Consider the following 57,671-nt stretch of genomic DNA (forward strand, 5'->3'; position numbering starts at 1 on the left):
GTAAAGCTCGTAGTATTCATGGATTTCTAAGTGGAATTTATGCTTCTTTATGTGCATACCAATTAACCCATCGAAATAAGCCAACAATTCAAATTATGAAATCATTAGCTTAAGCAGGATTCGGGTTTGAACTAAGAATTTCTTGAACCAATTCTGTTGAGTCATCTAAAAATAAATAATCAGTATCATTCAAAAGTTTTTGATGATATTTAAGAAAACCGTAAAAACCATATTTCATAAGACTATGCTTATCTAATTCTGATACACCTAGAACGATATTTATTTCCTCTTTATTTTTAGAAATTTTCCCATGTAAAAAATCAACACCTACTGTCCCATACAAATGTTCAAATGTACTCGTATAATTAAAAGAAAATACTTTATCTATTCCACTCATTTTTAATAATTTCAAATCATTTTTCATATTAGGTGTTTTTTTTTGAAAACAGACTCTCGATCAAAAGCAAATATTCATTAAATAATTGAGAAAAATTATTTAAATTACTCTGTAAATGATTTTCAACTGCTTCGAATTTAATTTTTTTATACAGTTTATTTTCTTGAATAAATTTTTCTTTTATTTTATATGTGACATCTGACCATTCATCATTAAAGTTACATTTCCCCCAATTACCGTCATCTAACCATTTATAAAAATCACAATTCAATATACCCAATAAATCCAATACTCTAGATGTATGCTTGTTAATCAATATACTATTTTTAGCCTCCTCATTATGTGTAATCACAGATGTAAATTGGCTGTTTTTTTTAGCTATATTCTCAACGGCTAAAAAAAATATTGAAATCTCATAAAGAGCATTTTTAATTTTATTTTCAAAATCAATCCAAGATTTTACCTCCCTAACATGATCTGAAAAGTATTGATACCACACATTTTCTTTTAATTGTTCCTTTAACTTTTTAATTTGATCAACTGAAATTTTTACTTCATCAGTTTTGTATAGTGCTTTTGTATGCTGAAAAAAACTGTTTTGCCATTCTGCACCAGATTCTTCATCTTTATACCAATAATCTTTTTCAAAAAGATCATCAAATCCCATATCACCCTTAGCTTCATCCCAGTTATCTATGGCATCCATTGCCACCATAAAATGATCATACTTCGTCGGCAAATAATGTGACAAATCAAAACCATTTCCGACAATTAAAATATTCATTGTTCTTATTTCCCCAAAACAAAAAAGCGCATCCACCGATACGCTTTTTATGAGGCATAGCAGCCTAACTTTCAACCATAAATCAAAGATTTATTAAGGACATTTTGCTGTCTGGAAAGACTTGGTATTTTTCCCGCGCATACACTGATATTCCTTCTGAGTGTCAATACGTTTCCATTCCTCATCAACCAGTTTAAAACTATAAATTGTACGAATTGAACGAACAGAATCGTCATTTAAACCTGTTTCAGTCACTTTTACCTGAGCGGCAGTCGGTGACTCAGTACGGTTAAAATATTGACGAACCTCAACTGTTGCCAAGTTCTTGCGTAATTCCGGACGCTCTTTTAAAACCTGCTGCATTGGCGTATCAGATGAACCAAGATTCACTTTAGACGCTAATTTTTGAGTCGTGGCACAGCCCGACATCAACCCCAAACAAATTACAGAGGTAGATATTAAACGTAACATTGGGAAATCTCCCCCATAAAAAAAAGACATCGCATCTATGATGCCATGCCTTTTTTCCATACTCGATAACAGTTATGTAGTCATCGGTAAAAAGAACTTACAGGTTGAATCTTAAAGATCAAACAATTTACCCGGGTTCATAATACCGTTTGGATCGAATACCTGTTTCAATGCTTTCATATATTCAATTTCTTCAGCAGAACGCGAGTACTCAAGATATGGCTTTTTGGTCATACCAACACCATGTTCCGCAGAAATCGAACCATCATATTTTTTCACGGTTTCGAACACGTATTTATTCACCACCTGACATTTGGCAAAGAATTCATCTTTACTTAAATCAGCAGGTTTCAAGATATTTAAGTGCAAGTTACCGTCACCAATATGACCGAACCAGCAGATTTCAAAATCAGGATAATTTTCCGCCACAATTGCATCAATTTCTTTAATAAATGCAGGAACGTGAGTAATGAGTACTGAAATGTCATTTTTGTACGGCGTGAACGGCGCGATTGATTCAGAGATATCTTCACGTAAACGCCATAAGCTGTGTACCTGTTCCAGGCTTTGGCTCATTACACCATCCAGCACCCAGCCCTGTTCCATGCAATGCTCGAAGATTTCCATCGCCGCATCCATGATCGGTTCAAATGGTGCTTCAAATTCAAGCAATACATAGAAAGGACAAGCCGTTTCAAATGGACGTTGTACGTGACCATTGTCCAGCACTTTCTGCATTGCGAGTTCACCAAAGAATTCGAATGCGGTTAAATCAATTTTCTTCTGGAATGCATGCAGTACCGGCATGATTGCATCAAAGTCTGGTACGCCTAGTACCATCACTTGCAAGTCATGCGGTTGACGCTCAAGCTTGATTTCCGCTTCAGTCACCAGACCTAAAGTGCCTTCACCACCAATGAATAAATGTTGCAGCGCATAACCGGTCGCATTCTTGATCATGCCCTTGTTCAGACGCAGGATGTCACCTTTACCTGTGACAACAGTCAGACCCAGCACCCAGTTACGGGTCATGCCGTATTTAATCACTTTAATACCGCCGGCATTGGTACCAATGTTGCCGCCAATTTGTGAGGAACCTGAAGATGCGAAATCTACCGGGTAGTACATACCCTGTTCTTCCGCGTAGTTCTGCAACTGTTCAGTCACCACACCCGCCTGTACACGGACCATACGGTCTGCCGGGAAGAATTCCAGAATCTGGTTCATCTTCTCCATGCTCACCACAATTTCACCGTTGGCTGCTACAGCACCCGCAGATAAACCGGTACGACCACCTGATGGGGTAATTGCCACACTAAACTGGTTGGCAAGTTTTACAATCTGTTGCACTTGTTCGGTGCTAGATGGAAAAACGATGACCGACGGGTTTGGATCGAAATGTTTAGTATGGTCTCGACCCCAGTTTTGCAGGCTATCCGCATCTGTCTTAATGCGGTTTTCGCCGACAATGGCTGTCAATTGGGTTAATAACTCAGGTGTTAAAGCGACTGGAGCATTCATCGTTTGCAGACCTAACAAGAAATATACAAGTGGTGGATGGTCTATAGATCATTCATTTGTAAAAGGATTTACAAGAAAATGATGGCTTGGACCGGGCGTGAAGATAAAATCAACAGCATGACTGTGACCGATTTCACTGCCCGACATTATAAGGCATTTTCTACTGAAACCCCGCAGAAATAAGCATTTTCACAATCTCGCCTTAAAAATTACAGCTTTAGTTAAACCAAAATCTGTCGTCAACGGCATATGTGTGGCAAAAATACCTATCCTCTCTGTCATAAAGGAAATGTATATAGACCCTTCTCGTATGTTATCATATCGCGACTAAATTTGGCCTTTGTAGCGGAGCCGTAATGAGCCAACATCTTTCACTGCCTAAAGATAAAATTCGTTTCTTGTTGTTAGAAGGCGTTCATCAAAACGCAATCGACACTTTAAATGCTGCTGGATACACCAACATCGACTATCGTAAAACTGCGCTTGAGGGTGAAGCGTTGAAAGAAGCGATCAAAGATGCCCACTTCATTGGTATTCGTTCACGTACTCAGTTAACTGACGACGTATTTGAAGCAGCCAACAAGCTGATCGCTGTTGGCTGTTTTTGTATCGGTACCAATCAGGTGAACCTCAATGCTGCGATGATTCGTGGTATTCCAGTATTTAACGCACCATATTCAAATACCCGTTCAGTGGCTGAACTGGTACTTGCTGAAGCAATTCTATTGCTTCGTGGCGTACCTGCTAAATCTGCTTCGACTCACCGCGGTGGCTGGAACAAATCTGCAGTAGGTTCATTTGAAACTCGTGGTAAAACTTTAGGTATCGTGGGTTACGGTTCAATCGGTTCTCAACTTTCAGTTTTGGCTGAAAGCATGGGTATGCACGTGATTTATTATGATGCAGTGACCAAACTTCCGATGGGTAATGCGCGTCAAGTCGGCACTATGGGTGAACTTCTTGCCAATGCAGACGTTGTTTCACTGCACGTTCCAGACGTACCGTCAACCCGTAACTTCTTTGGCAAAGAACAGTTTGCACAAATGAAAGAAGGTTCTATCTTCATTAATGCTGCACGTGGTACATGTGTCATCATTGAAGATTTGGCTGATGCGATCAAATCAGGTCACATTGCTGGTGCAGCGGTTGACGTATTCCCTAAAGAACCTAAAGCAAACGGTGAAGAATTCGTTTCTCCACTTCGTGGTCTGGATAACGTGATTTTGACACCTCACGTGGGTGGCTCAACCATGGAAGCGCAAGCGAACATCGGTCTTGAAGTTGCAGAGAAATTTGTAGCGTACTCTGATAAAGGTATGACGCTTTCTGCTGTGAACTTCCCGGAAATCGCATTGCCATTGACTGAAGGTAAACACCGTTTACTGCACATTCACAAAAACATTCCTGGCGTGCTTTCTAAAATCAACAACCTGTTTGCTGAACACGGCATCAACATTTCTGGTCAGTCTTTAATGACTAAAGGTGATGTGGGTTATCTGGTCATGGACGTAGATGCAACCGCATCTAAAGAAGCACTAGATACGCTTCACGAAGTTGAAGGTACGATCCGCGTTCGCGTATTGTTCTAATTTAAGATTTTGAAAAAACCACAGCATTCGTGCTGTGGTTTTTTATTTTTTAAGATTTTTAAACTCTGGCATTTTGCCCATCTCCCGCTATTCGAGCAATCGAAACAAATTTAGTTTATGCCAAATTTTAAAATCGTTCCTGCTGTACAGGCACCGCTGATCCTGCTCATTGCCATGATTAGCATGCAAAGCAGTGGTTCCTTTGCCAAATACCTGTTCGGCCAGTTTCCCATTCTGACCGTTTCAGCCATGCGCCTGCTGCTTGGCTCGCTCATTTTGGCACTGATTTTTAAAATCTGGCAGATCAATTTCCGACAGGTTAAATGGTTGTCGATTATCGGCTATGGCTTTGCTCTGGCTGGTATGAACATGCTGTTTTACCTGTCGATTGATCGTCTCCCCCTCGGCATTGCCGTATCTTTTGAATTTATTGGCCCCTTGAGTGTCGCACTTTATCATGCCCGACAAAAATTCGATTTTATTTGGGTTGGACTGGCCATACTTGGTCTGATTTTACTGTTTCCTTTTGATCAAGCCACGCAATCACTTGATCCGATCGGTATTTTACTTGCGCTTGGTGCAGGTGCCTGCTGGGCGCTGTATATCGTTGCGGGTCAAAAACCGTCTGGCGTTTCAGGTAATCACACAGTTTGCTTAGGGATGTTTGTCGGCATGCTCTGTTTAATGCCTATCGCATTGTTGACCGGCATGAGTTCCATGGTCTTTGAACCGCAAAATTTAATCATGTTTGCCACTTTAGCTGTTTTAGCCAGTGCGCTACCCTTTACTCTAGAGATGATTGCCTTACGCAATTTGAGCGCACTCAGTTTTGGCACATTAATGAGTGTTGAACCCGCAATTGCAGCGTTATCCGGCTTTATCTTTTTAGGGGAACAACTGCTGTGGACACAGTGGTTAGCACTTGCTGTCATTATCACGGCTTCGATTGGTTGTACCTATACCACTCAGCAAGCCAAAAACAAAACTGAAGATAAAACCAGGGGATAAAAAAAACCGTGCAGTTGCACGGTTTTTGAATGCTTAGATTCTTAAATGAATCGCATTAAGTTGGCACCCAGCACATTGGGATGCTGTCCTTCGGAGGATTATTCGAATCTAATTCAACATTATTCATTGTGGCATCACACCACTCAACTTGATCAAAATCAAATTGAATTTGATTATCTTCATAAATAGATTCAGAGCTCCAATAATCTAATTTTTGCAAATTACCCTTTTCAAGCACACCATCCGCACTGACCCATGCCCAATCTACTTGTGATTGTGGTGGTATTGGCAAATAAACGCTAATCCGCTGATTTAACGGCAAACGATATTGCTTATAGAAACTCGGCTGCTCTACATTGCTTCCCGCACTATAACTATAATAGTTGCCTGTTAAATTCACCGTGCAATATGACGGTACCGCTTCAGATGAATTACAGCGCAGGCTGACTTTATACTGATCAAACAGTTTTGTTGTCTCCCTCAAGGTAATGGTAACAGGACCTTTTAAAGCTGAAGTCACAGAGCCAGTTGCCTGATACACAGCCGCACCTTGTTCATAACGTGCACTTGCTGCAGTCCAGGTCAAATTGGTGGCATTCTTCAGTCCAGAAATAATTCGACCACCTTCAGCTGGGACAGTAAAGGCTATACCATTGAAATCGCCAGAGCATGCTACCGCTTTTTTCTCTGCTGTTACACATTTGACAAAGTTATCTGTAGTTGGTGTACCCAAATCAATAATGACTGTGCCCGTTGTGCCAGAAGTCTTTTCACCAATCAAGGTACCGGATTCATCTTTTGCAGTCCAAAGGATTGAACCGTCTGATGGCATATTGATGACTGTTGAACCTTCTGAAGGAATGGAATTCACTTTGGTAAATGATGAACCATCGTCCAATTTTACTTGAGCAGTGACATGACATGGAACCGTAACTGTTGCTGACTTACATTGCACAAATACTTTGCCACCATTATCAAATTTAAAGTCCCAATTCCAGGTAGAAAAATGCGAGACCGTTGCATGAACTGCCAGACCAGTACTGGAAGTCTGTGATGCAATCACTTGCCCTTCACCCTCTTCTACCCATAGGCCTTTTGCTTCATCAAAATGCCACATTGGAATTTTTGACCCAATAGCCAAAGCTTGATTATTGATACTGGTTAACGGCAAATCCATCTGAATATCAGCAGTTTGACCTTTTGCAAGTTGTAGATGATCTCCAGCTGCATTTTTAAAAGTGGCCGTAATCATCCCTGCACTAATTAAATTCGTTCTATTGCCTTGTGCATCAATCGCCTCACCATTGGCTGGCATGGCATTTAAATCGGCTGACTGAATGTCCCACGGGCTAAATTCAACTGTTACTGGCCCGGTAGCAGGTTGACCATTCGGCAGCACAAAAGCATTTGCCGGAATGGTGATTTGAGCATGGCTATAATCAGACTCAATGATTTGTGCATCTTCAATATTTGATACAGCAACACTTTGTTTAATACTCAGTAAATTCGCTGTGATATGTGCCAAATCCTTTACATTTACCAATACCGACTGATTAATAAATCCTGCACGGCTTAATCGAACAACAACTGAATTGGTCGATTGTGGAAGATTAACTTTGAATGCAGCCAAACCATTTACATCTGTTTTAAAAGTTTGCCCTGCAATCGTAATTTCGACATCACTTAAAGCAGTACCTTGTGCAGATTGAATTAAAGCAGAAACAGATTTTTCAACAGTTACTTCACCTTTTACCGGTTCAGAACTGGAATCGCTATTCGAACCACAGCCTGTTAACGCCACCCCAAGCATACAAGCAAAAGCCATATACTTTAATTTTGTTGTCAGTATCATTGTTATTTTTCCATTAATTTTCAAATAATAAAAAAGCTGTTTATTATTATCTTTTTGATTACTAAGCACAATTTATCTGTATTATTCACATGATTAATAATTTTTTAAATACTCATAACTCCTTTATCAGGCACTAGAATTGCTATAATCGGCGCACTTTAAATCTTTACACCAGATTGTGTGCTACATGCCAAATTCACAATTTCTTGCTGTAGTGTTCATGGTGTTATCCATGATCTCCTATCAAATCAGCGCCTCATTTGCCAAACAGCTGTTCGAAGTACTTGATCCACTCACTGTAACGATTTTAAGACTGTCCTTTGCTTCAATCATCATTTGCGTAATGTTCCGTTCATGGCAAATACTCAAACGTCTTTCCTTTTTAAAATGGCGAGATTTACTTTGCTATAGCGCAGCACTATGTTTAATGAATGTGCTTTTTTATATGTCTTTGGGCAAGCTTCCACAAGGCATTGCCGTTGGACTCGAATTCATTGGCCCACTTGGGTTGGCACTACTTTCGATTAAAAATCGCAGTGACTACATTTGGGTCTTCTTGGCCATTTTAGGAATTGCATTGATGGTGCCATGGGGACAAACGCAAGGCGATAACTTCTCGCTGCTTGGTGCAGCATGTGCTTTAGCGGCGGGACTGTGCTGGGCTTTTTATATTTATTTTGGACAAAAAGTGGTACATCAGCATATTGGCATGCATGCTTTAACCATTGCCATCAGTTTATCGGCATTGACACTATTACCGATCGGACTCTATCACGATGCACCGGCCTTAATGGAAACCCAGTACTGGCCCAAAGCCCTGTTAATTGCCATTCTTGCCACCGCCATTCCCTATGCACTGGATTTAAAAGCCTTAAAGATTCTAAGCAAACTCAGTTATGGCACCTTGTCTAGCTTGTCCCCTGCACTAGCCGCTATTACAGGGATGTTGTTATTGGGTGAAAGCATTGGCATGTGGCAATGGCTGGCACTGGTCTGCATTATGTCAGCTTCAGTCGGTGTCACCTTGCGTTCTTCAGCGAAAAATTGAAATCTGCAACCTGAATGATCAATAGACTGCTTTCATAAGTCATTTTTCGATTAACACAAGTGGTTTGTAAGGCCAAAATTAAAAAATAAATTCTAGGAAATATTGGATTCATGAGTGTGGCATGGATGCCACACGTTTCCCATCACGACAAGGATGTCGTGTATGGGAAACAAAAGGTTTTTGTCTACTTTTGACCTTTCAAAAGTAGAGATAATGCCTACACAAAGACATAAAAATTAAATCAATAAACCGAGGCAGTACTAATTTAAAAAAATCAAATACCAAACATGTTTTGATCTATCCAAATCATTTCATTTATCAACATCAAAAAGATGGCTTCAAACCATTTTTTTAATTACACATACTCAGGTCAAACTGTCTTTATTCGCTTTCTTGTATTTCTTATATTCCGCCAAATATTGTTTGGCTAAACTTTCCTTTTGTTTTTCATCTAAGATTTTACCCGCTTGCTGAAAAAAGCCGTGTTCTTCCTCCTGCAAATGATGATGTACCGTTTCAGATAACTTTTTCGCAATTGCCAACCAACCCGGATTACTAAATTCAGTTTCCGTCAGTTGCTCTAATAATTCATCCATTTCGTGATGTTCCGCCAACGCATGACGGGTGATGTTTAGACCGGAATCGGTCATCATCAACGGGATGTAAAAATAACGATCTTCGCCAACGGCATGGGCAAATAACTCATTTTTGAGCAGCTCAAATAAATCTCGACGTTCAGGTGTATCCCCTGAGGTTTGAATGAGTTTTTCAGCAAGTTCACGTTGCTTTTCATGACTTTGGCGTAAAGCTTCAAATATATTCATTGTAATGATGACCTCTGATGCTTAGCTAATTGTGCATTATGAAATTTAATTATTATCCACAACTCAACCGAGTCGCTTATTTTTCATACTAATCGCTTCAGCAACAGAATTCAGCTACGCTCTGTTAAGATTTGTTCAAGCCTGTCCTGTAAAGGTCTGATATCCCAAACGAACAATTAACACACTCACTAAAATTAAAAACAAAATCCGGATAAAGCCACTACCATATTTCAAAGCTGCCCGAACACCAACGACTGAACCGGCGACATTGGCGACTGCCATCATCAAGCCTAAACCAAACAGCACATGACCAGTGGGCGCAAAAAAACTCAGTGCCGCCAGATTAGTGGTTAAATTGGCAACCTTGGACAATGCAGAGGCATGCAAAAAGTCTGCTTTTAAATAGCGAATAAAAAAGAAGATAAAAAAGCTGCCGGTTCCCGGACCAAAAATCCCGTCATAAAAACCGATGGCCAAGCTACCTACAGCAGCCAGCAGCAAAATTTTTGTGGTTAATTCCTGTCGTACATGTACCTGCCCAAACTGCTTTTTCATCAAGGTATAGATGGCAATCACAATCAGCATAACCAGTACAAACGGTCGCAGGATTTCCTTCGGAATCATGGTGACACAGGCCGCTCCGGCAAAAGAACTGACAAAGGCACAACTGGCGATCACCGCCAGTAGCTTCCAGCGCAATTTGACTTCACGTACAAAGGAATAGGCAGCCGATGCCGTACCACAAATGGAAGACAGTTTGTTAGTCCCAAACACGGTTGCCGGCGACAGCTGCGGCATGGCATTCATAATGGCTGGAATTTGAATCAGCCCTCCACCTCCTACTGCTGCATCGATTGCACCGGCAAAAAATGCAAAAAACAGAAGGCTTAAGATAATTTCAATTTCCATAACTCTACTTCAACAATTACTCGAGATTTAACACACGTTTCGGCACCAGGCGCTGACGATCCGTAATTTCCGCCAGACCCAGACATCTTTCACCATCAAACACCAGTACCTGAGCTTCCGCAGCATGCTCAATATTACTTTCCATACCGCGACTAAAATATTCAGCCCGACCTTCAGGTACCTGAACTTTAGGAAAATGATCTACCGGTGCATACGCTGGCAGTAACAATGCTTCACGCTCAAGTTCGGTCAGACTTTCTAAATACTCGATAGTATATTTGGGAATCAGGTCAAAATGCCCCGTTTTAATCCGGTGCAAATAAGTCAAATGCCCAAAGGTATCTAAGGCTTTGGCAATATCCTCACCCAAAACCCGAATATATGTACCTTTAGAACAGGTTATATCTAAAGTCAGACTGTTTTCGGTAAACGACAATAACTCGATGGCGTCAATGGTGATGGGGCGTGCTTCACGTTCAATCTCAATGCCTTTACGCGCAAGCTCATAGAGAGGGCGACCTTCTTTTTTCAGCGCCGAATACATGGGTGGAACCTGCTGAATATCCCCATGGAAATTCGCCAATACCTGTTCAATCTTTGCTTGAGTCAGTTCAGGCACTGCTTGTTCTAGTAAAAGCTCACCTTCAACATCACCCGTTGTAGTGCTATGCCCTAACTGGATGGTGGTTTGGTAACGCTTGGTTGAATCCAGCAAATAATGGGAAAATTTAGTCGCCTCACCCAGACAAATTGGTAACAGCCCAGAAGCCAGAGGATCCAAAGCGCCGGTGTGCCCCGCTTTTTGTGCCCGATATAACCAGCGGACTTTCTGCAAAGCAGCATTTGAACTGATACCCAAGGGCTTATTCAGTAAAAAAACACCGCTAATATGGCGGCGTTGAATTTTAGTCGAGGTTTTTTTCATAACACTGATCAGGCAAAGATGAACGCAGGTTATGGTAACAACCGCTTGTCAGTATTTACAACTTTTCTACGCGCTATTTAGTGGTTTAATGTTTAATGTCTCATTAAGTTCTATTTTTAGACTATAAAAAAACGGTAAAAAAAGGTTGCATAGGAAATGCATAAATATAAATTATGGGTCCTTTTGGCTCTGATTATTGCTTGCTTGGGCGCACTGCTCGTCTGGTTAGCTCCATCTCAATCTAGCGCTGAAAAAACAGATTCAATGCAGGCAATAAAGCTGTCGAACAGTCCTGCCACAGAAAAAATGCCTGCCAATATAACAAATGACCGGACTTTTATTAGCCGTAGCCAACAAGACACTGAAATCAATTGCCAATTACAGTTAGACAATAGCAACCACCTTATTGTGAATGAACAGACCCGCAACTGTTTTGAATATTTTATTACCGAATATGGAGAAAAGGATATCAAGCAAATCAAACATGATTTCAAAGCTTATATCCAGCAAAATTATAAGGCTCCAGCACTCACACAAATCCTAGATTTATGGGATCGCTATATGGATTACCGGCAAAAACTGGGTAATTTACAGCCACCGAACATCGACAAAGAAGATCCCCAATATTATCAAAGCGTTTATGCAGAGATGAAAAATCTGCGCAAACAGCTTTTCTCCGACTATGAAATTGATGGCTTATTCGGTATTGAAGACACCTATCACGAATACACCTTGAAACGTATGGCCGTATTGGCAGATAACAAGCTAAACGAAGCACAAAAAGCGCAAAAATTAAAAGATCTGTTTAATCAGCTTCCTGAGGACTGGAAAGAAAATCTTGAACAACTCAATAAATTAGAAGACCTCAGAAAACTCACTGCAGACATTAAGGCACGAGGTGGTTCTGCAGAAGAAATCCACCGCATGCGTATGAATCTGGTCGGTCCTGAAGCGACACAACGTTTAGAAACATTAGATGTTCAACGCAGTGACTGGAAAAACAAGGTTAATAACTACTTGAATGAACGTGACAATATTATGAAGAGTGGCATGAGTGACAATGCCAAGCAGCAAGCGGTTCAACAATTAAGAACACAGCATTTTAGCAAACCTGAAGAACAGCTTCGGGTCGGAACTTTTGAATCAATTCATGATCAGGGAGGAAAATTACCATATAGCGAGTAATCGCAATGTAGCTCATAAGGTGATCAGACTATCACCTTATTCATATGTTGATATGAATAAAAAACAAAATCATTTAAGGAAAAGTTGATGAAAACTTTAAAAAACAAAAAAGCAATTCTGCTTGCGGCAATGACCGCACTTGGCATGGGTTTTACCGCTGAAACACAAGCAGCAAAAGGAATTTTACAAATCACTGAAACGGCAAAATCAGATTATGCAAAAACCAAATATCCAATCGTCATGACACATGGCTGGTTAGGTTGGTCACGTATTGGTAATGATAGTTTCAATATTGATTATTGGTATCAAATTTTGCCAGATATGGCACGTAATGGTTCAACTGTTTTTGCTGCACAGTTATCCCCTGCCAATACCACCCAGTTCCGCGGTGAACAACTGATTACTCAAGTCGAAGAAGTCATGGCCATTACCGGTAAAGACAAAGTGAACCTGATTGGTCACAGTCATGGCGGCCCAACTGTACAGTACGTAGCAGCCGTAAAGCCGCAATACGTAGCCTCAGTCACAGGTGTAGGGGGAACTTACCGTGGCTCTAAGGTTGCAGATGATATTCAAGGCAATAGTCTTAGCCGCACTGCCTTCAATATTTTAGGACAATATATTGTTGGACCACTGTTAACCTGGGCTCAAGCCAATCCAGACATTCCGGTAGACTTTGATGCTTCGATGAAATCTCTCACCGAAGTTGAATCGGCAAAGTTTAATCAGCGCTTCCCTACAGCAGCTTTAGCTTCTGACTGTAATAAGAGTGGAGCCAAAGTTGATAAAGGCATTTACTACTATTCTTGGGGCGGTACTGCACAAACGACGAACATTCTGGATATTGATACCATTCTGATGCAACTTGGGCCATTATCTTATGGCAACAAAGACAACGATGGTATGGTTGCACGTTGTAGTACACATATTGGACAAGTTATTCGTGATGATTACAACCTGAATCATACCGACTTGGCAAACATGATGTTTGGTCTGAAAGGACTGTTCGCTCCAGATCCAGTGGCTCTATTTAGACAACATGCAAACCGTTTAAAGTTACAAGGTTTATAAATATCACTTAACTCATAAGAGATGAATTCTCTTATGAGTTCTTTGTTCAACAACATTTGTTACATCTCTATATTTCACTGATCGATAACTTATCGTTATTTCATTCTGCCTTGCTCAATAATCAATATGACAATCAAAATTGTCTAAAATAAAAGTCGCTAGAAAATAAAAAAATGAGGATTTTTTATGAAATATGGATTATTAGTTGCTGGTTTAATCACAGCGGCAACATTCAGTCACGCTCAAGCATCCAACACTTCTCAGGTCACTGAAAAAGTGACGTCCGACTATGCCAAGACCAAATACCCGATTGTTTTTAGTCATGGTATGGCTGGCTTTATTACAGTAGGAACAGATCAGTTTGGCTTGGATTACTGGTATCAGATTTTACCTAATCTGGCACGTAATGGTGCCAATGTCTGGGCAACTCGGGTCTCACCTTTCAACTCTTCAGAAGTGCGTGGTGAGCAATTGCTACAACAGGTACAGGAAATCGTTGCTATCACGGGCAAGTCTAAGGTGAATCTCATTGGCCACTCTCATGGCGGTCCAACCATTCGCTATGTAGCCGGTGTAGCCCCCCAACTGGTGGCTTCGATGACTGGAGTAGGCTCACCCAATAAAGGCTCCCCGGTTGCCGACCTGATTCTCAAAGCTGAAGGAACACCAGTTGAAACACCTTTGGTAGGAATGGTGAACTTGGTTTCCAAGGCCATTACCTGGGCGCAAGGACTTGATCCGAACAGCTTCCCGCACGATGCGCTTGCCGGGGGTAAAAGTTTGACCCTAGCAGGATCAGCATTGTTCAACAGTAGATATCCGATTGGTATGCCAACTACAGCCTGTGGCGAAGGTAAATTTATTGATCAAGGTATTTATAACTATTCATTTACTGGCGTAGGCACGGTGACCAATTTACTTGACCCTGACAGCGCTTTAAAGGTTACAAGTCTGCTAATTGATGGCGGTAAGGAAAATGATGGTCTGGTATCCCGCTGTAGTGCGAAATTTGGTAAAACCATTCGTGACGATTACAACTGGAACCACTTAGATGAAGTCAACCAGGTCTTGGGACTAAAAAGCATCTTTGCTCCAGATCCGGTAGATGTATTCCGTCAACATGCCAACCGCTTAAAACTGCAAGGTTTATAATGCCCTTAAATTTCAGACATAAAAAATGCGCCAAAGGGCGCATTTTTTTACTCGTATAAAACTTAAAATTAAGCTTTAGTTTTACGAGCTGGTAATTTTTCACGAATACGTGCAGCTTTACCAGACAATTCGCGTAGGTAGTAAAGTTTAGCACGACGAACGTCACCACGACGTTTCACTTGGATACCAGCAACGATTGGTGAGTGAGTTTGGAATACGCGCTCAACACCAACACCGCTAGAAATTTTGCGTACTGTGAACGCAGAGTTCAAGCCACGGTTTTTCTTCGCAATTACAACACCTTCAAATGCTTGAAGACGTTCGCGGTCACCTTCTTTTACTTTTACTTGAACTACTACAGTATCACCAGGTGCAAACGCAGGGATATCTGATTTTAACTGAGCATTTTCAATAATTTGAACTAAAGGATGTTTACCACTCATTGTGGGAATCTCCAATATGTGCGGGACAGAAGAGGTCTGTGCTACCGCTGGGGATAGAGGCTAAATCGCGTATCGACCCGTTTATCTTTCCCTTTATTGCTGATGTTATTCAGATCAATAAAGAGCCTATTCATTAATACTTAAATAAAATTTAAGTAGTGACTCAAAGCACAGCTTCTCGCCTTGCGCTCGGACAAAGTATGACTTTGTTCATCCTCGCTCATCTTTTAGCCATTTCTTTTGCTGCTTGGTCAACTCTGCTTTTTCCACCAACTCAGGTCGGCGTTCAAGGGTTCGTTGATAACGCTGCAAAAACCGCCATTTTTCAATATTGGCATGATGTCCTGACTTCAACACTTCAGGAACATCCAAACCTTCAAAATGGTCTGGCTTGGTATATTGCGGGCAATCTAAAAGACCATCCACAAATGAATCTTGCACGGCGGATTGTTCATCAGACATTGCACCCGGAAGTCTCCGAATAATACTGTCCAGTAAAACCATCGCAGGCAGTTCACCACCCGACAACACGTAATCACCAATCGACCATTCCTGATCAACATAATGCTGGATCAAACGTTCATCGACCCCTTCATAACGACCACAGAGCACAATCAATCCATCGTATTCGACAAACTGCTGTACTGCAGGTTCGTTTAAGGTTTTTCCTTGCGGCGACATATACACCACAGGAACCTGAACACATCCTGCTTGCTTTGCAAGCTCTTTGGCATGGTTAATCGCTTTTGACAGAGGTTCTGCCATCATCACCATACCTGGACCACCACCAAATGGACGTTCATCCACTCTTTTGTAGTTGCCCTCAGCATAATCGCGAGGATTAATACAAGTGACTTGTACTATTTCACGTTTTGCCGCACGCCCGCTAATACCGTAGGCTGTAATCGCTTCAAACATTTCAGGAAAAAGCGTAATAACTGCAAAAAACATCGCAGATTCCTCTACTTTCCGAATGCGTTCATCCTTTAAGGATTAGTAATCTACGCCCCAATTCACGTAAATACGACCAGCTTCAAGATCAACTCGCTGTACCACATCTTTGTGCCATGGAATCATTCGCTCCTCGCTATCAACGCTGTCTGGTGTTGCGTGAACCACCATTACATCGTTAGCACCGGTCTCAAACATTTCATGGATTTTACCGAGATTTACTTCTTGTTCAGCATCATCCAAACCTAACACAGTTAAGCCTTTCAAATCTGACCAGTAAAACTCATCCACACCTGGTTGAGGAAGTTGCGATTTTGAAATCCAGACATTTGCGCCAACCAAGCCATCTGCTGCAGTGCGATCGCTCACACTTTTTAAGCTGACAACCAAGCCTTTACCATGCGGTTTCCAACGTTTTACATCTACTGTTTGCCAACCTGCTTTGGTCTCTATGTACCAAGGAAGATAGTCAAAGATGTTGCTCATAGGTTCTGTATTGGAATAGACCCAGAGCCACCCATTTAATCCATATGCTGAACGTAACTGTCCAATCTGAATACGATCTTCGGGAACATTCTGTGTTGGTGTCATGGGCTACCTACTACAATTAAGCAGCAGCTGCAGCTTTCTTAGCTTGAGCAGCTAAAGAAGCAACACGTTCAGACGGTTGAGCGCCTTGAGCAACCCAATGAGCAAAACGATCAGCATCTAAACGAAGTTTTTCTGCTTTACCTTGAGCTGTAGGGTTAAAGAAACCAATACGTTCGATGAAACGACCGTCACGCGCATTGCGGCTATCAGTTACAATAACTTGATAGAACGGACGTTTTTTAGCACCACCGCGTGCTAGACGAATTACGACCATGTTAATACTCTCACATGTTAAAAAAGCTTTTTAAGTTCGAATGAACTAAAAAGGCGAATATTTTACGATATATTCGCCTAAAGGGAAAGATCAAAAAGTGTTTATCCACAATTTTGAATTTAGATTGTATCAGTCATTCCAAGTCGAATTTGCTGAAAGTACACAAGCAGTAGCACCCTTAGCCCAGAATTTTTGACCTTGGTCGTTTAAACATATCCATCCATTACCGACTTGACCAGTTCCCGATTTGGGTTTTGCAATTAATAACCAGGTACTTACCTGAGCTGTGGCTGCAGTCAAAGCAACTCCACTTGCATCTGTTAATTCAATATCATAAAGGGCTTTTGTTTGCGGTATTGTATTAGCTCCATAAACATTTATAGCCGTTCTATCAGCATAATTATTATTTGCCATTTTATAAGTTTCCAAATTACGCGCTATTTGCATCATTTCTGATTGAGCATTCACCCGCTCTGTTCGAACTTTATAATTGGTATAAAATGGATAGGCCATAGCCGCTAAAACACCTATGATAACAATAACAATCATTATTTCTATCAGTGTAAAACCTCGTTTATACATATTATTTACCATCCCTCACTTCCAGTTGCTACAGAACCACAATTTGCTTCATCTGTAACACTATTTTTGTACTCAAGAAGTTCTTTGGCTTTATTTTTACACCGCACACCCGTGCTACTCATCAAGAAATTATAATTTTTTGTATCATTAGTTTCCGCTTTCATGACCCACTTTCTCCCCTTTACCGAAGGCCTTGGTGGAGTGCCTGAGCCCATAGCTGTCAGTAATTTAGTTGGGTCATCACCATCTTGAATCGTAATAGTATATTTTACAAGAGAACCCGTTGCTCCTCTGGGTAAAGTAACTGAAGACATCGCACTACTTTCACCATATAAAAAATTAGGATTAAAACCTCTGTAAGTAAAATTTTTCGATTTATGTCGTTCAAGTTGTTCTGCAATCTTTTGCATTTCCTGTTGTGCCATAGATGCGTCTGATCTACGGGTATACTCAAGATAGCCAGGAATAGCAATTGCAGTAAATATCCCAACAATCACCAAAACTACAATTAATTCAATTAAAGTAAAGCCCCTTGAAGAAGCCCCCAACCGACTGACAACGTCAGCCGGTCGAGGAAAAATTTGATTCTTTTTAATTATTTTTTCCATTTTTCATACCACCGGGTTGGGTTAATGGTAGGAATGCATTTCCACAATCCTGTACCTTTTTCATTACCAGCGATTGTAAAATTAGGACATGAGCCATCTGTAGTTTCCTCGATCGGTGCTGGGGTAATACCTACAATACCTGCGCCCAAAGTATTGTCATTACACTCGGTTACACCCACTGGACAATTGACCTTTTTGGTTTTAAAACCAGTATCCTGCTCCTCACTTGTATTAACTGTACCATCAGATTTCAGACAAACACCGTATGGCAAACAATAACGTTGACGGTTTGTTTCCCCCACTACACGAGGCAAGCAAGGGTTTTGTGGGGCAATACCAGTACCTTGAGGATCATAAACTGGTACCAATAAATTGCCTGTTAATGCAATCGGTTCTTCAAATGCTTTCAATCCACCCGTGATACGGAAACTATTATCAGCACGTTCTATCCCTAGACTGTTACTTGAAAGCGAACGATACCAACCATTTTTAGTTGCAGATGTCCCAATAAAGAGATTTGGAATATTCCCACTTAATAGCTGAGGATTTTTTTGCAAAGTTCTGATATCAATATTTTGAGTCGTTAAAGTGAAGGCTGTCCCATCTGAATTATTTGCTTCAGTAAATAAATTTTTCTTAATAAAATCACGATCAATCAAACCATAGACGTTATTAACCAGACGATCATTTAGTGCCGTTGTTGGTAACATACCCTCACGACCAACGATAGGATAGACATCTAATGGTGTACTACGGTTACCCGCTGCAATACCGACCACAATAAAGCTTGATGCTCCTTGATCATGAATAGTTACTGTTGGTGCTTCATAGAAACGTGGATTTTTTCCTCCTGTTAAAGCTGTGCCAGATGAATCTGTTGCTAAATTCGCTAAACGCACCACTCGCTTACCAAAATTGGCCGTTGTAGTTCCTGAGGTATTGTTTAAATCTGCACGGAAGACTTGACCACCTAAATCACCAAAATATAAATGATCAATCAAGCCATCACCATTACGGTCAATTGCACTAATACGACTCACAATACTGTGCTTTATGTCCGTATTCGCTGTACCAATACCTGTTACAGTATTACTCGTCCACCACAAACGCTCACCAGTTGTAGCATCAACAATATAAACTGCATTACCTTTAGCCATAGTTTTTGTTGTACATGATGAATTATCACCGGTAGTAACCAAGCTAAATGTAGGATCTTCATAACATGTATCATATCCACCACCAACAATCATGACGCGACGAATTGCATTGTTATAACGAATGTTCGCAAGCACTGGTTTAGACCAAGATTGTCCCATACGGCTAAAGTCAGTTTGATCGCTACCTATTCTAAACAAAAATTTAGGTGCAGTTGGATCGAGTACATTTAAAGCATAGTAACTTTCCCCACCCATACGTAAACCGCCGTATACATTCATTCGGCTTGCTTTAACTGAACTCGTGTCGGTCGAAGTCGTTGCTTTTTGGGCCACATATAATGAATCAGCAACCCATGCTCCATCCAGACCTGCGACAGGTGCATTATCGTCAGTTTGGCCCTTTACCAAAGCTTTTATGGCAATGCTATTGCGAAGAAGTTCGGCAGGTACAAATACCATTTGTTCTACACCTGTACTACTGTCGACAATATGTAAACCACCTTCCATAGTTCCGTAAAGGATAGATTGACTTCGTGTAGAAGTTAAATTACCTGAAGCATCCAATGTACCCGAATAAGTCATCTGAACCGGGAACGAATGAATACTTCCTCCCATCGCTAGATATGGAGTAGCTGAAAGTGTCAGAGCCGATGGCAATGCTGTAGCAGTCGAATCCAGAGGTACGCTATAACCCAAATAATTCAATAAAGCTTGCCTAGTTGACAAAGGCATATCTTTTAAAGTGGTTTGATTATTAAATTTATCAAGCACATATGTAGCTGTACCTGTTGTTGGCAAAGGTCCTTCAGGAATGCGTAATAAACTTGCACCATTACTGGCACCCGTTAGAGTAGTACCACCAGTTGCAGCAACATCAGTAAAGAGTTTACGAAGATTATCTGGATTTGCAGTATATGCATATTTAATCGGATTAGTCGTTAAGTCTTCCGTTTGGCCACTAATAGGCATAGGTACACGTGAATATGCTCCACCTAAACCAATAATACCGCCATCATTATAGCTTTTCGTATTGTAGACACTATTACTGTTCCACAAGTCTTTAGTTCCGCTTTTGAATGAACCATCTGTGTTATAGACAAGTGTTGTACCATTAGCTGCTGCAAAAGCACCTGCGTTAGCACCCGTCAACAAGACTTTATAACGTTTCAGATTACCCGCCCAAGACATTTTACTACCTTGCGGATCAGGCTCCAATGCACGCAAATACCCATAAGGCTGTAATCCCGATGGGCTTAAAGCATCAGCAGGTACAGATATCGCACCTGTAGTTAAAGGTGCTAAAGGCACCTTACCTATATTATTAATAAAGGCAATAACACTATCTGTCACACCTTGAGCTGTTTGAGCAGTAAAAAATCCACCATTACCATACCCTGGAGCAGCCACAGCATTTGTCGCTTGGTTAGGAGAACAAGCATCATCTCCTGTACGATCGCTTTGCGTTCTAGATGTCAATTTGCAAGCATTGACTACATCAGTTGAACCTAAGTCAGAGAAATCACTACCAAACCCAACAAAAGCTGTTTGGATAGGCACATTCACAGGATTGGTTGCATTAGCTGCAACAGTTTGAATAACTCCACCATTAAATAATTTTTTGGCGTAGTTACTCATACAATGCCAATCTCGAGTACCACTTAATGCACCTGCTGCAGAACAATCAAATGTTGTACTATTTAAACTCGCGTTCATGATAGAGTTAAGGGTAGCATCAGTTTTATCTGTGGGTTGACCATCTGAAAGGATATAAACACCTTGTCCATCACAACTCACCCGATCTTCCGCTACCGGTAATGGAGAAGCATAACTGAGTAAATCTGTTTTTTTAGAACTCGCAACTGAATTACTAAACCCACTATAAGCATTAGTACCAGTTTGCATCTCATTTTTATAATAGATAATGTCACTACCACTATCATAATTGCCTTCTTGGGCCAAATCAGCCGGAACTGTAGTTCCTAAAGAGACCCACCCTGAAGAATTACATTTTTGAACTTCAGCATTAAAATCGGTAGAACTAAGACTATTACACTTATAATAAGTCGAAGATGTAGCAGCACCATAAACTGGAGATGCATTGATATAATCCCCGCGATAAGGTGGATTTTTTTTACTATTATAGTTTTCATAACAACGTTGGGGAGTTGTATCAGTTCGCTTATAGGTATAATCAGGATTAGGGCACGAATAATCTACAATTGACCTTGTTGATACCTGTTTATAAACGTCCACAGCAATTTGTACAGATGCAACCGTTGAAGTTCCCATTAAATACGCAGCTGCTTCTGCATAAGCAGCTGCAGTAGGCGTTCCCCCACTAGCGGTTAAATCTTTAACAGCAGTTTTAATTGCATTTCGCTGAGTTGAATTAACAGTCCCTAATACACCAGCAGGAACTAAAATTTTCCCAGCGTTACCTGAACCACCAACTGAATAATGCCCCAACCCCACCCGTACACTGGTTAATGTTGGGCTAGAACTATCCAAAAAAGCAAACATGCCGTCCTTTAAACGCGAAATACGGTCATAACATTTTAATGCTCCCGTCCGTGTACTGTAACTTCCATCAGCATTTTTATTCGGATTATAACAAAGGTCTTTAAGTCTTTGATAATTTGAAGAACTTAAGGTAGAGTGGGTTACAGAACAATAAGTTCTGGTATAAGTATAAGGGCTACTTCCACCTGTTTCTGTTTGCACAGTTGAACGATCAGAACACACCTCATAATCCGCATAAATAGAGTTACTGCTACTATTTACCCCCATTGAACCCGAAGTATCCAGCATCATGACAATAGTTTTTTTTCCTGCTGTCGGCACTGCATAGATTTGCATATCACTTGCTTGCACGACAGATGATGCAATTAACATCGTTCCTGAAAATGCCCAAATAAATGAAACACCATATTTAAAATGGTGAGTATATTTTTTGAGACCTGACTGCTGTCTTTGATTTTTCATCTTAATTATCTCCCCAATTATATTGGTGCATTCACCTGAACATAACGTGTTTTCAGGTCAATTTCCTGAATTTGCGTATTCACAGGAATACCATAATCAGTCAAACATTGAGCCACTGTTCTTTTCGTCCGTAACCCTGCCTCTGTATTGTCATTGATATAACCAGCTACACTTGCATTCCCAATACAGTCTGCCTGTACAGTTGATAAATTCTCACGAGAATAATTTGGCAAGATTGCTGTCGATGTGATTCGAATGCGTCCTTCAACTTTACCTTGCTGCACGTTGGAATCTTTACTGGCATCTGTACCACGATCTAAATCTGAACCCGGTGTTGCATCTGCATTGGACTCGGCAATATATTTTACTGCTACCTGTGTCACAACGGCTTCACGGGAACTACCAAAGTCTTTTTCTAAATCGCAGAAACCACTTCTATTAGTTTCAGTTGTATCCACAGTTGCCTTTGTGTCATTTCCAGCCGTTGCCAATGGCGGAATTAAAACCGTTACATCCAAAATACTTCCTGTTTGTAATGCTGATGTAGGGCGATAGCAAAAGACATATTCCCTGCCTTGCCTTAAAGGATCCGTCTGATCATTTACTGCTTTACCCACCACTCCCATAATGGAAGTTATATTTTTATAACTGGTCTGATTCAGAAAAAAGTTGGTTGGTGCATCGCTGGTTTGTAGCAGTAATTGCCCAATTTGACTATTTGTTGCAACATTCAAGGATGTCATTGCGGTACGAATAGCAAGAACACCGACTATAGTAATCACAAGTAACATGATTAAAACAACCACTAAGGTTGCGCCGCGTTCATGGTGTTGGAGTTGGTTTTTTCTCATTATTATTCTCCTAAACCATTTCTGAACGTTACAACGGTGCTATAAACTCGACGCGCGAACTTGGTAGTTTGATCATTGACACTTACGCTGTTACTTTCACTTTGATTTAAAATATTAAATTTTTTAGTCAAGTCTATAGATTCGTTACGCGTGTTATCCATAGAACGCACTAACACTGCCAGCTTCACAGAAACAATTCGTGGTGGAACTGCTGGAGTAGCTGCGGCTCTCGCATTTTTTGCTAACACCCGATATTGATTAATCGTGTAATAGGCCATGTTTCCTGTCGCATTTCGAGTGCCTAGCTGAACGGTAAAATGATCTACACGTGGCATAATCAACTCGCCAGCTCCACCAAAACCACTGATTGATGCAGGTTGAGGATTGACACTCGCGGCAGTGCTAGCAGGTGTATTGGCATCACAAGCCAAACCATAATTTGTACCTGTTGTTGCTGTAGCAGGATCACGTCTTAGAAAATAACGCTGAATGACATAATCACCTGCAAAAACCCTGTCACCTTCACAATTAAACATTTCATTAGGCGCAACAAACTGAATGGTTAGTTGATCACTAGATTTATCCACATTGGATAAACCTTGCCATTCATTCGCAACCGAACTGATTGCATCATCAGTGCCAACACTATGACTCAGCAAACCTTTGGAAATAAAAGGTGCAGCAGCAGGTATAGGAATGTTGGCATTAGCAGTAGTGGCGTCTCTTGCAGTTAGTACCACTCCACCCCAGGGTGTCTGTTCATTTAAACTTGGGTTAGCGGTATTAATATAATTTGCCAGACGAATGTCTCGAGCCACATAGTCCAGACCAAAGACACCACTATTTTGTAATTCTGCATTTGCATCTTGCATACGTGAACCAAGCAGTCCACCTAAAAAAAGTTGAACCGCGGCTGCACTAATTAAGAGCCCCAGAATTAATGCCACCATTAATTCAACCAGCGTAAAACCTTTTTGTATTTTAATTCCTGAAGTAGATAGAGCTTTCATTAATACACCTCCATCATTAAACAGCGAGAACCATTCACATAAACGCCTGTCGTTCCCATACAGCTACTTACATTCGCTGCACTAGTCGTTGAACTTAATGAAGTATTTCCCCAGGCAATAAATAAACATTGCCGTTGTCGTGGTGCTGAACCAACTCCAGGACAATTATCCATAGTAATTGTCATTCCAATTTCAAATGCAGACCGGGCCGCCATATAAGCATCATATGTCGCCATCTGTGCAGGGGTACAAGCCGTAGTTGGATTAAAGCACACCGTAGTTGGTACAGTTGGGGTAGTAGTAATATTGGTATAACTTCTAACAGCAGCTGGATAATTATTTTGAGCTAATGGATTAGCCCGCATGTTTTCAGCCAGACCTCTCAAGATCAACATGCCCTGAGAACGATTTAAAGCTTCACCTGAAGCATCTAAAGCGCGTAGTTGTAATATGCTATATCCAAGTACACCAATTGCTAACAAGAGAAGTGCAACCAGTACTTCAATTAACCCTACACCTTTTTGAGATTTATTCATTAACACGTCCCTGAAGTCTGACTAACATTGCCCAATTTGGATACTGTGACCGTTGCCAAAAACGGAGACTTACAAATACTGAATGTTGCTGCACTTGATGCCATCCCAACCTCATTAAACAAGATTGAAGCAGCACTTGTAGATGAAACTGTTATCTGCTTATCAACAGGCACAGAAATAACACGGGTATTTCTCACCTCTTTTTTTTGATCATCTGTTAATACCGCTACTGGAGGAGTACCTGTTGTCGTCGTGTATTCAGGAATAGCTGCTGACGCACATTTATTTCTATCAAAATCAGGATCAGAATTTGTTTTATTTAAACAGACTGCCACTGACGTTTTCATTATTGCAGCCTGTGATTTTGCTTGATTAACACCCACAATCAATTCTCTGGTTGCTGAATTTATTTTTTGTTTAGCAACTAAATTACCAAAAGAGGGAATTGCCCAAGTTGCAATAATCCCCAATACTGCTATCGTGACCATCAGCTCAATTAACGTGAATCCTTGTTCTTTTCTTTGCATACTCCCCCCAAGGCAACAAAACTTTACCCTATTAAAAATAATACCTAACTCATTTACAAATTAAACACGCAAAGAGATAAAAGGCATAAAAAAACAGATAATTACCAAAACGCAATTATCTGTCAATTTTTTAAAATTTTCAGAATGTTAAATCATTCACGCTTTAGGCTTGAGTTACAGGAATACGTAACTCTTTTGGCAAGCTGAAAGTAATATTTTCTTCACGCCCCGCCAGTTCTTGGGGAACTTTTGCACCCCAGTCCTGTAAACGCTGAATCACCTGCTTAATTAAAATCTCGGGTGCAGAAGCTCCAGCCGTCACCCCTATTTTAGTATCCTCATTAAACCAGGCATGATCCAGCTGTTCGGCATTATCAACCAAATAAGCATGTTTACCCATCCGTTCTGCTAGCTCGCGCAAACGGTTTGAATTGGATGAATTTGGTGAACCAACAACTAAAACCACATCGCATTGCATGGCCAGATCGCGGACTGCATCTTGACGGTTTTGGGTGGCATAACAAATATCATCTTTACGTGGCCCTTGAATTTGTGGAAATTTTTCACGTAAAGCATCAATTACTTTTGCTGTATCATCAATAGATAAAGTCGTTTGGGTCACAAAGGCTACTTTTTCAGGATGACGAATTTTTAAAGCAGCAACATCTTCTTCATCTTCGACCAAATATATTGAGCCACCATTTTTAGAGTCATATTGCCCCATGGTTCCTTCAACTTCCGGGTGCCCTTCATGACCGATTAAAATTGCTTCTGTTCCTTCACGTGCATATTTAGTCACTTCAATATGCACCTTGGTGACCAATGGGCAAGTCGCATCAAAGACTTTCAATCCACGACGCTCTGCTTCAATTTGCACAGCCTTGGAAACACCGTGCGCACTAAAAATCACAATATTATCATCTGGCACTTCATCCAGTTCATCGACAAAAATTGCACCACGCTGACGTAAATCATCCACCACAAATTTGTTATGTACCACTTCATGGCGCACATAAATAGGTGGGTTAAAACATTCTAGTGCACGATTAACGATCGCAATTGCTCGGTCGACACCTGCACAAAAACCACGTGGATTGGCCAATACAATTTCCATAAGATCCTCAATGTTCACCCGAAGTTGAGTGGAATAATTTGAAATAAATGCAAACAAACTACGATCAGCTATTTAGTTTGACGCAGGTCTACTCTAAAATAGAGAAGATATTTTATCATATCAGGAAAAATATCATGTCGGGTCTCTTGTTTGTCGTTTCTGCTGCATCAGGAACAGGCAAAACATCCCTCGTTAAAGCCCTTCTTGACCGTGTAACCAATTTGCATGTTTCTGTCTCACACACCACGCGTGGTCAACGCCCAGGTGAACTCGATGGTGTGCATTATCACTTTTCAAAAAAAGAAGATTTTCTTGCTCTAGTTAAGCAAGATGGTTTTATTGAATATGCAGAAGTGTTTGGCAATTATTACGGGACTGCTCAAGCCACAGTAAAACAGCAGCTGGCTAAAGGTCATGATGTTTTACTTGAAATTGATTGGCAAGGTGCAGCACAGGTTCGCAAACTTTTTCCTGAATCACGTCAAATCTTTATTCTTCCTCCTAGCCAGTTTGATTTACGTCAAAGATTGTCTAATCGTGGCACCGATTCAGTCGAAGTGATTGAACGCCGCCTAAGCTGTGCAGTTGAAGACATGCAGCAATACAGCAACTTTGATTACATCATTATTAATGATGATTTCAACAAGGCGCTACATGATCTGGAATGTGTCATTATTGCCAACCGGCTGGAATTAGCACAGCAAGCTACACGCCATCAGGAACTGATTCAAAAATTAATTACTCCGATTGAACCGTGATTAAAACTTGAGTCTGCAGGCAAAGCATTTTATACTGCCCAGTCTGTTCAAATTTAATATTCAAACGAGAATTCTTATGGCACGCGTAACCGTTGAAGATTGTTTAGACCATGTAGACAACCGCTTTGAGCTTGTACTAGTGGCAAGCAAACGCGCGCGTCAATTGGCACGTCAAGGTATCGAACCAACTGTAGAGTGGGATAACGACAAACCGACTGTAGTCGCTTTACGTGAAATTGCAGTAGGTCATGTCTCTAAAGATATTTTGAAACAGCGTGATCAAGACTATCAAACGTCTAGCCTTGACCTTGCACTTTCTGCAAATAATTTGAATTTAGATGGTTTTTCTTTTCAATAAGAAAAAATCTACAAAAAAGCCTAGTTTTGACTAGGCTTTTTTTATTGCACAACTTTTATATTTGGCGAATAACCGTTATAACATAAGATTAAAGGTACGTTTTTTAAGATGTATCTTTTTTGCTTTTTTTAAATGAAAAAATTGACAAGTCATGCAATATGTTTTTCATTAAAGCTGTAGCGATTTAAATTGTAGAAACTGAAGTAGTAGGTGTTATATGCCAGGCCCACAGGTCAGCCAAGCCAAACAACAGCTCAAAATCATTATCGACGCTTACCTAAGTGAAAGCGATGTCGAGCGTGTACTTATGGCCTGTGATTATGCCGATATTGCCCATGACGGGGTAACACGCAAAAGTGGTGAACCTTATATCCTGCACCCGATTGCCGTCAGTAGTATTCTGTCTCATATGCGTCTGGATGCCGAAACCCTGATGGCCGCCCTGTTGCATGACGTGATTGAAGATACGGAATTCGACAAGGATGACATTACTGAAAAATTTGGCCGCACAGTTGCCGAACTGGTCGATGGAGTCACCAAGCTCAGCCATTCCAGTGATAAAGAATACAATAAAGCCGCCTCCTTCCGTAAAATTCTGCAAGCCACCCTACAAGACCCGCGTGTCATTATTATTAAACTGGCGGATCGCTATCACAATATGACCACACTAGGTTCATTACGCCCAGATAAACGTCAGCGTATCGCCCAGGAAACCTTTGATATTTTTGTGCCTATGGCACGTATTGTCGGTATGAATGAAATGGCCGACAACCTGGAACATCTCTGTTATCAAAATCTTGATCTGGATATGTTTAATAATGTACAAGACGCATTATTACAAACCAAACCAAAACGTTGTGAATACCAGAGCATCTGGGAAAGAAACCTAACCCAGTTGCTGCAGCAACACCAGATTAGTGGTCGAATTAAAAAGAAAAATAACAATATTGAATTACTGCGTCACTTTGTAAAAAATGACATTGATCTACAAGAACTCACTCATAGCCATGCTTTCGAAATTATCCTGCAAAGTATTGCTGACTGTGACCGTCTGGCTGAAATCCTGCGTGAAAACTTCCAGATTCTGCATTATGAAGATCATATTCGTCGTCCTTTACCGGGTGGCAACCAGTCATTAATGATGCGACTAAAAGGTGAGAAAACCACGCTATCACTAACTATTCAGACTGAGCTGATGCGTAAGGCCGCCCGCTTTGGTGTAGTTTTGGGTGAAAATGCCCCGCAAGCCTGCCGTTCAGCCATCCAAGCGTCTATGCAAAACCTGAACGTACTGATTGATGGTGCTTGCGCCAAAACCACATTTAGTGATCTGCTGGATTATTTACATCAGGAAAAAATCTGGGTGTATACCCCGCATGGTCATTTACATGAATTACCTCAAGGTGCCACTGCAGTTGATTTTGCCTATTCCGCCAGCCTGTTCTTAGGTAATCATGCTGTAGGCGCAAAAGTGAATGGTGAAACCAAACCACTTTCCACGCCTCTACTTAGTGGACAAGTGGTTGAAATTATTACCGATGTATTAGCCACCCCAAATCCTGACTGGCTTAGCTTCATTAATACCCAAAAAGCACGGCGCGCGATACAAAACATTTTGCGTGATCAAGATATTGAAGAACAGCAACTGGTCGGTCAACAGGCACTCAATCGCGCCTTGAAACTATTTAACCGCTCCATCAAAGACTTAACCGATGCAGACTGGATGGATATCCTGCAATGGCGACACATCGAATCTAAAGAACAGCTGTTTGAACAAATTGCTGTAGGTGACCTGTTGCCACAACTGGTCGCCAATCACCTGTTTGCACAAGGACAAAGCCTGGATACGCAATCCTCTACCCGTCTGATTCAAGGCACTGAAGGTGTAGATGTCAAATATGCCCATTGTTGTAATCCGGTACTTGGAGATCCAATTCAGGGGCATCTTTCGCGTCGTGGCTTAATTGTGCATCGTGCACGCTGTCACAATCTGTTGCATGAACAGCATTTACACCCAGAAAATATTATGCCGCTGCATTGGACATCTGAAGATGTCAATGACATCAGTTTTACCGCCTATTTAAGCATTGATATGGAAATGAGTGATGAACAGATTTCCGATCTGATTTATCAATGCCGTAAGGAAAAAACCGGGGTGGAAATGGTGCATAATCATGAAGGCAAAACCTACGTCAATATTGTGGTGCATAACCGCAAGCAGATTGCGCAGATTATTCGTGACTTACGCATGCACTTTGGTTTTCCACGCATTGCACGTCTAGCCCAATCTATCAATATTGCTGAAACATCAAAAGCCAGTTAGTTCAAACAAAAGTCACTTTTTTTGAATAATGTGCGCTATGATGCAAACAGATAATACAAGGAGAAATCGATGTCCCGCCAAGTCATTCATACTGAAAATGCACCTGCAGCTATTGGTACATATTCTCAAGCGATTTTAGTTGGAAACACCCTGTACCTTTCAGGTCAAATTGGCTTAGATCCTTACAGTATGGAATTGGTTGACGGTATTGAGGCACAAATTCGCCGTGTATTTGATAATTTAAAAGCCGTTTGTGAAGCAGCAGGCGGCGCATTGGCCGATATTGCCAAATTGAATATTTTCCTGACCGATCTTTCGCATTTCCAGCTGGTCAACCAGATTATGGGCGAATACTTTGCACAGCCTTATCCTGCACGTGCAGCATTGGGCGTCGCCAGCCTACCTAAAGGTGCTTTAGTGGAAATGGATGGTGTGGTAATTATTAATAAATAAATCATATAGTTGAATATTTGATTAAAATACCACCGATCAGGTGGTATTTTTTTATTCAAAAACTCAATGACAATAAATGATATTTCAAATGAATTTCATTGACAAACGATAATAATTATCAATAATATCACTTATCCCATTTCACTCTTCTAGTGGCGAGTTCAAATGTACGTTTGCTTATGTCGCGGTATTACAGATCAAGATATTAAAGATGCCGTTGCCAATGGCGCTGAAAGCTATCGTGAAATTCGAGATTTACTCGATTTAGGAACCTGCTGTGGTCGTTGTGCTCCTGAAGCGCGTGCCATCATTAGTGAAGAACTTTCTGAAATTGCAGCACGTATCTCAATTGCCGCTTAAACCCATAACCATAACGATAAAAGTTTTTAATGATCGAAAGATCATTCTCCTCCCCCGCTTATGACTCTAAGCGGGTTTTTTCTTGCTCCACCTATCGACAAGAACTGAATCCTTCTTGATTGCGATTTTCATTTGCTGTTCAATAAATTACTCGCCATTAACCAGCTTGTTGTTTAAGATAATTAAATGACTTTTTGGATTGCCTAACAACGCGTTAAGGCAGAAATTGTTTATGGAGTACTTACAATGAAAGGCAATCGTGATGTAATTAATCAGTTAAATCAGGTGCTTTATCATCATTTAACCGCCATTAATCAATATTTCCTGCATTCGCGCATGTTTAATGATTGGGGTATTGAGCAACTGGGTTCGGCAGAATACAAAGAATCCATTCGCCAAATGAAACATGCCGATAAAATCATTGAACGGATTTTATTTTTAGAAGGCTTGCCCAATCTGCAGCATTTAGGCAAGTTATATATTGGCCAACATACTGTTGAAGTATTGAATTGTGACGTTCGTAAAGTGAAAGAAAATATTGAAGTGATACAAAAAGCTGTCACTTTGGCTGAACAGGAAATGGATTATGTGACCCGTGACCTGGTTCAGGAAATTCTGGAAAAAGAAGAAGAGTATTTGGACTGGACCACAACACAGCTTGATCTGGTTGAAAAAGTTGGTATAGAAAATTACATTCAAAGCCAAATCTGATCCTAAAAAAGCCAGTCAATTGACTGGCTTTTTTATTATAGAGGCTATTTTTCAGAAGCGGGCTGTGCCAATGAAGCATATTTCACATTCATTTTACCTAATGTTTTCAGCAACCAAAGCTGATGTTTAGCTTCCTGTTCATAACCATTAAAAGCAAGAACTTTGGCATATTTCAGCAGATCATATTTTGTCGGATAGTTCAGCACCATTTCCCGAATCTCTGCGAGTTGCGCTGCATTCACCTTGGTATAAGGATCCATCCGAATCCACTCAATTCGGCGGTTAAACTCTTCCAGCAGATAAATCCGATCCTGATTGGTGATTTTTTCCGGTGTTTTTTCATAGCGCATGGTTTGATTCAATTTAGGAACCATCACCGAATAATCTCGCACAATCAACATCAGCAAAACCAAGGCGATTGCAAAGGTCACACGCATATAATTAGGTGAAAGCTCTATCGTTTTGATTTTGCTTTGTTGAGACTGCACCAGCCCTAAAATAAAGCCGACTGGTAACAGGAAATAAGCATAATATTGAGGAAATTCCAGCATGGCATGCACCAGCACGGCACCTATCATCAATATGCCAATTACAGATTCAACTGAATTGACATGCTTATTCAGCTGATATCCCCAATAGCTAAAGTAAGCCAGCAAAGGAAGACCGATAATCAAACCATTCCAAAGGATAAAATCCAGAATAAAATTATGGGCGCTACGAACCCACACTGGCCCCTGTACATGATCACTCACCAATGCATAGGCAACACTGGTTTGATTCCATCCATAGCCCAGCCATGGACGATCAATAATGCCATGCAGCATCTGATTCCAGATTGCGAGACGAGACATATCCCCTGTGGCACGTCTTGCGATATCTACAGACTTGATCTGCGTGTCCAATAATTGGGTTAAATAGCTTCCAATGATCGGTAATATGAAGACTAAGCCTATAAATACGGCCAACCATGCCGCTAGGTAATGCCATTTGATCTGGATATAGCCTTTAAATTGTTGATAGGCGAGATAAACCAGAATAAATACACATGCGACCCATGAGGTTCGAGATTGGCTTAAGGCCACACTAATCAACATCATGGATGCAGCAGCTACCAACCACTTGGTTTGAACTTTTTTGGTTTCATATAGATATAAACATGCCAACATAGACATGAGCAAAAAAGTAGCCATATTATTGGGCTGGGCAAAATTGGCATAGGGACGTACAGCGCGTTGCATATCTACCATACCTGGGATATATGCATCCAGCGTGAGCCATTGGCAAATAGCAATAACACCCGTCGCTGTTCCAGCCATGAGAAAAACATAGCTGAGCCCGGTAAAAATCTCTTCACGATCTGCTTTTTCTACAGACAAGTTATAGCCAATCACTATACTCAGCCAAAATCCGAACACAAAGAGCGTGCTGGTGAAAGCTTTATCAAAGAAAAATAGCTCGCCAGCTAAGTATTGAATCAATGGAATAATGGCCAACAGCAATAAGGGTAAACTGATGACAGGTAATTTAATTTTGTCTTTTAAATAAATGGCAGCCAAGGCAAATAATGATAAAAAGGCAAACAGTTCACCGGTGTAGGTGACCCAAGGCCTGTAATGGACAGGAAGCAGCCAGGCCAGCGAGATAAACACACAGGCTAAGAGAAGTAAAAGGAATTTCATGACAACATGCACAAAAGAGACTGCTTATATGATAAAGAAAAATAATCCTAAAAAAAAATAAGATGTAGATTATTCAAATAGAATTATTCTGTTGGATTCAATATAATTAAAAAATAATTTTATTTTTCATATCCATATGAATAAGAAAAAAATTCTGATTGTCACTCGCAACCTGCCACCACTTATTGGAGGTATGGAGCGCCTGAATTGGCATATTGCAGATGAACTCAGTCAAGATAACGATGTAATACTGCTTAGTCATACAGAAGCCAAACAATCAGCCCCTAAAGACTGTGATTTTTATGGAGTCTCACTTAATCCACTAGCATTATTTTTAATATTGGCTTTTTTCAAAACTTTTTTAATTTGTCTTAGACACAAACCTGACGTGCTATTTGCAGGTAGTGGATTAACTGCACCCATCACTGTATTTTGGGCAAAGGTTTTTAGAAAAAAAAGCATCATTTATATCCATGGACTAGATATTGCAACAAACCAGCCTGTTTATAATTTAATTTGGATTCCTTTTATTCGCCATGCAGATAACGTTGTTGCCAACAGTTCACCTACTTACAATATTTGTATTAACAAAGGCATCGAATCTTCAAAATTAAATATCATTCATCCAGGGGTAGATTATCCGCCTAAATCTAAAAAACAAGCTTCAATTTATCAAATAAAAAACCAATATCATTTATACAATCATAAAATTTTAATATCTGTTGGCCGACTCACACAACGTAAAGGTATGAATGAATTTGTGGATTTATGCTTACCACATATTGTTAAAGAAGCACCTAATACCAAATTAGTGATTATTGGTGACACCCCACAAAACTCACTAAATAAAAACCTGCAAAGTAAGGAACTTATTCTCAGCACGGCAAAAAAACATGGTATTGACGATAAAATTATTTTTGTAGGAAATATTTCTAATGATGAAGTATTGTCTTGTTGGTATTATTTAGCTGATATTCATGTATTTCCAGTCAAACATATCCCAAATGACCCAGAAGGTTTTGGTATGGTCGCGATTGAAGCCGCAGCCCACGGAACACCCACCGTTGCATTTGCCACTGGCGGTGTGATTGATGCTGTAAAAAATAATCAAAGCGGGTATTTGATTGAAGCTGAAAATTATTCAGAGTTGAGTACCACAATATCAAAAGTACTCAATCTAGATTTGACGACATCATCATCCAATTGTGAAAAGTTTGCTCAGCAATTTGGCTGGATCAATATTAAAGACAAGTTAAATCAGTTGCTTTAAATATCCATCAAAGCCCATTAATGTATCCTGCCAGTCAAGTATCGGCAGATCTTGCTGCTGAGTACTTTCTAGTTGAAAAATGATCTTATCAGCCAAATCTTGGGCATCACCCGTACAATATAATTGCTTAGGCTTTTGATCCAGAAGAAACTTCATGTCACCAATAGCAGATGAAACAATTTTTAATTTACATGCCAACATTTCATATGCTTTTTGCGGAAAACAGTATTGACCAAACTCATCATCTGGAATACATAATACCCCCACATCCAGCGCCTGAAATAACGTAACAACATCATGATGAGGCAACAACCCTAGGTAAATCACCCGATCATCATCTGGCAATTTTGTACTATCTTCAGTAGGTCCAGCTAAAATTAAACAGGCTTGATCATTTTTCTTTTTTAAAATCTCCCAAGCTCCAAACAAATCTGCTATACCTTTCATTTTTGTTAGGCCTCCTGCAGTTCCAATCAAAGGTTGATTTAGAGGTAAACTCAATTTTTTTCGAGCTAAAGTTTTATCACCACTTTTAAATATTTTTTTATCAATAACACTTGGCATTGGATAAACATTTAAAACATCCGGATATTGTTTTCTAATTTTTTCAGCCAAACTATAACTTGTTGTAGAAACCAATTTTGCAGATGATAACGCCCGATGAAATAAAAATTTCATAAAGGGTATCTTAGCTTGTCCATAAGCTTCAAAATTATCATAAAGGTCTGCAACAAAAGGTATCTCCAGTTTTTTGGCAAGCCATTCACCCATAATAATATGAGGAATATCGGATGCAGCTATAATAATGTCTGGCTTATTCTTGGATAGTAATTCTAATAAATAGAATGGGTATGAAAGTATAAATGCTTTACTTAATCCGATATAAGATTTTGAGTGCCATTTTAATTTTTTGACTTCATCACACTCACTCCAGACTCCATTTGCATGAGACTGGTAGCTTAAACAATAACAATCTACATCATGTCCAATTCTAGAAAGTTGATTGGGGATCTCATACAAACGAGCATATTTATCCAAAATCACATCTTTCGACATATATTTACGTTTGCATAAGAATGCTATTTTCAATTATTTTCTCTCTAAAATTTTATCTACAGCGTTTAAAGCAGCCCCTACAACCTGATCCATATTGTAGTAACGATATTCAGCTAGACGTCCAACAAAAGTTACATTTTCTTCAGAATCTGCTAAGGCGCGATACCTTTTAAATAGGGTTTCATTTTCATCCCGAGGAATTGGGTAGTACGGGTCTCCCTCAGAGGTAGGGTACTCCCGAACAATTGAAGTAGATGTATGCGTCTGTCCTGTTAAATGCTTAAACTCCGTAATACGGGTAAAATCATAATCATTGGGATAATTTACTGTACCAACAGATTGAAAGCTTTCTTGATTTTCTAAATGCTCATGCTCAAATCTTAAGGAGCGATATGGTAGTTGCCCAAATTTAAAATCATAAAATGCATCAATTGGGCCTGTATATACAATATGATCGAAGCTTTGATCTTCACTTAATACATCTTTAAATTCAGTAGATAATTGTATTGTGATATTTGGATGATTTAATAAGTTTTTAAACATTACAGTATAACCATGCAATGGCATAGCCTGAAATGCATCAGTAAAATATCGATCATCAGTATTGGTACGCGTAGGAATTCGTGCTGCAACTCCCGCTTTTAATTGAGATGGATCTAATCCCCATTGTTTTTTGGTGTAGTTTAAAAAGAATTTTTCGTATAAATCACGTCCAACCGAATTTAAAACCACATCCTCACTTGTTTTTACAGATTCTCTAGGCTCACGTACTTTTTCAAAATATTCAGCTGCTTGATCTTCATTTAAATCCAGATCATATAGTTGATTGAGTGTATCCCTATTAATTGGAAATGGATATTCTTTACCATCGACTATGCCACGCACTCGATGTTCATATTGATACCATTCTGTATATTTTGAAAGATAGTTAAAAATCCGTTCGCTATTTGTATGGAAAATATGCGGTCCGTACTGATGGATTAAAATGCCATGTTCATCTTCTACATCAAAGGCATTCCCAGCAATATGATCTCTACGATCTACAATAAGAATTTGATGTCCTGCTTCTGCGAGTTCACGAGCACATACTGAACCAGCAAACCCCGCTCCAACGATTAAAAAATTCATTATTTATATAAGTTCCCTTTTTTCATGGAGTTTTCCACCATTTAAAAATACACCATCATATAAACCCCAAAAATATGCTTTCATTTGTTGGCATTTATTTTTTTCATTTAGTAATGAAATGAAAAATCTGAATATTAAACTTGGTAGAGTCTGAGAATAAAGTCTAAAACCGAAATATTTCTTAGCGATAAAAATACGATTGCGTGTATCGTAATATCTTTTCCATGATGGTAAAGACACATAATTTATTTTTTTTCCTAGAAATCTATATTCTTGATATTCTGCTTTAGGATGATCAATAACGCTTTGCCCACATATAAAAATTTTATATCCTGATTTTTGAGCACGTATACAATATTCTGTATCATCTGCAGAAATAAAATATTTTGAATCTGGTAAACCAATATCTTGATAAATTTCTTTACTCGTTAAGAAGCCTAAAAAAGGTAAAGATTGAACTTCTGCTAATTTGGGAATCTCACATTTAAAATTTACTTTTTTATTTTCTTTTAATAAAGTCGTATTCCATGCCGTATATTCACCATTAACAGCAAGTGATCCATAAATATGATTTGGTGTTGCAAATTTCATTAGTTCTTCTAGTGCTGTTTGATGAGGAATCGCATCATCATCCATCATCCATACATAATCTGCACCACCATCAAAAGCATATTTCATACCAGCAGAAAAACCACCTGCACCACCTGTATTTTCTTTCAATGCAATGAGCTGAATATTTGCATTTGCTAGCCACCCCTTTTCTTGTAAGATCTCAATTGTTCCGTCAGTAGAAGCATTATCAATAATCAAGATTTTTGATGATTGTTGTGTTTGTGATAATAATGCTTGCAAGCATTGCAATAGTAATTCTTTACGATTAAAGGTTACAATAAGAGCTGTAATTTCCATTAATATTTTACTCAAAAAATTTGGTATTATCGCTATATCTAATAATAATTGGAACGTAATAGTTTTTTTAATTTATAACCAAATACGTATTTTAATGAGGGAAATTTTGCAGGATGAGAACGATGGGTAATTTTTCCATAGCGAAGTACAAAAATAAACATAGAAAAGCTGAAATAACTAGTAAACCACAGATCCCATGCTTGTTTGGCCATAATGACAAAGTCTTGATGCTTGCTTGGAATAGATGAAAAGACTTCTAGTATTTGCCTATCAGTTGCTAATATTTTTTCTTTTGCGCCTGTTATATTTCCCCTAACATGAAATGTTGTTGAATCCCTATGCTGACGCCAATCTACCAAAACCTCATCTAAATATGAAATATGGCCATATTCCGCTGCAAGATAAGCAATAATCCAATCTATATAAGGTGCTGCATCTAATTTATCTGTGAGATCAAGTAATTGTTTTCGAAATAACATAGCATGACCACATATAGATGTACAAAACACAACTTGCCTCGAATCTCTTCCAGTAATCATATGAACCGTATCAGAAAGTTTAATTCCTAATGGTTGGCTCTGTTGATCAACAAATCTACTATCACAATAAACAAGAGCAGCATCCCCCATTATATCAGCGAGACGGCGAGTTTTTTCAGGATACCAAATATCATCTTGATCACATGGTGATATTAGTTCTCCCTTACAAGCTCTAAATACACGGATAAAATTTTTTACATATCCTATATTTGTATCACGTGGTAATAATCTGATGCGACTGTCTTTTTGAGCATATTTTTGTAATATTTCCCAAGTCCCATCCTGAGAACAATCATCAGAAATAACTATCTCTAAATTGGGGTAATCTTGAAGCAATAAAGAGTCCATTTGTTGTGCAATAAACTTTTCTCCATTGTAAGTAGCCAATGCTATGGAAATGAGTGGTTCACTCATTATAATCTCCTAAATTCGTATAACTTTAATTATACGCTTTACTTAATACAATTCTGATAATTGAATTCATAGTAAGCTAATAAAATTATTTTTTAATTTCTTTCATCTTCGAATACTTATAATTATGCACTACTTGGTCTGCCCCTATTTTTTTCAATTACAACAATATTGAATGGTGAAAATAGCTCAACAGATAATATTTTTAGATTCATGTAATCCTCTAACCAGTAAATTGTGTGTCAAATACATGATAGTGTAAACCACAATTCTCTTTATTTTTCCTAGATTTTTTCAAAAGCTTCTATATCACCTGCATCAAGATCTCTTGACAAATCATGTAATTTTAAAATTTCATCCAAATGGGTTAAATCTCTCTCATCTATATCTTCATTATTAAAATCATTGATTAAATACTCCAATGTGGTTACAGAACGGAAATGATCGAAAGTGCCATCTTTATGTGGAACAACTAACACTAAAATTCCATCTTGCTTTAATACACGCCCCTACCCCAATAAGCTTTGTATAGGCTTGGCTAAATGCTCAATACAATAAGATGATAGAAGAAAATCATAAGATAAATCTTGTACAAATTCCAAATTACTTGCTTCACCAACATACTGATAACCAGATTCAACTCTACCTTTCATTTTAAATATACTAATAGGCCCTCCAATTTCCAAACCGACTCCATTCTCAAAAAAAAACCTCTATACTTTGAAAAATATCAAAGCCTACATGAAAAATAACAATGATATTATCTAAATAAAACCTATAATAACCCTTAGCAACCTTCTGCATGCAACTTTATATAATTTTTTAAAGATAAAATAAATACTCATCACCTAAAAAATTAAGTTTTTTTAAAAAGCATTCTTACCCCATCTTTCAACCCTTTCAAAGTTTGAATTAAATATTTAAATCTAAAACTCTTCATAAAAATAAACAAATAAACACTATGTACTAATTGCAAATATATTTGTTTAAATGAATACCTATATGGTATATGTCTCTCTTTTAATAAATATATACTATTTCTAACCATATAATACCTCCTTACAGAAGAATGTATTCTTTTCACTTTACCATTAATTATACATTCTTCACCTATATTATGATTTATAGATAAATTCTTATCAATATATATAGAAAAACCTTTTTCATATACCCTAAAACCCCACTCTATATCAACATAATCTATAAAATATTCATCCTTCATAAAACCAATCTCAGATAATTTTTTTAATTTTATTAATGAACCTGATGAAATAACATATTGTGCTTTTATAATTTTTTCACTTAAAATCATCGGATTTACAATAGAAAAATTAGGTAATCTTACACCATAATAACACCCTCTATTAGAATCAAAATGTAATGGACCCAGTGCAACAATGTTATTATCTAAGTTTTTATCAATACTAAGAAAGCTATCTATTATATTTTTAAAAAAATATTCACTTATATCTGAATCTTGATCTAACAAAACTGCAAAATCAAAATTCTCACTAATAGCCTGCTTTAAACCATAATTATGAGCTGTAGCAATCCCAAAGTTTTTCTCTAAAAATATTATATTTAATCCTAGATTAACAAAATCTTCTTTATTAGAAGAGTTATTATCAACATATATAGTATATACATTTTCCTTTTTTAATTTATTAGAAGTTCTTTTAAGTTCAATAATATTTGGATTAAATAATACAACTATACAGCAAACGTTATAATTATTTATCATAATAACTCAACATCCTATTAATTACTCATATCCATAATAAAATTACAATATTTAATACTTGTTTGCCTATGTGCAATAATCACCATCGTTTTTTCCCCACTCAATCCTTGGATTGCCTCATTCACCGCTTGTTCAGTTTCTACATCCAAGGCACTGGTTGCTTCATCCATAAACAACACCTGTGGATCTTTATATAAAGCTCGCGCTATACCAATACGTTGGCGCTGCCCACCGGAAAGCATCACTCCACGATCCCCAACGAAAGTATCATAACCATTTTTTAAATTATTAGTTATAAATTCATGAATTTGCGCAGCTTTTGCTGCTCTCATTACAGCATTAATATCGATATCATCTTTCGGAATACCAAATGCAATATTTTGAGCAACTGTATCATCCGCCAAATAAATAAATTGAGGAATATAGCCCACTAAATTTTGCCATAAATGCACATTAGTTTTATTAATAATAATACCATCTACCAATAATTCACCCTGCTGTGGCTCTAAAAGTCCAAGAAGTATATCCATGCATGTACTTTTACCTGAACCACTTTTCCCAATAATTCCAACACTGCTCTTAAAAGGAATGATAAGACTAAATTCATCTAAAACTTTTTTTACTGGATCTGTAGGATAGGCATAAGATATTTTTCGCAACTCAATTTGATTTTCAAAGGTAATTTTTTTATCTTTCTGCTTTTGCTGTAACTGTGTTGGCAAATATAAATCATCCAATATTTTATCTGCCGACTCTAAAGAAAAGCGCATACTGGATATTGCGCGATAAATATTTTGTGCTGCTGGCAGCATGCGGTATGCAGCAAAGCCAAATAACCCTAATGATGGTAATATTGTAGAAATATTTTGATTATTTAAAACTAATCCAATTGCCAATCCTATAATTGAACAATATCCAATGGCTTCAACTAACAATAAGGGAATATTCCCCACAGTTTGATTGGCTGCTATATGCCTTGCAAAAATTCGAGATTGTTCTTGAAAATGTTTTAAATATCCTTGATCTGCATGATTAATTTTGACATCTTTGATACCACCTAAAACCTCATTACAGGCTTTATATCGCTCACTATTCGCATAATAAAATTCCTGACCAATTTTACCTAGAAATTTCCTTACCCCAAAATAAATTAAAACATATACCATTAAAAACAAAATAAATGCAGTAATTGCCATATATGGATTATGCATAAATATCAATACAATCATAGCTAAAATAACTAATCCATACGATATTATGGTCATTATAGGCTGAATAATATTATCAACAAGCTGATCTATTTGAGAAAGAATATTTTTTGCTAATTCCGAGCTATTATTTTGAATAAAAAACTCATAATCTTGTTTTAAATAAATAGATAGTAACCGTGTAGATAAATAATGTCGCTGCAAACTAGTAAAACGACTTGTCCCATAAAAATGTATAACTTTAAAAATAGCAGATATAACAATCAAAACCATGGAACATACACCCAACTTAATTATAAAGTTAGTGTAAGAAGATGAGTTTAGAATTTGATAAAAATAATTAATTCTTGGATCATTATCTACAATACTCGGATTAGATAGAACAGCTAAAAATGGCATAATCGAAATTACACCTAATGTTTCTAAAAAAGCCATTAATATTGTTAAAACAAGAACAATAATGAATTTTCTTTGTTCTAAATGAGTTAAAGTTTTCCATAACCGAGATACAATATAGAACATATAATTCTATTCACTATCTTTATACATCAATGCTGTAATCTGCTCTGAAATCAATCCCATTAAAAAAATCATAATACTTCCCGTATACAACAATGCACTCATATTGGTAAAACGCTTATACTCATAAAGTGTGTAACCATACCAACCTGTTGCTAGAATAAACAGCACAATAGAAAATGGTAAAAACATCTTTAAAGGTGAATATAAAGTCGCAATCTTAAAAATAATTAAAAAAAATCGCACACTATCTTTAATTGGATGAATATGACTTTTGCCAATTCGTTTTGCTGCATGAATTGGCACATAGGTAACTGAATAACCTGCTCTAAAAAATGCCATCGTGCTCGTTGTTGGATAAGAAAAACCGTTAGGCAATAAGTAAATAAACTCTTTAAATTTATCAGCACGTACTGCTCTAAAACCTGATGTCAAATCCTCAACTTTATGTTCTGACATATATGAGGCTAAATTATTATAAAGTTTATTTGCTATACCACGCCCAATACTCGCTTGTGAACCTTTTTGTCTTGCACCTACAACTAAATCATAACCTTGTTCAATTTTCTCTAGCAACTTAGGGATATTATCTGGATCATGCTGACCATCTGCATCCATAAAAATAATAATCTCACCTGCAGCATTGCGTGCTCCAGTTTTAATTGCTGCACCATTACCTTTCGAATAAGGATGAGTGATGACTTTAGCTCCAGCATGTTTAGCGATTTGCGGTGTTTCATCAGTTGAGCCATCATCAACAACAAGAATCTCATCAACAAAATCTAATTGTTGAATCTTTTTGATTGTTTCCCCTATCGCACCTGCTTCATTTTTCGCAGGTAGAACAACACTATATTTCACTTTACATCTCCTTGTGCTGTTCTTTCTTTTCAATATTCATAAGTTGGCTATTAGTTAGCAAATCCTTTTTCATTTTATCTTTATTTTTATCTAAAGTAGCATCATTTTTTAATTGTTCTTTATAGACTTGCTCCATTTCAGTAAGTAACTGCAATGCCAGCTGAGAGTAGCCTTTATTCCCTAGATCAGCAACCAAAGCCAGTGCTGAACTTGCATTATGATATTCGAGCGCTGAATTTATATATGCTTGATATCCCGCATCCATATCACCAAGAGCTATTAGCAATTGCCCGCGCATAAACATAGACAATGGATAAAAGTCTGGGTAATTTCGATAACTTTGATTTTTTTCCACTAGCACTTTCAATAAGTCTGATAATTCTAATGCATACAAATCGACTATTTTTTGATTGCTTACAATCTTATTTACCAAGCTTCTTAGTGCCCAGATTGTTGTTCCATCTGCTTTTTGAATGATCAACCTTCTTTTAATATTTGCTAAATCGTTTTGAGCATTCATATCTAGATCAATTTTTTGTTCTAACAATTGAATCATTAAACTAGCATCAGGATGATCTTTAATAGCCTTCTCTAGCACTATATTTGCTTCTTCTACTCTTCCACGCGCAGCTAATATTTCAGCAAACCTACTTTGTGCTCTAATAGACTGCGGATTATTTTGTGCCCAATAGACTTGTAACTTTGTATTATCAGACCACAATATTGCACGTTGCCAAGTCATCCAGGAAAAAATCGTAATAACCAAACCGCCAATTAACAAAGCAACACGAGGTTGAGTTTTTTCCGATAATATCCATAACCCAGATGCTAATGGCAAAAATAAAAATATTGCTGCAATATAATTGCGGTGCTCAAAATATAGCTCTAAACCAATAAATGTTGATTCAATTAAATGAGCTGAAAAGAAAAATAAAATTGCCAATGCATATAATGGATATGCCTTCCTTAGTAATAAGGCTGATAAAAATAATACACCTAAAAAAATTGCAGAGGTCAGAGTTGTAATAGGTTCTTGCCAACCACTCGAAACTACATAGCCATCTTGAAATAGACCATAACCCTCTACCTGAGGAATAAATAAACGATATAAATAATCACAAATGATTCGACCTTCAGTCCATAAGCGTTCTATTTGATTAAAATTACGGTATGGCCATGGATTTTCTGAAAAATCAATATATCTAAAAAGTAATAATGCAATAGCTAATGATGGAAGCCATAAACAAATAGCACGCCAATACCATACAGGTTTATTAACGCGTGTTGGATTACAAAATTCAATCACTAAAATTAAAAGCGGTAATAATGCGCCATTTTCTTTACTATAAGTCGCTAAAATTGTTGCAAGACCTATAGAAAGCGTCATGACCACATAGGCCATTAGTGGACGAATTGAAAGATATTCTCTTGCTTTAAAATATCCTAGCATTCCCAGTAAGCTAAACAATAATGGTAACTGTGCCATACGCTGTATGACATACAAGGTTGTTGAAACAAAGAGCGGATGTAATAACCAAATACTGGTCGAGAACAATGCAATCCAAATTACTTTCTTTTCTATAAAACCATAACTACGTAGAATTAAGCAGGTCACATAAAAGAGTAACAAGCCGCAGCTTAAATGAATAACAAGATTAACCAGCTTAAAAGCAAAAGGATTGTTTAACCATGCATCTGCCTGAAATGCAAAACTCAATAAAGAGATGGGTCTTCCTGTAGGACCTGCGAAACCACTTGTGATAAATTGCCAAGCATCTTTCCAATTCCCTGTTTCTGCGTAGTACCCCAAACCACTTAAATTGGGTTGATCATCAAACAAATATCCTCCAAATAAGCCAGGAAAATAAATTAAAAATGCTACGAGCAAAATTAAGCTAAATACACCCAACGCCTTAGCATTTTCTGACATTTTTTTCATTCTTATTACCAAATACAATGTATGCTCAGATCAACTTGTACTAAACTTAAGACTTTTTAGTAACATTTAAATAAAAAAAAGGCAATAAATTGCCTTTTTTTCAAACAGACCAAATTATTGGAATGCTTTTGGTAACAAATCACGTGTTACTACACCAGTAACACTACTGAATTTTAATGATCCAGTTTTATCTACATCTAACACAACACCACCGTTTTTAAGTTTGGCAGAAATGTCGTTAGCAGCATAAGTAATAGTTACAGTACAACCAGAACCATCAGTTGCTAGAGTACCACCTAATTTAACTTTAGCTGCATATTTACCAACTAAACTAGTTGTACCACAAGAGCCTTTTTCCACATTTGTACTTAAAGCAGTTTTTAGGCCATCCGCTAATGAGAAACCTTCTGCTGCTTGACCACGAGCAACATAGTCTTGATAAGCAGGAATCGCGAAAGCGGCCAAAATACCGATAATCGCTACAACGATCATTAATTCAATAAGAGTAAAACCCTTTTGCATTTTGTTCATAACATTCTCCACAAATGTTTTTGTTTATTTATAAGCTTTGTAAGCTAATTTATATTTAGCACTAATTGTGCCAAGAATGATTATAATAAAATTGACAGAAAAAACAGCACTTTAAAAAAATAAAATTGTTACAACGTAGTTTTAATGTTTTTTTTAGTAAAAAAGTGACAATTTTTGTCACTATTCCACCTATTTACTAGCCCAAAATAATCGGATGATTGGCTAGCTCATTGCTTTTATCTTGAAGCGATTGAGCATAAAACTGATTCAGCACTTCGCCAATATCCTTAACACCAGTGATCACTGCCAACCTAAACTGTTTCTGAGCCAGTTGTACAATAATTTTTTGGCAAATTTCCTTCCAAGCCCTTTGTTCAGTGGCTTGCTCAATCCCTCTATCAATCACAATTTCAACTTTACGTTCACATAAATTGATATAGAGCAGCACCCCGCTATTAAATTCAGTATCCCATACACCCAGTTCTGCAAACAGTTGGCGAGCGCGCATGCGCGTATTTTGAAAATATGCCTGATTTACAGGTAAATATCCTTCTATCACCACCTGAATTTCGCCAATATGTCCATGTTCAGCCTCAGTCACTGCCTGTGCAATCGCAGCCTGATCCTGTTTGGAAAAATATCTTTTTGTTGCTGGCATATATAGAAAATGCTTTAACCAGCGCTTAAAACTGGGTTGATGAGTTTGTTCTGTTTTAGGCTGTGTGACAATTGCTGTCGACTCTGTTTTTGTTACCATGATCCTGATGCCCCTCCACCACCGAAACCTCCACCGCCTCCACTAAAGCCACCTCCACCGAAACCTCCACCGCCACGGCCTCCTCCACGCCCGCTTCCAGCAGAGGATAGAAAAAGCTGAAAAATGGTTTGTGCAATTGCAGTAATCAGTAAAAAGAAAATGCCTGCGCCAATAAGCAAACTGGTCAACAGTCCGGCACCATTGACCAGACCTGCCACCGTACCCGCCACTGCAGCTGTCGAAGCACTTAAACCTTTGCCCACAATAAAGGACCCAACAATGCCCGCAATTAAAATAAACAAGGCTGTACTAAAGGTTTTCTCTTTAGCCTGCTGCTCATGCAAAGCTTGTTCATGGCGTTCTTTCAATTCCTGAGCAGCTTTTTGAGCCACTTCTGGATCCGTATTTAGAATTTTTTCAATCTCCGCCAATCCCGCATCAATTCCTTGTGCATATTGAGCCTGCTTAAAATAAGGTGTGATTTGATTTCTGATAATTCGACTCACAACAACATCTGGAAGTACACCCTCCAAGCCATAACCGGTCAGAATTTGAATACGTCGCTCATTCACAGCAATTGCCATGAGCAAACCATTATCCTGCTTTGCAGATCCCAGTTGCCATTTTTCAGCCACTCGCATAGCAAAATCAAAAATATCTTCCTGACCTGTAGTCGGCACAATCACCACACCAATTTGTGCTTTGCCCTGTTCATGTAAATTCAGAATCCGCTGGCTTAGCGTCTGCTTTTCACTGGCACTTAATAGATGGGCCTGATCAACGATTGGCTCATTTAAAGTGGGTAATCCTCGGACAGACTCCCCTTCTGCCATATCATTGGCAATTTGCGGTTGCTGGACCTGAGCTGCTGACGACGAAGATGTTTGCTGCTTTTTATTGCCTGCTTGTTGTTCCTGAATGATCTTCCCTGCAATCACCGCTTCTTCATGATCCATCGCCGTAGCTACTTCACTAAAAACCCATGAACTGGACAATAGTGCACAACAGACCATCACCAGTTGCAAAAGACTTGTGAGAGAATTTTTCAGTTTTGGAGCAAACATATGCTAATCCCTCAATTCAACCACTCTTTTAGTCAAATGAAACCTTAGGTGCAGTTTGGGCACTCTGCTCAGCACTGAAGTTTGGTTTTGGATCCATGCCGATCACCTTAGCCGTCATCACCTGAGGGAACTGGCGCGAATAGGCATTAAAATCCTGAACTGACGCAATATAACGATTCCGGGCAACCGCAATCCGGTTCTCGGTACCTTCTAATTGTGCCTGTAAATCACGGAACTGTTCATTGGCTTTCAAATCAGGATAACTTTCTTGAACCATCAACAAACTTTTCAAAGCACGACTTAATTGATCTTGAGCTTCTTGATATTTCTGAAATAGCGCAGGATCTTCTAGAACTTGTTTATCAACTTTTAAACTACCAACACTTGCACGTGCCTGAGTCACTTCAGTCAAGACCTGTTCTTCATGCTTGGCATAGCCTTTTACCACATTCACCAGATTTGGCACCAGATCGGCACGACGTTGATACTGGTTCTGTACTTCAGACCAAGAAGCTGTCACCGCCTCATCTTTCACCTGTAAAGTGTTATAACCACAGCCCGTTAAAGTCAAAGTACTGGCTAGCGCCAAAGTAACAACAGTTTTCTTCATAAAATTCATTGTGCTCTTCCTCTATTCTTTATATTTGTTTAAATAATTTTATTGTAAACACATTTGCCGATGATTTTGTTTAATTTATTTATTAGCTCTTTTTCATAAATCATTTTTGAATAAATACAAAAAGTTATTAATAAAGTAAAAATAATAAATAGATCTTCGTAGGTATTGAATACATGAGTGTGGCAGAGATGCCACACATTACCCATCCCTTGCGCTGCATTTTAAAGCAGTGCTTAAAATTAGCTCAGGATGTTGTGTGTGAGTAATAAAGGATTTTCTTGCGAACGCAAAATATATTTTGATGCTTTCATTTTGGCCTCTCAAAAGTAAGATTCCGCCTACACAAATACCTTTAAATTTTATTGAAAAATTGCGGCAGTGACGCTTAAAAAAATCAATATTAAACATTTCTTGATTTATAAAAGATGTCTATTCTAGCTTCATGCCATTTTTATTCCTGAAAATAAAAAAGCCCGATCATCCATCGGGCTGAATCATCCAACTTAAATCTTAGCTATAAGCCACAGCAGATAATTCTTTTTGAAATTCTGAATGTAAATATTCCGTCGCCAAACGTTGTCTCCAACTATTAACGATCTCGCTATAGTCAATTTCCGAAGGATGGAAATCTGCCTTAAAATAAGATAAATATTCCGGCAATAACTGCACAAACATTTTGCCAATCAAATAGAAACCGAGAAGGTTTCCTCCCACCTTAGGCAAACTTTTTCTCTTATCTTGCAAAAATAATCGTGTCGCCGAATAAAAAGTTAAACTGGCAAAACCAGTCGTGACACTACGCATAATTCGACGTCGTATTTTATCATCTCCATACACCTGCTGATAAACATCAAAGGCCACAGCGCGATGTTCAATTTCCTCAATCGCATGCCAAACCCAAAGCTTGACTGTATCTTCATCCAACGTCGCTAGAATTTCTGGATGGCGCAAAATATATCCCCCAAGCAAAGCAGTAAAATGTTCAAAGGCACAAGTGATGGCGAGCTGGATTTTAGGATGTAAATTTTTTACATAATCATCTTTACGTGCCAACCATGCCTGAAAACGATCCAACTGATAATCATCTCTACGCCATGCCTGATTAAAATCAGCATGAGCTTTGGAATGCATGGCCTCTTGCCCGATAAACACCGAAATTTGCGCCTGAAGTTGTTCATCTTTCACTTTGTCACGTACATTACGCACACTATGTACAAAAAACTGCTCCCCTATGGGAAATGTGGAAGATAATGCTGTCAGCAAATGCGACATGATGGGTGAATTGGCAAAATAATGCCTGCGAATGGCTGTGGGATTGAATTGAGGTTTACGTACTGTCATCCCTATGGCTTTTGGACGATTTTGATATGATTTTTCTGCCATCACTTGAGTCATGCTGTTACCTTGTTTAAAAAATAGGCGTGTAACCAGTATGCAAATGAAAGCATGCTATCTATATGGCCAAAATGCTTATTGGATTTGCGAAAAGGCTCATTTTACAACTCACTCTCTAACTTTCTCCCAGAGGAAGAGAAAATTTTCTCAATTGATATCAAAGTTGATTCCTTCTCCTTTCAGGAGATAATAATTCTCAGAATATATTTTGATTTCGCAAAGAGAGAGAGGTATTTTCGGATTATTAAAATCCACTTTTAAAATTTACCCCTCTCGCTAACTCTCTCCCAAAGGGAGAGAGAACTATTTATGTCATAAATTCAAGGCAATAAAAAACCCGCCGAAGCGGGTTTTTTATTCATGTTCAATTAGAAATTAAACATCTAGATAATCAAGAATACCTTCAGCAGCCTGACGGCCTTCCCAGATCGCAGTTACAACCAGGTCAGAACCACGAACCATATCGCCACCGGCAAAAATTTTCGGATTCGATGTCTGGAATTTGAACTCTTGTTGTTCAGCTGCCACTACACGTCCAGAACCATCTAAATTGATGTTCGCACCTGTAAACCAATCTGCAGGACTGGTACGGAAACCGAAAGCAAGTAACACTGCATCCGCAGCTAAAACTTCTTCAGACCCTGGTACTGGCTCAGGGCTGCGACGACCACGGCTATCAGGTTGACCTAATTGTGTAGTCACGAATTTAACGCCAGTTACTTTGCCATTTTCACCGACAATTTCGATAGGTTGACGGTTAAACTGGAATTCCACCCCTTCTTCACGCGCATTTTTCACTTCACGACGTGAACCCGGCATGTTTTCTTCATCACGACGGTAAGCACAAACCACAGATTCAGCACCTTGACGGATTGACGTACGGTTACAGTCCATCGCTGTATCACCACCGCCAAGCACAATCACTTTTTTGCCTTCAACGCTAATGTACTCGCTTGGATCTTTTTCCCAACCTTGCGTACGGTTGACATTGGCAATCAGGAAATCAAGCGCATCTACAACACCATCCAGATCTTCACCAGCAAAACCGCCTTTCATGTAAGTATATGTACCCATACCCATGAACACGGCATCGTAGTCTGCAAGCAACTGATCAATAGTAATGTCAGTCCCAATTTCAGTATTTAAACGGAATTCAACACCCATACCCGCAAAAATTTCACGGCGGCGTTTCATGACGTCTTTTTCCATCTTGAATTCTGGAATACCAAAAGTCAGCAAACCACCAATTTCAGGACGCTTATCAAAGACTACCGGTTTTACACCGTTACGTACCAAGATATCTGCACAACCTAAACCAGCAGGACCTGCACCAATAATCGCGACTTTTTTGTCTGTCCACTTGACGTGTGACATGTCTGGACGCCAGCCCAAAGCAAAAGCGGTATCGTTAATGTATTTTTCAGCATTACCAATAGTCACTGCACCAAAACCGTCGTTCAGGGTACACGCCCCTTCACACAAACGGTCTTGTGGACATACACGACCACATACTTCAGGCAGTGTATTGGTTTGATGGCACAGTTCAGCCGCCTGGAAAATGCGACCTTCCGCAATTAACTTTAACCAGTTTGGAATGTAGTTATGTACCGGACATTTCCATTCACAATAAGGGTTACCACAACCTAAACAGCGATGCGTCTGGTTAGCCGCAATTTCCGCTGTAAATGGCTTATAAATTTCCACAAACTCTGCTTTGCGGACAGTTAGATCTTTTTTCTCTGGATCTTGGCGTGCGACATCCAGGAATTGAAAGTCATTGTTTAGGCGCTCTGCCATGTCTCTCTCCGTGGGTAGGTGTAGTCGGTTTATCTATCCGCTACACCTGCCTATATATCTGCAAGTAGTGGAATTATTGTGGATCAGCTTTGGTTGTTTTCAAAAGCGTTTGCAAATTAGCAGCTTTTGGTTTTACAAGCCAGAATTTACGGCTGTAATAATCAAACTCATTGCGGATCTTGTACGCCCAGGCACTACCTGTCTCAGCAATATGTTCATCCAAGATGCGAAGCAAGAATTCTTGATGCTCTTCCATCGCCTCTGTAGAAATACGGTTTAACTCAATCAACTCGTGGTTGTAATGGTCAACGAAGTCATTATCCAAATCAAGTACATAAGCAAAACCACCGGTCATGCCCGCACCGAAGTTATGACCGACTTTACCCAGTACAGTCACAATACCGCCAGTCATGTATTCACAGCAGTGGTCGCCCGCACCTTCAATCACAGCAAACGCACCTGAGTTACGTACTGCGAAACGCTCACCAGCTGTACCTGCCGCAAACAGTTTACCACCTGTCGCACCATATAAGCAGGTATTACCAATGATCGCTGTTTCCTGAGTTTGGAACGGCGAACCTTTAGGTGGGAAGATAGACACGCGACCGCCCGCCATACCTTTACCGACGTAATCGTTGGCATCACCTTCAAGTTTAATATGCAAACCACCAGCGTTCCATACACCTAAAGACTGACCTGCAGTACCGGTGAGATTGACTTTAACCGGATGCGCTTCCATGCTGAGGTTGCCATAGCGACGTGCAATTTCACCTGAGATACGCGCACCGATCGAACGATCACAGTTACCAATCGTGAAGCTATATTCACCACTGATACCTGCTTCAATCGCTGGTAACATTTCTGCCACCATCTTCTCAGCCAAGATACCTTTGTCAAATGGTGCATTACCTTGAACCTGACAATATTGCGCCTTACCTTCAGCTGCAGGATGCGATTCCAACAAGGCACTTAAATCGATATTTGCATGTTTATCCGTTTCACCTGGTAACATTTCAAGCAGGTCAGTACGGCCGATCAAGTCTTTCAAGCTTGCAACACCTAGTGCAGCCAACCATTCACGTGTTTCTTCCGCAATAAAGTGGAAGAAGTTAATCAACATTTCAGGTTCACCAATGTAGTGTTCCTGACGTAAATGATCCTGTTGAGTTGCAACACCGGTCGCACAGTTATTCAAGTGGCAGATACGGAGGTATTTACAACCCAGCGCAATCATTGGCGTTGAACCGAAACCGAAGCTTTCTGCGCCCAGAATCGCTGCTTTCACTACATCCAGACCAGTTTTCAAACCACCATCAGTTTGTACACGTACTTTGCCACGAAGGTCATTCACGCGAAGGGCTTGATGCGCTTCAGAAAGGCCCAACTCCCATGGCGAACCTGCATGGTGAATTGAAGATAATGGCGAAGCTGCTGTACCACCGTCATAACCAGAAATGGTAATGAAGTCGGCATACGCCTTGGCTACACCAGCAGCAATTGTCCCTACACCCGGTTCAGAGACCAGTTTTACAGAAACCATCGCTTGAGGGTTGACCTGTTTCAAGTCAAAGATCAATTGTGACAAGTCTTCAATTGAGTAGATGTCATGGTGTGGTGGAGGTGAAATAAGCGTTACACCCGGCACTGAGTAACGTAAACGCGCAATCAAGCCATTCACTTTACCACCCGGTAACTGACCGCCTTCACCCGGTTTTGCACCTTGCGCGACTTTAATTTGCAATACTTCAGCAGAAGTCAGGTATGCTGGAGTTACACCAAAACGACCAGATGCAATCTGTTTGATTTTCGAGTTACGAATGGTGCCATAACGCGCTGGATCTTCACCGCCCTCACCAGAGTTTGAACGACCACCAATAGTGTTCATGGCAATCGCAATCGCTTCATGCGCTTCAGGAGACAAGGCACCCAAAGACATCCCCGCAGAGTCGAAACGCGGCAGAATGTCTTCCACAGATTCCACTTGATCCAATGCAATTGAATTCTCTGTTTTCAGTTTCAATAAGTCACGAATCGTTGCCACCGGACGGTTATTCACCAGTTCTGCATATTCTTTAAAGTCTGCATATTTGCCTGAACGCACTGATTTATGCAGCGCATTGATCACATCCGGGTTAAATGCATGGTATTCCTTGTCGAATACGAATTTCAGCATACCGCCTTGATCGATTGGCTTACGTGATTTCCACGCAAGGTCTGCCAATTTTTTCAGATCATTTTCAAGGTCTGCAAATGTTGCACCCTTAATACGGCTTGGAACACCAGTGAAGCATTTATCAACAACTTCAGTAGATAGACCCACAGCTTCAAATAACTGACCACCACGGTAAGAAGCAACCGTTGAGATACCCATTTTCGAAAGTACTTTTAACAAGCCTTTCTCAATCCCTTTACGGAAGTTCGCTTGTGCGTGAATCGGGTCGCCCAGCAATTCACCTTTCGCTACCAGGTCATTGATCACGTCATAAGCCAAGTAAGGATAAATGGCAGTTGCACCAAAGCCCAAGATCACGGCAAATTGATGCGGGTCACGTGCCAAACCGGTTTCAACCAGAATGTTGGCATCGGTACGCAAACCGGTATTGATCAAGTGGTGGTGTACCGCACCTGTTGCCATTAAGGCATTGGCTGGCAAGAAACCTTGACGGATTTTCTTGTCTGAAAGCACCAGTAAAGTTTTGCCATCACGAATCGCTTGTGCAGCTTCTTCACAGATACGTGCAATTGCAACTTCTAAACCTTCATCTTCAGCATAGTTCAAGTCGATATCGGCAATTTCGTAGCCTTTACGACCTAGCGTGCGAATTTGATGCATTTTCGAATTTGAAAGTACCGGACTTGAGATGATCAAACGGTCTGCATGTTCAGGACTTTGCTCAAATACATTTTGCTCACGACCCAGGCAAGTCTCTAAAGACATCACAATCGATTCACGTAATGGATCGATTGGCGGGTTAGTGACCTGAGCAAACTGCTGACGGAAGTAATCTGATACATGGCGCACTTGACGTGACAATACTGCCATTGGCGTATCATCACCCATTGAGCCTACCGCTTCCTGACCGCTTTCTGCGATAGGACGAAGCAACTGGTCACGCTCTTCAAAAGTCACCATGAACATTTTTTGTGAAGCTTTTAGCTCATCGCCTTTTAAGCCTTGATCACATAAATATTCTTCAAGTTCTGGGCTGCCTTGAACACGTACGGAATTTTCACGTAACCATTCACGGTAAGGACGCATTTTTTTCAAATGGTTGCTGACATCTTTGGTATCCAGCATTTTACCGGTGAAGGTATCAATTACCAGAATTTGACCCGGACCCACACGACCTTTAGAAATTACGTCTTCAGGTTCATAACCCCAAACACCAATTTCGGATGCCAGTGTGATATAGCCATTTTTCGTGATGACCCAACGTGCAGGACGTAAACCGTTACGGTCCAGCATACAGATCGCATGACGGCCATCTTGAATAACAAGACCAGCCGGACCATCCCAGGCTTCCATGTGTTTAGAGTTGAATTCGTAGAATGCACGAAGGTCAGCATCCAGTGTTTCAACGTTTTGCCAAGCAGGTGGAACCAGCATACGAAGTGCACGGAACAGATCCATGCCCCCGCCCACAAGAATCTCAAGCATGTTATCCAGGCTTGAAGAGTCAGAACCGGTACGGTTTACGATCGGGTTAAGATCAGTTAAGCCTGGCAATAACGGGTTTTCAAATTTTGGTGTACGCGCCATCGCCCAGTTACGGTTAGCCGTAATGGTGTTGATTTCACCGTTATGCGCCAAGTAACGGAACGGTTGAGCCAATGGCCAACGCGGTAACGTATTGGTCGAGAAACGTTGATGGAACACCACAATATGTGATTCCAAACGCTCATCAGCCAAGTCGGTGTAAAAATCAGCAATCGCCTCAGGCATCATCAAGCCTTTATAGCTGATCACTGTTGAACATAAAGTTGTTACATAGAATGAAGGATCATTGCTGAGCAGTTGCTCTGCACGACGACGTGCCAAGAACAGTTTACGGTTGAACTCAACCTCAGTCACACCCATTGGGCAGTTAACAATGATTTGCTCAAATGCAGGCAAAGACTGCATGGCGATTTCACCCAACGCATCATTATTGGTTGGAATTACACGCCAAGCTAAAACTTTTAGACCTTCAGACTCAATTTCTTTTGCCAACACTTGTTTGGAATGTGCTGCAATTGCTGGATCCAGATTTAAAAATACCGTACCGACAGCAAAAATTTCGCTTAAGGTAATATCACTTAATTTTTTCGCTTCTTCACGGAAGAATTTCTTTGGCATTGCCAAAAGCAGGCCACAACCATCCCCTGTCTTACCATCTGCGGCAATACCACCACGGTGTGTCATACAGCTAAGGCTGTGCATAGCGGTCTTGACGAGATCATGGCTTGCATCACCCTGCATATGGGCGATCAAACCGAAACCACAGTTATCTTTAAACTCATCCGGTTGGTATAAACCTTGAGCGGGAGCTACAGTATTAGGCGATGGCATGTGCATAGCGTACCCTTCTTTCAACATGGCCCATAAAGCGGGCATCTAACAATCAAATAACTTCTTTGCGATTTAGTCCAATGTACTCACATTAAGATCAATGTTGAGCAAAACCTTTTCATCATGTCTAAGATAATCTGATTTTAATCTTTGTACATGGATGAATTGCAAAAATGTTTTGCTTCGCTTGCGCACTCTTTTAAAGCAGGCAAATGTGACGATTTCGCACAATCATTGAATCTTTTCGCGCCAAAACAGGGACATTAACTCAATTCATGCACCAATAAAGCAAAAAATATGCCAAATTAAAATTGATTACTCTAACTGTTTTAAATATAAAAATATTAAAATTTCATGAACTTTAGAGCAATTTCAGATAACCATATTTCGCACTATATTTGTGCATATAAATAATTTTATAACTTAAATTGCTCTATTTTAGAACTCTATTTTTAATTAAATGGATCATTAATTTCTTTTTCTGCTGTTTTATTTCCGCTTTGTTTCGGTGCGGTTTCAACACCAGAATGAGATTGCTGTACATCTACAACATTACCCTGCTCATCACGACGGGTTACAGTTGTGGTCGTGGTCGCCTTGTTTGGATCAACTACAGGTACAGTTGGCTTAACTTTGGGTAAAGCCAATAAGCTTTCATCCACTTGTGGCAAGGCAGCAGGCTTGAGATTAACTGCATAAAGCTTTTGGTTGGTGCCCATTTCATCTGCACCCATGTCATTGACCAAAGAAACATAATTTTCAATATTTTGAACTTTAGGTTGAATAGACTTAGGAAATTGAATCGCCAATTGCTCTAATGCATTTTTTGCTTCGCTATTATTTTTATAAAGGCCATAAAGCAAAACATACTGTTCAACCTGATTTTCACCACTTAAACGAACATAATAAAAGTTCTTACGATCTGGCTGCTTTTTCAGGAAGCTGCGAATTACTTCATCTTTACTCACCCGAAATAGCTCAATCGTGCTGGCATTTTTATTGTCATTAACAAATTTGCTGCCACGAAACTCCGGCTCATAACTCCCCGTAGCCACCACACGCGTGGTCAACTCCAAAGGACGAACCTCTTCTTGAAGTGCCCCCAGCAAGCTGGTTGCAGCAACTTTTTCCGGTTGAATTTGCAGTTCAGATTCGGTTTCAGCAGACTTTTCCACTTTAACTAAACTATCACTGTCAGTAATTGCCCAAAAAACAAGTGCTGCAAACAGACAGACCAATCCACACACCAGCCAGATATAGTTTTGAATACGTTGCCATTGTGTACGGAGGGTTGCCATGACTATGCCTTTTCTTGATTCGCCAAAATCGCCTGTTTCATTAATTCCACATCAAACTCCTTGGTGATAATGGCCTGACCGAGTGATTTCATCAGCACAAGGCGCAATTGACCATTCAGCACTTTTTTATCATGCGCCATATAGGCAAGAAATTCATCCAGTGGAATTGCTGGGCATTTTACTGGTAAATGCGCACGTTGAATGATTTTTTTTGTACGCTCCAAATCTTCTGAAGAAATCCAACCCATGCGTTGGGACAAATCCGCAGCCATCACCATCCCTGTCGCCACCGCTTCGCCGTGTAACCAGACTCCGTAACCCAGGTAAGACTCAATCGCATGACCAAAGGTATGTCCCAGATTCAATAGCGCACGTTCACCTTGTTCCTTTTCATCATTGGCTACGATGCGTGCTTTATGTGCACATGAACGATAAACTGCATCTGCCAATAATTGTGCATCACGTGCAATCAGGCCATCCATATTTTCTTCAAGCCAGACCAAGAATTCTTGATCGCCCAATAAGGCATATTTAATCACTTCAGCCAAACCAGCTGACAACTCACGATCTGGTAAAGTTCTAAGTTGGGCCATATCCGCTAACACCACTTGGGGTTGTTGGAATGCACCAATCATATTTTTGCCTAAAGGATGATTAATCCCTGTTTTCCCACCAACACTGGAATCGACTTGCGAAAGCAGCGTTGTTGGCACTTGAATAAAGTAAACGCCGCGCTGGAAACAGGCAGAAGCAAAACCGGCCATATCCCCAATTACACCACCACCCAATGCCAGCACAGTCGCATCACGGTTAAAACCCGCTTCCAACAAAGCATCAAAAATCAGGTTCAAGTGTTCAATATTTTTATATTTTTCACCATCAGGCAAAATACATGTTGCAACTGTTTTTCCCAAGCTTTCAATCGCACTGACATAATGCGCTAAATACAGCGGTGCAACCGTGGTATTGGTGACCACCATGACCTGCTTGCCGTGAATATAAGGCTTAAGTAAAGATTGGGGATTAAGATCACTGCCAATAAAAATAGGATAGCGGCGATCACCAAGTTCAACATG

52 protein-coding genes and 1 pseudogene (1 of these 53 running past the window's edge) are annotated in these 57,671 nt (G+C 39.5%); 14 read left to right on the forward strand and 39 right to left on the reverse strand.

Translation table 11 applies throughout. The features are described 5' to 3' along the window. Nucleotides 1-113, forward strand: a pseudogene (locus FB6_RS01275) (IS982 family transposase); the annotation flags it as partial. On the opposite strand, the gene FB6_RS01280 reads toward FB6_RS01275, so the two are convergent. The 4 genes from FB6_RS01280 to FB6_RS01295 all read right to left on the reverse strand — a co-directional run bounded on the left by FB6_RS01280 (nt 110) and on the right by FB6_RS01295 (nt 3,173). Further along, nucleotides 110-424: an AbiH family protein gene (locus FB6_RS01280; RefSeq protein ID WP_174558268.1), complete on the reverse strand. Its 315-nt coding sequence runs from the start codon at nt 422-424 to the stop codon at nt 110-112. The pseudogene FB6_RS01275 and the gene FB6_RS01280 sit on opposite strands and share 4 nt — an antisense overlap. A gap of 1 nt (nt 425) precedes the next feature. Beyond that, nucleotides 426-1,181: an AbiH family protein gene (locus FB6_RS01285; RefSeq protein WP_174558269.1), complete on the reverse strand. Its 756-nt coding sequence runs from the start codon at nt 1,179-1,181 to the stop codon at nt 426-428. 93 nt (nt 1,182-1,274) lie between these two features. After that, nucleotides 1,275-1,652: a hypothetical protein gene (locus tag FB6_RS01290; RefSeq protein WP_174558270.1), complete on the reverse strand. Its 378-nt coding sequence runs from the start codon at nt 1,650-1,652 to the stop codon at nt 1,275-1,277. 111 nt (nt 1,653-1,763) lie between these two features. Beyond that, complete coding sequence (locus FB6_RS01295) at nt 1,764-3,173, reverse strand: FAD-binding oxidoreductase (protein WP_174558271.1); 1,410 nt, start codon at nt 3,171-3,173, stop codon at nt 1,764-1,766. Between the two features lie 356 nt (nt 3,174-3,529). Between FB6_RS01295 and serA the strand changes: the two genes are divergently transcribed. Together serA and FB6_RS01305 are read left to right on the forward strand one after the other, a co-directional pair. Next, a complete protein-coding gene (gene serA / locus FB6_RS01300) occupies nt 3,530-4,762 on the forward strand; it encodes a phosphoglycerate dehydrogenase (RefSeq protein ID WP_174558272.1) in 1,233 nt (410 codons plus the stop codon). 117 nt (nt 4,763-4,879) lie between these two features. Further along, complete coding sequence (locus FB6_RS01305) at nt 4,880-5,770, forward strand: EamA family transporter (RefSeq protein ID WP_174558273.1); 891 nt, start codon at nt 4,880-4,882, stop codon at nt 5,768-5,770. A gap of 55 nt (nt 5,771-5,825) precedes the next feature. On the opposite strand, the gene FB6_RS01310 is transcribed toward FB6_RS01305, so the two are convergent. Next, nucleotides 5,826-7,622: a hypothetical protein gene (locus FB6_RS01310; protein ID WP_174558274.1), complete on the reverse strand. Its 1,797-nt coding sequence runs from the start codon at nt 7,620-7,622 to the stop codon at nt 5,826-5,828. A gap of 187 nt (nt 7,623-7,809) precedes the next feature. Between FB6_RS01310 and FB6_RS01315 the strand changes: the two genes are divergently transcribed. Then, nucleotides 7,810-8,670: an EamA family transporter gene (locus FB6_RS01315; RefSeq protein ID WP_174558275.1), complete on the forward strand. Its 861-nt coding sequence runs from the start codon at nt 7,810-7,812 to the stop codon at nt 8,668-8,670. Between the two features lie 365 nt (nt 8,671-9,035). Here FB6_RS01315 and FB6_RS01320 read toward each other — a convergent pair whose 3' ends face one another. The 3 genes from FB6_RS01320 to truB all read right to left on the reverse strand — a co-directional run bounded on the left by FB6_RS01320 (nt 9,036) and on the right by truB (nt 11,328). Beyond that, complete coding sequence (locus FB6_RS01320; protein ID WP_174558276.1) at nt 9,036-9,494, reverse strand: hemerythrin domain-containing protein; 459 nt, start codon at nt 9,492-9,494, stop codon at nt 9,036-9,038. 135 nt (nt 9,495-9,629) lie between these two features. Beyond that, nucleotides 9,630-10,403, reverse strand: a complete 774-nt coding sequence (locus FB6_RS01325; protein ID WP_174558277.1) for a sulfite exporter TauE/SafE family protein — start codon at nt 10,401-10,403, stop codon at nt 9,630-9,632. Nucleotides 10,404-10,419: 16 nt separating this feature from the next. After that, on the reverse strand, nt 10,420-11,328 hold the full coding sequence (gene truB / locus FB6_RS01330) for a tRNA pseudouridine(55) synthase TruB (RefSeq protein ID WP_174558278.1): 909 nt from the start codon (nt 11,326-11,328) through the stop codon (nt 10,420-10,422). A gap of 156 nt (nt 11,329-11,484) precedes the next feature. On the opposite strand from truB, the gene FB6_RS01335 reads away from it, so the two are divergent. The 3 genes from FB6_RS01335 to FB6_RS01345 all read left to right on the forward strand — a co-directional run bounded on the left by FB6_RS01335 (nt 11,485) and on the right by FB6_RS01345 (nt 14,736). After that, nucleotides 11,485-12,513, forward strand: a complete 1,029-nt coding sequence (locus FB6_RS01335; RefSeq protein WP_174558279.1) for a lipase secretion chaperone — start codon at nt 11,485-11,487, stop codon at nt 12,511-12,513. 87 nt (nt 12,514-12,600) lie between these two features. Next, complete coding sequence (locus FB6_RS01340) at nt 12,601-13,584, forward strand: esterase/lipase family protein (protein ID WP_174558280.1); 984 nt, start codon at nt 12,601-12,603, stop codon at nt 13,582-13,584. A gap of 186 nt (nt 13,585-13,770) precedes the next feature. Further along, the gene (locus tag FB6_RS01345; protein ID WP_174558281.1) at nt 13,771-14,736 is read left to right on the forward strand and encodes a lipase family alpha/beta hydrolase; all 966 of its coding nucleotides are present in this window, start codon (nt 13,771-13,773) and stop codon (nt 14,734-14,736) included. Nucleotides 14,737-14,804: 68 nt separating this feature from the next. Here the strand turns inward: FB6_RS01345 and rplS are convergent, their stop codons facing one another. The 12 genes from rplS to ispH form a co-directional block, all read right to left on the reverse strand. Further along, entirely contained in the window at nt 14,805-15,179 is a 375-nt protein-coding gene (gene rplS / locus FB6_RS01350) for a 50S ribosomal protein L19 (RefSeq protein WP_174558282.1), read from the reverse strand. 210 nt (nt 15,180-15,389) lie between these two features. Beyond that, nucleotides 15,390-16,130 carry a tRNA (guanosine(37)-N1)-methyltransferase TrmD gene (gene trmD, locus FB6_RS01355; RefSeq protein WP_174558283.1) on the reverse strand — a complete coding sequence of 247 codons (741 nt, stop codon included), beginning with the start codon at nt 16,128-16,130 and terminating at the stop codon, nt 15,390-15,392. Between the two features lie 42 nt (nt 16,131-16,172). Beyond that, nucleotides 16,173-16,721 carry a ribosome maturation factor RimM gene (rimM, locus tag FB6_RS01360; RefSeq protein WP_174558284.1) on the reverse strand — a complete coding sequence of 183 codons (549 nt, stop codon included), beginning with the start codon at nt 16,719-16,721 and terminating at the stop codon, nt 16,173-16,175. A 16-nt stretch (nt 16,722-16,737) separates the two neighbouring features. After that, nucleotides 16,738-16,995 (reverse strand): 30S ribosomal protein S16, encoded by a 258-nt coding sequence (gene rpsP / locus FB6_RS01365; protein ID WP_068912833.1) that lies wholly within the window; start codon nt 16,993-16,995, stop codon nt 16,738-16,740. A gap of 129 nt (nt 16,996-17,124) precedes the next feature. Beyond that, nucleotides 17,125-17,589, reverse strand: a complete 465-nt coding sequence (locus FB6_RS01370) for a type IV pilin protein (RefSeq protein WP_174558285.1) — start codon at nt 17,587-17,589, stop codon at nt 17,125-17,127. Beyond that, nucleotides 17,583-18,185 (reverse strand): type IV pilin protein, encoded by a 603-nt coding sequence (locus FB6_RS01375; protein WP_174558286.1) that lies wholly within the window; start codon nt 18,183-18,185, stop codon nt 17,583-17,585. Before FB6_RS01375 ends, FB6_RS01370 begins: the two co-directional genes overlap by 7 nt. Further along, nucleotides 18,173-22,324 (reverse strand): pilus assembly protein, encoded by a 4,152-nt coding sequence (locus FB6_RS01380; protein WP_254592176.1) that lies wholly within the window; start codon nt 22,322-22,324, stop codon nt 18,173-18,175. Before FB6_RS01380 ends, FB6_RS01375 begins: the two co-directional genes overlap by 13 nt. Before the next feature lie 17 nt (nt 22,325-22,341). Further along, a complete protein-coding gene (locus FB6_RS01385; protein ID WP_174558287.1) occupies nt 22,342-23,175 on the reverse strand; it encodes a PilX N-terminal domain-containing pilus assembly protein in 834 nt (277 codons plus the stop codon). Nucleotides 23,176-23,177: 2 nt separating this feature from the next. Further along, complete coding sequence (locus FB6_RS01390; RefSeq protein WP_174558288.1) at nt 23,178-24,185, reverse strand: PilW family protein; 1,008 nt, start codon at nt 24,183-24,185, stop codon at nt 23,178-23,180. Further along, nucleotides 24,185-24,721, reverse strand: coding sequence for a type IV pilus modification protein PilV (gene pilV, locus FB6_RS01395; RefSeq protein ID WP_174558289.1), 537 nt, complete (start codon nt 24,719-24,721; stop codon nt 24,185-24,187). The genes FB6_RS01390 and pilV overlap by 1 nt, the downstream gene beginning before the upstream one ends. Then, the gene (locus FB6_RS01400; RefSeq protein WP_174558290.1) at nt 24,721-25,248 is read right to left on the reverse strand and encodes a GspH/FimT family pseudopilin; all 528 of its coding nucleotides are present in this window, start codon (nt 25,246-25,248) and stop codon (nt 24,721-24,723) included. Before FB6_RS01400 ends, pilV begins: the two co-directional genes overlap by 1 nt. Before the next feature lie 163 nt (nt 25,249-25,411). Continuing rightward, nucleotides 25,412-26,362: a 4-hydroxy-3-methylbut-2-enyl diphosphate reductase gene (gene ispH / locus FB6_RS01405; protein ID WP_174558291.1), complete on the reverse strand. Its 951-nt coding sequence runs from the start codon at nt 26,360-26,362 to the stop codon at nt 25,412-25,414. 134 nt (nt 26,363-26,496) lie between these two features. On the opposite strand from ispH, the gene gmk reads away from it, so the two are divergent. From gmk to bfr, 6 genes are all read left to right on the forward strand, one after another. After that, a complete protein-coding gene (gene gmk / locus FB6_RS01410; RefSeq protein ID WP_174558292.1) occupies nt 26,497-27,120 on the forward strand; it encodes a guanylate kinase in 624 nt (207 codons plus the stop codon). A 76-nt stretch (nt 27,121-27,196) separates the two neighbouring features. Next, a complete protein-coding gene (rpoZ, locus tag FB6_RS01415) occupies nt 27,197-27,478 on the forward strand; it encodes a DNA-directed RNA polymerase subunit omega (RefSeq protein ID WP_004896248.1) in 282 nt (93 codons plus the stop codon). A 217-nt stretch (nt 27,479-27,695) separates the two neighbouring features. Further along, a complete protein-coding gene (locus FB6_RS01420) occupies nt 27,696-29,801 on the forward strand; it encodes a RelA/SpoT family protein (RefSeq protein WP_174558293.1) in 2,106 nt (701 codons plus the stop codon). Nucleotides 29,802-29,870: 69 nt separating this feature from the next. After that, entirely contained in the window at nt 29,871-30,254 is a 384-nt protein-coding gene (locus FB6_RS01425; protein ID WP_174558294.1) for a RidA family protein, read from the forward strand. Nucleotides 30,255-30,419: 165 nt separating this feature from the next. Beyond that, nucleotides 30,420-30,614, forward strand: a complete 195-nt coding sequence (locus tag FB6_RS01430) for a bacterioferritin-associated ferredoxin (RefSeq protein WP_131268380.1) — start codon at nt 30,420-30,422, stop codon at nt 30,612-30,614. Between the two features lie 246 nt (nt 30,615-30,860). Next, a complete protein-coding gene (gene bfr / locus FB6_RS01435; RefSeq protein ID WP_174558295.1) occupies nt 30,861-31,325 on the forward strand; it encodes a heteropolymeric bacterioferritin subunit Bfr in 465 nt (154 codons plus the stop codon). A gap of 44 nt (nt 31,326-31,369) precedes the next feature. On the opposite strand, the gene FB6_RS01440 is transcribed toward bfr, so the two are convergent. Beyond that, nucleotides 31,370-33,004 carry a PglL family O-oligosaccharyltransferase gene (locus tag FB6_RS01440; RefSeq protein ID WP_174558296.1) on the reverse strand — a complete coding sequence of 545 codons (1,635 nt, stop codon included), beginning with the start codon at nt 33,002-33,004 and terminating at the stop codon, nt 31,370-31,372. 136 nt (nt 33,005-33,140) lie between these two features. On the opposite strand from FB6_RS01440, the gene FB6_RS01445 reads away from it, so the two are divergent. Then, nucleotides 33,141-34,274 carry a glycosyltransferase family 4 protein gene (locus tag FB6_RS01445; protein ID WP_174558297.1) on the forward strand — a complete coding sequence of 378 codons (1,134 nt, stop codon included), beginning with the start codon at nt 33,141-33,143 and terminating at the stop codon, nt 34,272-34,274. Here FB6_RS01445 and FB6_RS01450 read toward each other — a convergent pair. The 18 genes from FB6_RS01450 to aroB form a co-directional block, all read right to left on the reverse strand. Beyond that, nucleotides 34,257-35,330, reverse strand: coding sequence for a glycosyltransferase (locus FB6_RS01450; RefSeq protein WP_254592177.1), 1,074 nt, complete (start codon nt 35,328-35,330; stop codon nt 34,257-34,259). The two genes, FB6_RS01445 and FB6_RS01450, sit on opposite strands and share 18 nt — an antisense overlap. 33 nt (nt 35,331-35,363) lie before the next feature. Beyond that, entirely contained in the window at nt 35,364-36,458 is a 1,095-nt protein-coding gene (gene glf / locus FB6_RS01455) for a UDP-galactopyranose mutase (RefSeq protein WP_174558299.1), read from the reverse strand. A gap of 3 nt (nt 36,459-36,461) precedes the next feature. Then, complete coding sequence (locus FB6_RS01460; protein ID WP_174558300.1) at nt 36,462-37,367, reverse strand: glycosyltransferase; 906 nt, start codon at nt 37,365-37,367, stop codon at nt 36,462-36,464. Nucleotides 37,368-37,405: 38 nt separating this feature from the next. Further along, a complete protein-coding gene (locus FB6_RS01465) occupies nt 37,406-38,320 on the reverse strand; it encodes a glycosyltransferase (RefSeq protein ID WP_174558301.1) in 915 nt (304 codons plus the stop codon). A 281-nt stretch (nt 38,321-38,601) separates the two neighbouring features. Continuing rightward, complete coding sequence (locus tag FB6_RS01470) at nt 38,602-38,796, reverse strand: hypothetical protein (protein ID WP_174558302.1); 195 nt, start codon at nt 38,794-38,796, stop codon at nt 38,602-38,604. 377 nt (nt 38,797-39,173) lie between these two features. Continuing rightward, complete coding sequence (locus tag FB6_RS01475) at nt 39,174-40,058, reverse strand: glycosyltransferase family 2 protein (RefSeq protein WP_174558303.1); 885 nt, start codon at nt 40,056-40,058, stop codon at nt 39,174-39,176. Nucleotides 40,059-40,075: 17 nt separating this feature from the next. Beyond that, the gene (locus FB6_RS01480) at nt 40,076-41,788 is read right to left on the reverse strand and encodes an ABC transporter ATP-binding protein (protein ID WP_174558304.1); all 1,713 of its coding nucleotides are present in this window, start codon (nt 41,786-41,788) and stop codon (nt 40,076-40,078) included. A 6-nt stretch (nt 41,789-41,794) separates the two neighbouring features. Next, on the reverse strand, nt 41,795-42,646 hold the full coding sequence (locus tag FB6_RS01485; RefSeq protein ID WP_174558305.1) for a glycosyltransferase family 2 protein: 852 nt from the start codon (nt 42,644-42,646) through the stop codon (nt 41,795-41,797). 1 nt (nt 42,647) lies between these two features. Next, nucleotides 42,648-44,585, reverse strand: a complete 1,938-nt coding sequence (locus FB6_RS01490; RefSeq protein WP_174558306.1) for a hypothetical protein — start codon at nt 44,583-44,585, stop codon at nt 42,648-42,650. 114 nt (nt 44,586-44,699) lie between these two features. Continuing rightward, a complete protein-coding gene (locus FB6_RS01495) occupies nt 44,700-45,107 on the reverse strand; it encodes a pilin (protein WP_438819951.1) in 408 nt (135 codons plus the stop codon). 205 nt (nt 45,108-45,312) lie between these two features. Then, nucleotides 45,313-45,873 carry a TPM domain-containing protein gene (locus FB6_RS01500; protein ID WP_174558308.1) on the reverse strand — a complete coding sequence of 187 codons (561 nt, stop codon included), beginning with the start codon at nt 45,871-45,873 and terminating at the stop codon, nt 45,313-45,315. Further along, nucleotides 45,867-46,886 (reverse strand): TPM domain-containing protein, encoded by a 1,020-nt coding sequence (locus tag FB6_RS01505; RefSeq protein ID WP_254592180.1) that lies wholly within the window; start codon nt 46,884-46,886, stop codon nt 45,867-45,869. Before FB6_RS01505 ends, FB6_RS01500 begins: the two co-directional genes overlap by 7 nt. 79 nt (nt 46,887-46,965) lie before the next feature. Further along, nucleotides 46,966-47,556, reverse strand: a complete 591-nt coding sequence (locus tag FB6_RS01510; RefSeq protein ID WP_174558310.1) for a LemA family protein — start codon at nt 47,554-47,556, stop codon at nt 46,966-46,968. Between the two features lie 510 nt (nt 47,557-48,066). Continuing rightward, nucleotides 48,067-48,951 (reverse strand): metal-dependent hydrolase, encoded by an 885-nt coding sequence (locus tag FB6_RS01515; protein ID WP_174558311.1) that lies wholly within the window; start codon nt 48,949-48,951, stop codon nt 48,067-48,069. Between the two features lie 375 nt (nt 48,952-49,326). Further along, nucleotides 49,327-50,748: an FAD-dependent oxidoreductase gene (locus FB6_RS01520; RefSeq protein WP_174558312.1), complete on the reverse strand. Its 1,422-nt coding sequence runs from the start codon at nt 50,746-50,748 to the stop codon at nt 49,327-49,329. Between the two features lie 73 nt (nt 50,749-50,821). Further along, nucleotides 50,822-55,297: a glutamate synthase large subunit gene (gltB, locus tag FB6_RS01525; RefSeq protein ID WP_174558365.1), complete on the reverse strand. Its 4,476-nt coding sequence runs from the start codon at nt 55,295-55,297 to the stop codon at nt 50,822-50,824. Nucleotides 55,298-55,749: 452 nt separating this feature from the next. Continuing rightward, on the reverse strand, nt 55,750-56,595 hold the full coding sequence (locus tag FB6_RS01530; protein WP_174558313.1) for a hypothetical protein: 846 nt from the start codon (nt 56,593-56,595) through the stop codon (nt 55,750-55,752). A 2-nt stretch (nt 56,596-56,597) separates the two neighbouring features. Then, nucleotides 56,598-57,671, reverse strand: the 3' portion of a protein-coding gene (gene aroB / locus FB6_RS01535; RefSeq protein WP_174558314.1) for a 3-dehydroquinate synthase. Its footprint extends 12 nt past the window's final position; the window shows 1,074 of its 1,086 coding nt (coding positions 13-1,086); its start codon lies beyond the right edge, outside the window; the stop codon is at nt 56,598-56,600.

It is taken from the genome of Acinetobacter bouvetii, assembly GCF_902753875.1.
Classification (GTDB): domain Bacteria; phylum Pseudomonadota; class Gammaproteobacteria; order Pseudomonadales; family Moraxellaceae; genus Acinetobacter; species Acinetobacter bouvetii_A.

What these genes read in the sequence shown, in the direction of transcription:
- FB6_RS01480 (WP_174558304.1), bottom strand. Translation starts at nt 41,788, where the DNA reads ATGTTCTATATTGTATCTCGGTTATGGAAAACTTTAACTCATTTAGAA.
- FB6_RS01385 (WP_174558287.1), bottom strand. Translation starts at nt 23,175, where the DNA reads ATGAGAAAAAACCAACTCCAACACCATGAACGCGGCGCAACCTTAGTG.
- FB6_RS01475 (WP_174558303.1), bottom strand. Translation starts at nt 40,058, where the DNA reads ATGATAAATAATTATAACGTTTGCTGTATAGTTGTATTATTTAATCCA.
- serA (WP_174558272.1), top strand. Translation starts at nt 3,530, where the DNA reads ATGAGCCAACATCTTTCACTGCCTAAAGATAAAATTCGTTTCTTGTTG.
- FB6_RS01390 (WP_174558288.1), bottom strand. Translation starts at nt 24,185, where the DNA reads ATGAAAGCTCTATCTACTTCAGGAATTAAAATACAAAAAGGTTTTACG.
- FB6_RS01530 (WP_174558313.1), bottom strand. Translation starts at nt 56,595, where the DNA reads ATGGCAACCCTCCGTACACAATGGCAACGTATTCAAAACTATATCTGG.
- FB6_RS01310 (WP_174558274.1), bottom strand. Translation starts at nt 7,622, where the DNA reads ATGATACTGACAACAAAATTAAAGTATATGGCTTTTGCTTGTATGCTT.
- FB6_RS01515 (WP_174558311.1), bottom strand. Translation starts at nt 48,951, where the DNA reads ATGACTCAAGTGATGGCAGAAAAATCATATCAAAATCGTCCAAAAGCC.
- FB6_RS01500 (WP_174558308.1), bottom strand. Translation starts at nt 45,873, where the DNA reads ATGGTAACAAAAACAGAGTCGACAGCAATTGTCACACAGCCTAAAACA.
- FB6_RS01290 (WP_174558270.1), bottom strand. Translation starts at nt 1,652, where the DNA reads ATGTTACGTTTAATATCTACCTCTGTAATTTGTTTGGGGTTGATGTCG.
- FB6_RS01490 (WP_174558306.1), bottom strand. Translation starts at nt 44,585, where the DNA reads ATGAAAAAAATGTCAGAAAATGCTAAGGCGTTGGGTGTATTTAGCTTA.
- gltB (WP_174558365.1), bottom strand. Translation starts at nt 55,297, where the DNA reads ATGCCATCGCCTAATACTGTAGCTCCCGCTCAAGGTTTATACCAACCG.
- glf (WP_174558299.1), bottom strand. Translation starts at nt 36,458, where the DNA reads ATGAATTTTTTAATCGTTGGAGCGGGGTTTGCTGGTTCAGTATGTGCT.
- FB6_RS01375 (WP_174558286.1), bottom strand. Translation starts at nt 18,185, where the DNA reads ATGGAAAAAATAATTAAAAAGAATCAAATTTTTCCTCGACCGGCTGAC.
- bfr (WP_174558295.1), top strand. Translation starts at nt 30,861, where the DNA reads ATGAAAGGCAATCGTGATGTAATTAATCAGTTAAATCAGGTGCTTTAT.
- FB6_RS01295 (WP_174558271.1), bottom strand. Translation starts at nt 3,173, where the DNA reads ATGAATGCTCCAGTCGCTTTAACACCTGAGTTATTAACCCAATTGACA.
- rimM (WP_174558284.1), bottom strand. Translation starts at nt 16,721, where the DNA reads ATGACACCAACACAGAATGTTCCCGAAGATCGTATTCAGATTGGACAG.
- FB6_RS01370 (WP_174558285.1), bottom strand. Translation starts at nt 17,589, where the DNA reads ATGGTAAATAATATGTATAAACGAGGTTTTACACTGATAGAAATAATG.
- FB6_RS01465 (WP_174558301.1), bottom strand. Translation starts at nt 38,320, where the DNA reads ATGAGTGAACCACTCATTTCCATAGCATTGGCTACTTACAATGGAGAA.
- pilV (WP_174558289.1), bottom strand. Translation starts at nt 24,721, where the DNA reads ATGAATAAATCTCAAAAAGGTGTAGGGTTAATTGAAGTACTGGTTGCA.
- FB6_RS01320 (WP_174558276.1), bottom strand. Translation starts at nt 9,494, where the DNA reads ATGAATATATTTGAAGCTTTACGCCAAAGTCATGAAAAGCAACGTGAA.
- FB6_RS01510 (WP_174558310.1), bottom strand. Translation starts at nt 47,556, where the DNA reads ATGAATTTTATGAAGAAAACTGTTGTTACTTTGGCGCTAGCCAGTACT.
- FB6_RS01460 (WP_174558300.1), bottom strand. Translation starts at nt 37,367, where the DNA reads ATGGAAATTACAGCTCTTATTGTAACCTTTAATCGTAAAGAATTACTA.
- ispH (WP_174558291.1), bottom strand. Translation starts at nt 26,362, where the DNA reads ATGGAAATTGTATTGGCCAATCCACGTGGTTTTTGTGCAGGTGTCGAC.
- trmD (WP_174558283.1), bottom strand. Translation starts at nt 16,130, where the DNA reads ATGTTTTTTGCAGTTATTACGCTTTTTCCTGAAATGTTTGAAGCGATT.
- rpsP (WP_068912833.1), bottom strand. Translation starts at nt 16,995, where the DNA reads ATGGTCGTAATTCGTCTAGCACGCGGTGGTGCTAAAAAACGTCCGTTC.
- FB6_RS01315 (WP_174558275.1), top strand. Translation starts at nt 7,810, where the DNA reads ATGCCAAATTCACAATTTCTTGCTGTAGTGTTCATGGTGTTATCCATG.
- FB6_RS01425 (WP_174558294.1), top strand. Translation starts at nt 29,871, where the DNA reads ATGTCCCGCCAAGTCATTCATACTGAAAATGCACCTGCAGCTATTGGT.
- FB6_RS01430 (WP_131268380.1), top strand. Translation starts at nt 30,420, where the DNA reads ATGTACGTTTGCTTATGTCGCGGTATTACAGATCAAGATATTAAAGAT.
- FB6_RS01380 (WP_254592176.1), bottom strand. Translation starts at nt 22,324, where the DNA reads ATGAAAAATCAAAGACAGCAGTCAGGTCTCAAAAAATATACTCACCAT.
- FB6_RS01345 (WP_174558281.1), top strand. Translation starts at nt 13,771, where the DNA reads ATGAAATATGGATTATTAGTTGCTGGTTTAATCACAGCGGCAACATTC.
- FB6_RS01445 (WP_174558297.1), top strand. Translation starts at nt 33,141, where the DNA reads ATGAATAAGAAAAAAATTCTGATTGTCACTCGCAACCTGCCACCACTT.
- FB6_RS01440 (WP_174558296.1), bottom strand. Translation starts at nt 33,004, where the DNA reads ATGAAATTCCTTTTACTTCTCTTAGCCTGTGTGTTTATCTCGCTGGCC.
- FB6_RS01305 (WP_174558273.1), top strand. Translation starts at nt 4,880, where the DNA reads ATGCCAAATTTTAAAATCGTTCCTGCTGTACAGGCACCGCTGATCCTG.
- FB6_RS01280 (WP_174558268.1), bottom strand. Translation starts at nt 424, where the DNA reads ATGAAAAATGATTTGAAATTATTAAAAATGAGTGGAATAGATAAAGTA.
- FB6_RS01325 (WP_174558277.1), bottom strand. Translation starts at nt 10,403, where the DNA reads ATGGAAATTGAAATTATCTTAAGCCTTCTGTTTTTTGCATTTTTTGCC.
- rpoZ (WP_004896248.1), top strand. Translation starts at nt 27,197, where the DNA reads ATGGCACGCGTAACCGTTGAAGATTGTTTAGACCATGTAGACAACCGC.
- FB6_RS01505 (WP_254592180.1), bottom strand. Translation starts at nt 46,886, where the DNA reads ATGGTCTGTTGTGCACTATTGTCCAGTTCATGGGTTTTTAGTGAAGTA.
- FB6_RS01420 (WP_174558293.1), top strand. Translation starts at nt 27,696, where the DNA reads ATGCCAGGCCCACAGGTCAGCCAAGCCAAACAACAGCTCAAAATCATT.
- rplS (WP_174558282.1), bottom strand. Translation starts at nt 15,179, where the DNA reads ATGAGTGGTAAACATCCTTTAGTTCAAATTATTGAAAATGCTCAGTTA.
- FB6_RS01285 (WP_174558269.1), bottom strand. Translation starts at nt 1,181, where the DNA reads ATGAATATTTTAATTGTCGGAAATGGTTTTGATTTGTCACATTATTTG.
- FB6_RS01520 (WP_174558312.1), bottom strand. Translation starts at nt 50,748, where the DNA reads ATGGCAGAGCGCCTAAACAATGACTTTCAATTCCTGGATGTCGCACGC.
- FB6_RS01335 (WP_174558279.1), top strand. Translation starts at nt 11,485, where the DNA reads ATGCATAAATATAAATTATGGGTCCTTTTGGCTCTGATTATTGCTTGC.
- FB6_RS01450 (WP_254592177.1), bottom strand. Translation starts at nt 35,330, where the DNA reads ATGTCGAAAGATGTGATTTTGGATAAATATGCTCGTTTGTATGAGATC.
- FB6_RS01400 (WP_174558290.1), bottom strand. Translation starts at nt 25,248, where the DNA reads ATGCAAAGAAAAGAACAAGGATTCACGTTAATTGAGCTGATGGTCACG.
- gmk (WP_174558292.1), top strand. Translation starts at nt 26,497, where the DNA reads ATGTCGGGTCTCTTGTTTGTCGTTTCTGCTGCATCAGGAACAGGCAAA.
- FB6_RS01495 (WP_438819951.1), bottom strand. Translation starts at nt 45,107, where the DNA reads ATGCAAAAGGGTTTTACTCTTATTGAATTAATGATCGTTGTAGCGATT.
- FB6_RS01340 (WP_174558280.1), top strand. Translation starts at nt 12,601, where the DNA reads ATGAAAACTTTAAAAAACAAAAAAGCAATTCTGCTTGCGGCAATGACC.
- truB (WP_174558278.1), bottom strand. Translation starts at nt 11,328, where the DNA reads ATGAAAAAAACCTCGACTAAAATTCAACGCCGCCATATTAGCGGTGTT.